Annotated in this window: 20 protein-coding genes (1 of these 20 running past the window's edge); 9 read left to right on the top strand and 11 right to left on the bottom strand. The window is 74.7% G+C overall.

All coding sequences use genetic code 11. From position 1 onward, the window contains the following. The 6 genes from DQE82_RS08235 to DQE82_RS08210 form a co-directional block, all read right to left on the bottom strand. On the bottom strand, positions 1 to 1092 hold the 5' portion of the coding sequence (locus DQE82_RS08235) for a substrate-binding and VWA domain-containing protein (RefSeq protein WP_113972403.1). The gene continues 699 nt to the left of window position 1, outside the view; 1092 of the gene's 1791 nt are visible here — the first part of the coding sequence; it begins with the start codon at positions 1090 to 1092; its stop codon lies beyond the left edge, outside the window. 84 nt (positions 1093 to 1176) lie between these two features. Continuing rightward, positions 1177 to 2487, bottom strand: a complete 1311-nt coding sequence (locus tag DQE82_RS08230; RefSeq protein WP_158559968.1) for a serine/threonine-protein kinase — start codon at positions 2485 to 2487, stop codon at positions 1177 to 1179. 304 nt (positions 2488 to 2791) lie between these two features. Beyond that, positions 2792 to 3352 carry an NADPH-dependent FMN reductase gene (locus tag DQE82_RS08225; RefSeq protein ID WP_043329859.1) on the bottom strand — a complete coding sequence of 187 codons (561 nt, stop codon included), beginning with the start codon at positions 3350 to 3352 and terminating at the stop codon, positions 2792 to 2794. Positions 3353 to 3363: 11 nt separating this feature from the next. After that, positions 3364 to 4302 (bottom strand): ROK family protein, encoded by a 939-nt coding sequence (locus tag DQE82_RS08220; RefSeq protein ID WP_043329860.1) that lies wholly within the window; start codon positions 4300 to 4302, stop codon positions 3364 to 3366. Positions 4303 to 4310: 8 nt separating this feature from the next. Continuing rightward, complete coding sequence (locus DQE82_RS08215) at positions 4311 to 4664, bottom strand: DoxX family protein (RefSeq protein ID WP_030500471.1); 354 nt, start codon at positions 4662 to 4664, stop codon at positions 4311 to 4313. Positions 4665 to 4755: 91 nt separating this feature from the next. Continuing rightward, positions 4756 to 5187 (bottom strand): type II 3-dehydroquinate dehydratase, encoded by a 432-nt coding sequence (locus tag DQE82_RS08210; RefSeq protein WP_030500472.1) that lies wholly within the window; start codon positions 5185 to 5187, stop codon positions 4756 to 4758. A gap of 332 nt (positions 5188 to 5519) precedes the next feature. Between DQE82_RS08210 and DQE82_RS08205 the strand changes: the two genes are divergently transcribed. From DQE82_RS08205 to DQE82_RS08195, 3 genes are read left to right on the top strand one after another with little or no spacing between them, the layout of a single operon-like run. Further along, positions 5520 to 6683, top strand: coding sequence for a DegT/DnrJ/EryC1/StrS family aminotransferase (locus tag DQE82_RS08205; protein ID WP_113972401.1), 1164 nt, complete (start codon positions 5520 to 5522; stop codon positions 6681 to 6683). Further along, a complete protein-coding gene (locus DQE82_RS08200) occupies positions 6680 to 7810 on the top strand; it encodes a Gfo/Idh/MocA family protein (protein ID WP_113972400.1) in 1131 nt (376 codons plus the stop codon). Before DQE82_RS08205 ends, DQE82_RS08200 begins: the two co-directional genes overlap by 4 nt. A 37-nt stretch (positions 7811 to 7847) precedes the next feature. Next, positions 7848 to 8543: an HAD-IA family hydrolase gene (locus DQE82_RS08195; protein WP_064445417.1), complete on the top strand. Its 696-nt coding sequence runs from the start codon at positions 7848 to 7850 to the stop codon at positions 8541 to 8543. Positions 8544 to 8606: 63 nt separating this feature from the next. Here the strand turns inward: DQE82_RS08195 and DQE82_RS08190 are convergent, their stop codons facing one another. Together DQE82_RS08190 and DQE82_RS08185 are read right to left on the bottom strand one after the other, a co-directional pair. Next, positions 8607 to 12308 (bottom strand): amino acid adenylation domain-containing protein, encoded by a 3702-nt coding sequence (locus tag DQE82_RS08190; protein ID WP_113972399.1) that lies wholly within the window; start codon positions 12306 to 12308, stop codon positions 8607 to 8609. A 128-nt stretch (positions 12309 to 12436) separates the two neighbouring features. Next, entirely contained in the window at positions 12437 to 16120 is a 3684-nt protein-coding gene (locus DQE82_RS08185) for an amino acid adenylation domain-containing protein (RefSeq protein ID WP_113972398.1), read from the bottom strand. 816 nt (positions 16121 to 16936) lie between these two features. Here DQE82_RS08185 and DQE82_RS08180 point away from each other — a divergent pair. After that, positions 16937 to 18127 carry a hypothetical protein gene (locus tag DQE82_RS08180; protein WP_064445420.1) on the top strand — a complete coding sequence of 397 codons (1191 nt, stop codon included), beginning with the start codon at positions 16937 to 16939 and terminating at the stop codon, positions 18125 to 18127. Between the two features lie 101 nt (positions 18128 to 18228). Here DQE82_RS08180 and DQE82_RS08175 read toward each other — a convergent pair whose 3' ends face one another. Together DQE82_RS08175 and DQE82_RS08170 are read right to left on the bottom strand one after the other, a co-directional pair. Beyond that, complete coding sequence (locus DQE82_RS08175) at positions 18229 to 19266, bottom strand: 3-dehydroquinate synthase (protein ID WP_043329873.1); 1038 nt, start codon at positions 19264 to 19266, stop codon at positions 18229 to 18231. Further along, the gene (locus tag DQE82_RS08170) at positions 19247 to 20080 is read right to left on the bottom strand and encodes a hypothetical protein (protein ID WP_231915406.1); all 834 of its coding nucleotides are present in this window, start codon (positions 20078 to 20080) and stop codon (positions 19247 to 19249) included. The genes DQE82_RS08175 and DQE82_RS08170 overlap by 20 nt, the downstream gene beginning before the upstream one ends. Before the next feature lie 225 nt (positions 20081 to 20305). On the opposite strand from DQE82_RS08170, the gene DQE82_RS08165 reads away from it, so the two are divergent. From DQE82_RS08165 to DQE82_RS08155, 3 genes are all read left to right on the top strand, one after another. After that, positions 20306 to 35176, top strand: a complete 14871-nt coding sequence (locus DQE82_RS08165) for a type I polyketide synthase (protein ID WP_113972397.1) — start codon at positions 20306 to 20308, stop codon at positions 35174 to 35176. Positions 35177 to 35246: 70 nt separating this feature from the next. After that, entirely contained in the window at positions 35247 to 36809 is a 1563-nt protein-coding gene (locus DQE82_RS08160) for a bifunctional 3-(3-hydroxy-phenyl)propionate/3-hydroxycinnamic acid hydroxylase (RefSeq protein ID WP_113972396.1), read from the top strand. Between the two features lie 29 nt (positions 36810 to 36838). After that, positions 36839 to 37726 carry a class I SAM-dependent methyltransferase gene (locus DQE82_RS08155; protein ID WP_043329884.1) on the top strand — a complete coding sequence of 296 codons (888 nt, stop codon included), beginning with the start codon at positions 36839 to 36841 and terminating at the stop codon, positions 37724 to 37726. A gap of 70 nt (positions 37727 to 37796) precedes the next feature. Here the strand turns inward: DQE82_RS08155 and DQE82_RS08150 are convergent, their stop codons facing one another. Further along, positions 37797 to 38558 carry a thioesterase II family protein gene (locus tag DQE82_RS08150; RefSeq protein WP_043329886.1) on the bottom strand — a complete coding sequence of 254 codons (762 nt, stop codon included), beginning with the start codon at positions 38556 to 38558 and terminating at the stop codon, positions 37797 to 37799. A 285-nt stretch (positions 38559 to 38843) separates the two neighbouring features. On the opposite strand from DQE82_RS08150, the gene DQE82_RS08145 reads away from it, so the two are divergent. Together DQE82_RS08145 and DQE82_RS08140 are read left to right on the top strand one after the other, a co-directional pair. Next, positions 38844 to 44402 (top strand): type I polyketide synthase, encoded by a 5559-nt coding sequence (locus DQE82_RS08145; protein WP_113972395.1) that lies wholly within the window; start codon positions 38844 to 38846, stop codon positions 44400 to 44402. 44 nt (positions 44403 to 44446) lie between these two features. Further along, positions 44447 to 57671 (top strand): type I polyketide synthase (locus DQE82_RS08140; RefSeq protein WP_113972705.1); only part of this gene is annotated, 13225 nt, incomplete at its 3' end.

Here is a 57671-nt window from a genome sequence, read left to right as displayed (position 1 = left end):
GCGCTCGTGGTCCCGGAAGCCGAGGCGGGCGAAGCTCTCCTGCTGGGCGTCCTCGGTCAGGAAGGCCAGGAAGTCGGTCGCCGCCGCCCGCTGCCGCTCGTCGGCGGAGGGCAGCACCACGAACGGGTGGTCCAGGTTGAACGTGCCCTCCTTGGGGTGGACGGCGACCAGCGGGACGTTCGGCCTGCGGCCCCGCTCCTGCCCGTCCTGCCGAGGGCTCAGCGCACCCGTGTTGTAGAGGTCCACGAGTTCCTCCTGGAGGACGATGGCGCTCATGTCGTCCGTACTGCCCGCGCCGCCCGCCAGGTCCGCCTCGGCGAGGCTGCGCAGCAGGTCCACCGAATCGTCGCTGTAGTGCGACACATTGGCCTCGATCCGGCGGACGAACTGGGTGACCGCGGGGTCGGCAAGGTCGGACCGGGTCAGGTCGCTGGACCGTTGCACCGCCGCGTAGTAGGTGGCGATGGTCGCCGCCAGCCCGGAGGTGGACAGGTTGGGGTTGTCCTTGCCGAAGGTGAAGCGGCCCCACTCCGGCTTGCCGAAGCCCGCCCACCCGTCCCGCCCGGACAGGCCCAGGATCTCCCCCCAGCCCAGCGGCCCGCGCCGGCGTATCAGTTCGGCCTTGGGCTGCGGCATCGCGATCACCAGTGGGCTGTTGGCGATCGACGGGTAGCGGTCCGGGGTCTGCGGTGCTCGCCCGGCTGCTTGGTCGAGCAGCCGGAGCTGGCCGGTCCACAGGCTCGACGTCGGCAGCCAGACCTGTGGTCGCGGCAGGCCGGTGTGGGTCCAGCCGGTGGCCAGCGCCTCGGTGGCCTGGCCCGAGTTGAGCGCGCTGACGTGCACCTGGGCGCAGCCGCCGCCGTCGATCGACCGGCTGCTGCGGTTGTAGCGCTCGGCCAGGTCGACCAGCAGCGCCGCCTTCTCCGTCGACGAGTTGACCTGGAGGGTGGTGGCGCAGTCGGTGCGGGGCACCTCGCTGCCCGCATCGCGCTGCTGGACGAACACGAACGCCCCGGCGATGACCACCAGCCCGGCGGTGACGGCGGCGGTGTAGGGCAACCACTGCCGCGTGCGGGTAACGGATGGGGTCATCGGGGCGTCCTCCTCGGCGGGCGGCTGGTGGCCGTCAACCTATCGATCCGGCGCCAGCCGGCGACCCGGACCCCTGCCGCGGCGTCACGGGCGGTCGGACCGTCCCCCGACCGCCGTAGCGACCAGCAGCCGGACCAGGTAGACCACGACGAAGGCGACCGCCCCGACTGCGGCGGCCGGGCCGATCGCGCTCGACGCGACGTAGCCGGCGGCGGCGCCGGCCGAGCCGAGGAAGAGCGCTGTCGAGATGCCCCAGGCGTCGAGGGCCTCACGACGCAGTCGCCGCAACGCGCCGCCGGACCCGGCGCCGACGCCGGGCTCCGTCGCCGGCAGGTACGCCGGCTGGGTCGTCATCCGTGGGTGTGCCGGCTGCGTCGGCCGGGCCTGGGTCGGCACCGTCGGCTGTGGCTGTGGCTGTGGCTGTGGCTGTGGCTGTGGCTGCGTCGGGCGCGGCTGCGGTGCCGTCGGCGTGATCCGGGGAAGGGGATGGTTCGGCGTCGGCGTGCCCGCGGTCTCGTTGCCGACCTCGAGCAGGCTCTCCCGACGTAGCGGCACGGTGGCCGTGGCGTCCTGCCGCAGCAGCCGCACCAGCACCTGCTCGGCACCCGGCCGATCCGCCGGATCCTTCGCCAGGCACTCCCGGATCAGCTCGTCCAGCACCGGAGGCAACGCCGGCAGGTCGGGCGGATCGTGCAGCACCCGGTGCATCACGGCGAAGAGCGAATCATCGCCGAAGGGTGGCCGGCCACCGGCAGCGAACGCGATCGTGGCCGCCCAGGCGAAGACGTCGCAGGGCGGACCGACCGCGTCGTTGCGGAACCGCTCGGGTGCCATGTACGCGGTGGTCCCCATGACCCGGCTGGACGCCGTCTCGGTCACGCCCAGCGCGCGAGCGATGCCGAAGTCGATCACCCTAGGGCCGTCCCTGCCCAGCACCACGTTGTCCGGCTTCAGATCGCAGTGCACCACGCCGGCACTGTGGATCGCGGCGAGCGCGGTGACAGTGCCGACCGCGAGCCGGTGCAGGGCGTTACCGGTCACCGGGCCGCGTTCGCGGACGTGCCGGTGCAGGGTCGGGCCTTCGATGAACTCACTGACCACGTAGGGACGCTCGCCGTCGACCTCGGCGAAGAGCACCTGCGCGGTGCAGAACGGAGCGACCCGGCGCGCGGCGGCGATCTCCTTCACGAACTGCGACCGCGCCCGTGGATCAGTCAGGTCGACGTTGACCATCTTGACCGCGACGCGGTCACCAGCGTCGTCCTCACCGAGGTAGACGACCCCCTGCCCACCCGCGCCCAGCCGGCCGAGCAGCCGATACCGGCCGGCGGTGACCGGGTCGTGCGTCCACAGCTTCGCCAATCCTGGCACCGGCGTGCCGGCCAGTTCTGACATCCCGACTCCATCAGTGTCGTGCCCGGCCACCGGCGGCGCAGGGCACGGCCATCGTGTCATGCCGCAGCGACGACAGAGGACAGCCGATCATGGGTGGAGGCCACCGCCGCCGGTGGTCTCGCGGTGGCGGTCGCCGCACTGCGCGGGCCGGCCCGGCCTACGACGGCGGGCGTCCCTCCAGGGTGTCCCTTCGTCCTCCGCCGGGGCCGGCGCGAACTCGTTTCCCGCCGTGCCGTGCCGTGCCGTGCCGGGCGGGTCGATGCCGGTGCCCGACCCCGGTCGCCGACGCGCAGCCGCAGCGGCGTCAGGCCCGGCGCAGCGTCCGCAGTGTGCCGGCCCAGGCGACCACCTCGTCGAGCATGGTGCCGAGGGCCTGCTCGTGGTGCGCGGCCGGCCGGAAGTCGCGGAAGTTGACGAAGTCGGTCGTCAGAGAGAGCGCGACCTGGGAGCGGACGTCGGCGACGCCGAGCTGCCCCAGCACCAGCCGCAGGTGCTCCGCCGCCCGGGTGCCGCCGTGCACGCCGTAGCTGACGAGGCCGGCGGCGGCGTGCTGCCACTCCTGGTAGAGGAAGTCGAGGGAATCCTTCAGCGCGCCCGGGATGGAGTGGTTGTACTCCGGCGTGACGAAGACGAAGCCGTCGAACCCGGCCACGGTCGCCGCCCAGCGGCGTACGGCCGGGCGTCGCGACGGCGCCATCGACGGCGGCAGCACCTCGTCGAAGTGTGGCAGGGCGTAGTCGGCGATGTCGACCAGTTCGACAGTGGCGTCGCCCCGCTTGGCGGCGACGTCGCGCACCCAGCGGGCCACGGCGTCGGCCTTGCGGCCGGGTCGCGTGCTGCCGACGATGACACCGATCCTGACCATGCTGCTCTCCTCTAGGCGATGGGGACGGGGCGCGCGGGAGCCGACGTGCCGGTCAGGTCACGAGCCAGCTCCACCGCGCCGTGCAGGGACGACAGCCCGCCGAGGGCGGCGGGACGCACCGGTGGCGCCGGGCGCCCGGGCCGGCCGGCGCGACGTGCCCGTTGCGCGACGAGCGGCACGAAGCCGGGCAGGCCGGCGGCGAACCCGCCGCCCACGATCGCCAGCGCCGGATCGAGGATCTCGCCGAGGCTCACCACCGCCGCCGCCAGCGCCCGGCAGCTCTCCTCGACCGCAGCCACCGCCCAGGGCTCGCGCCCGTCGAGTCCGGCCCGTAGGTCGTCGAAGCCCACCTCGCCGCCCCGGCGGGCGGCGGCGCGGCGCAGGGTGGCGGGGCCGGACGCGACGGACTGGAGGCAGCCGTGCCGGTCGCAGTCGCAGCGCTCACCGTCGAGGGCGACGACCATGTGGCCGATCTCGGCGGAGGACCGGCCCGGCACCGGCCGGCCGGCCAGCACGACGCCGCCGCCGATCCCGGTGCCGACGCCCAGGTAGACCACGTCGTCCGCGCCGGCGCAGCGTGCCTCGGCCAGGGCGGCGAGATCACCGTCGTCGGCGACGGCGGTCGCCGCGTCGGGAAAGAGGCGGCGCAGCGCGCCGGTGAGGTCGAGGCCCGCCCAGCCGGGGCGCCCAGGCCAGGTGGTGACGGTGCCCCCGGTGTCAGTGGTCGCCGGCATGGCCACCCCGACCGCGTCCACCGGCCCCCACCGGTCGAGCAGCCGGTCCACCTCGACGGCCAGCACCGTCAGGTCGTCGGCCGGGTCGGCGGCCCCCCGGGGCCAGCGGAAGGTCCGGTCGTACGCCGGCCGCCCGGGTGCCTCCGCGTGCAACGCGACCTTGGTGCCGCCGACGTCGATGCCGAGGACGCCGCCGTGGCGCTGCGGACCGGACACGGCCGGCCTCAGCCCAGCCGCACGTGCAGGTAGACGAGCGCCAGGGCGGCGACGGCAAAGATCACCGGCGTCAGGATCGTCGCGGCCGGGTCCTTCGCCCGGGCGTGGTAGACGACCGCGCCCGTCATCTGCAGGGCGAGACCGATCGCCGCCGCGATGCCCAGGGGCGGCCAGAGCAGGCCGAGCAGCAGCCCGGCGACCGCGGCGAGTTCCAGCACCCCCAGCACGCGGGTCAGCCCCGGCGAGACGCCTAGGTGGTCCATCCGCTCGCGCATCTGTGCCTGCCCGGTGAGCTTCGGCACGGCGGTGCCCGCGAACACGGCCGCGAGGACGAGGGTCAGGACGAGGACGGGAATCTCCACGTGAGGTCCTTCGGGAAGAGTCGGGACGTGCGGACGACCGTACCGCCGGCACGCCGGCGCCCACGGCAGCGGACGGCGGGGTGCCCGGTCGTCATCGGACGGTCGCGGTGAGGGCGCGCGCGGCCAGCCGGTAGCCCAGCGCTCCGAGCCCGACGATCACCCCGCTGGCCAGCGGGGCGATCACCGAGTCGTGCCGGAAGCTCTCCCGCGCCCACACGTTGGACAGATGCACCTCGACGAAGGGCCGGGGGTAGTTGGCCAGCGCGTCGCGCAGGCTCCAGCCCGCGATCATCAGGGCGCCCGGGTTGACGATCGCGCCCACCGTGTCGTAGCTGTTCTGGATCGTACGGATCAGCGCACCCTCGCAGTCGTGCTGCTCGGCGACCACACCCCAGCCCCGGGCGGCGACCTCCTCGCCGACGGCGCGTTCGATGTCGTCCAGGGTGTCGGTGCCGTAGATCTCCGGTTCCCGCCGGCCGAGAATGCCCAGGTTCGGGCCGTTCAGCAGCAGCACGTCCGACACGCTTCACCTCGTGGGGCACGGCCCTGGTCCCGCAGAGCCTGATGACTGGTCACCGCAGTCTTACTACGCCGACGGCTCCCGGCGAACCGGCGGCGCCCGACGCACGGCGGACTAAGGGGTGGCTAGGGGCTGTTAGGGGCGGTGACCGCGTATCCGCGTCGGTTACCGTCCTCCCTGCTGAAGCGACGCCGCCGGCTCCAGACGGAGGCGTCACGTACCGCGCGGCCATCCGGTGCTCCGCTGCGCCCGGCCCGCGCACCGGCGGTCTCGGGTCGTCCCGCCCGATGGTCCGCCCAAGCCCCTGGTCTGCCCGAGTTGGGAAGTGGGAAGTCATGAGTGGTCAGCCCTCGACGGTGTCCGAGTTCCCCGAGTGGCCGCAGTACGGCGACGAGGAGCGAACCGGACTGATCCGCGCCCTCGAACAGGGTCAGTGGTGGCGGATGGGCGGCAGTGAGGTCGACTCCTTCGAGCGGGAGTTCGGTGACTACCACGGCAGCCCCCACGCGCTTGCCGTCACCAACGGCACCCACGCGCTGGAAGTCGCGCTGGAGGTGCTCGGCGTCGGCCCCGGTACGGAGGTGATCGTCCCGGCGTTCACGTTCATCTCGTCCTCGCTGGCCGCGCAGCGTCTCGGCGCGGTCGCCGTGCCGGTCGACGTCGACCTGGACACCTACTGCGTCGACCCCGCCGCCGTCGAGGCCGCGATCACCCCCCGTACCAAGGTGATCATGCCGGTGCACATGGCCGGGCAGTTCGCCGACATGGACGCGCTCGACAAGCTCGCCGCCGACGCCGGGGTGGCTCTGCTGCAGGACGCGGCACACGCCCAGGGCGCGCAGTGGCGCGGCCGGCGGGCCGGCGCGCTCGGCTCGGTGGCCGCCTTCAGCTTCCAGAACGGCAAGCTCATGACCGCCGGCGAGGGCGGAGCGGTCGTCTTCCCCGACGAGGAACTGCGCGAGCGGGCATTCCTCGTGCACAGCTGCGGCCGGCCCCGCACCGACCGCGAATACCTGCACAGCACCACCGGCTCGAACTACCGGATGAGCGAGTTCACCGCCGCTGTGCTACGCGCCCAGCTGACCCGCCTCGACGAGCAGATCGCGCTGCGCGAGCAGCGCTGGCCGCTGCTGTCGAGCCTGCTCGCCGAGATCCCGGGCGTCGTGCCACAGGCGACCGACCCCCGCACCGACCGCAACCCGCACTACATGGCGATGTTCCGTATCCCCGGGATCGGCATCGAGCGTCGCCGTGCCGTGGTGGACGCGCTCATCGCCCGGGGCGTCCCGGCGTTCGTGGCGTTCCGGGCGATCTACCGGTGCGAGGGCTTCTGGAAGGCCGGCGCGCCCGACGAGTCGGTAGAGGAGATGGCGGCCCGCTGCCCCAACACCGAGCAGATCCACTCCGACTGCCTCTGGCTGCACCACCGCACGCTGCTCGGCACGGAGCAGCAGATGCACGAGATCGCCGCCGTGCTCGCCGACATCCTCGCCGGATGACGGCCCGGCCCCCGGCCGCGGCCGGCCGGCCGGTGCGGGTCGCGGTGGTCGGCCTCGGCTGGGCCGGGCGGGAGATCTGGCTGCCCCGGCTCGCCGCACACCCCGGCTTCGAGGTGGTCGCCGTGGTCGACCCGCAGCCCGTGGTGCGCGATCGGGCCCGCGACACGCACGCCGTCGCGTCCGCGTACGCCGACGTCGAGGACCTGCCCGCCGGAACGGTCGACCTGGCGGTGGTCGCCGTACCGAACCACCTGCACGCGGTCGTCGCCGTCCGGCTGCTGCGCCGGGGCGTACCGGTGTTCCTGGAGAAGCCGGTCTGCCTGACCTCCGCCGAGGCGGGCATCCTGGCCGACGCGGAGCGCGACGGCGGCGCGGTGCTGCTGGCCGGCAGCGCCGCCCGTTACCGGGCCGACGTCCGGGCGCTGGCCGACGTGACCGGTGAGCTGGGCCCGATCCGGCACGTCGATGTGGCCTGGGTTCGCGCCCGAGGGGTGCCCGACGCGGGCGGCTGGTTCACCCGCCGCGACCAGTCCGGCGGGGGCGCGCTGGTGGACCTCGGCTGGCACCTGCTCGACACGGTGCTGCCGCTGCTCGGCCCGGCCCGGGTCACTCACGCGATCGGCAGCGTCTCGGACGACTTCGTCAACGACAGCGCCGCCCACGCCGCCTGGCGCGGCGGGGCCGACACCGCAGGCCACGTTCCCGGCGACGTCGAGGACACCGCCCGGGGGTTCCTGCTCACCGACACCGGCGCCTCCGTCGCCCTGCACGCCTGCTGGGCCTCGCACGAGTCGCTGGACCGCACCACCGTCACCGTGCACGGCGCCGCGGGGTCGGCGACGCTGCGCTGCACGTTCGGCTTCAGTCCCAACCGGGAGCCCACGCCGGTGCTGACGCGTACCCGCGACGGCCGGACCGCGCGGCTGCCGCTGCCCGGGGAGCCGATCGGCGCGGAGTACGACCACCAGCTCGACGCCCTGCCCGGGCTGCTCGCCGACCCGGCCGCCCGGGGCGCGGCCGTCGCCGAGGCCCGCCGGACCATCGACATCATCGAACGGATCTACCAGTGCGCCCGGCCCACCCGGCCGGAGCGCCAGCACGCACTGGTGGGCCATCGCGCCGGGTGAGAACCACCGTCGGCCCCAACCCCTTCCGGGAGCAGCCATGAGCCGTCCATCGTCCACAGTCGAGGTGACCCCGCCGTCGCCGGCGCGCGGCCCGATCCGCGCGGTCGTGTTCGACCTCGACGGCGTCATCGTCGACAGTTCGGCCGTCATGCGTGAGGCGTTCAGCATCGCGTACGCCGAGGTGGTGGGCGACGGGCCGGCACCGTTCGAGGAGTACAACCGGCACATGGGCCGGTACTTCCCGGACATCATGCGCCTGATGGGGCTGCCCCTGGAGATGGAGGGGCCGTTCGTCCGCGAGAGCTACCGGATGGCCCACCTCGTGCCGCTCTTCCCCGGCGTCCGGGAGACCCTGGAGACCCTGCACTCGCGTGGCATCCGGATGGGGATCGCCACCGGCAAGGCCGGCCCGAGGGCCCGCTCCCTGCTCGACCAACTCGGCGTGCTGGGCCTCTTCGGCCAGGTGATCGGTTCCGACGAGGTGGCCCGTCCCAAGCCTGCCCCGGACATCGTGCTCCAGGCACTGGGCAACCTCGACGTGCCGCCGCACGAGGCCATGATGGTGGGCGACGCGGTGATCGACCTGCTCAGCGGCCGGGACGCCGGGGCGACGGCCGTCGCCACGACGTGGCACGGCGGGGACATCGCGGCGCTGCTCGCGGCCGGCCCCGACCTGGTCGTGCACGCCCCGGCGGAGTTGCTGGCGCACTGCCCGGCGGCCCTCGTCCACTGACCCGGACCGGAGCGCGCCGGGCTGCTCGCGTGAGCAGCCCGGCGCGCTGCCGCCAGGCTGTGGTCAGCGTGTGTCGCTGACCGCCTCGGGGCCGGCTTCCAGGAAGCGCAGCATGCCGGTGGCCAGGATCTCGGCGGCGGGGGCCGGGACCAGGTCGGTACGGATGGTGACCCGCAGGAGGACACTCTCGTCGCCGGGCAGCACCTCGGCGACGCAGGCACCGGACCACTCCCGGGCGTACGGTTCGACGACCTCCTCGGTCCGGCAGCCGGGCAGGTCCAGCGGGAGGACGAGGTTGTCCTGGTAGGCGAACGAGGGCAGGCTGTTGATCACCTCGCGGGGCAGGTCGAGGACCGGGTCGTCGGTGACCATCTCCAGGAAGGAGACGTCCTGCGCGGCCATCAGCTCGTCCGCGGTCTGCTGGAGGGCGCGCATCAGGTCCTTCTCCGGGCCGCCGAACCGGACCCGGAGACAGTTGCTGCTGATCCTGCTCGTGAAGGCGGAGTCGAGGACGCGGCTGCCGCGCTGGGCGACGATCATCAGCAGGGCGATGTCGTCCTGCTGATGGATGGCGCGCAGCGCCGAGGCGTAGGCGGCGGCGAAGTAGGTGGAACGGCTGAAGCGGTGTTCGACGGCGGCCCGGTCCCAGCGCCGTACCAGCTCGGGCGGGACGGCGACGATGTGCCCGGTCTTGGGGCCCCAGGTCGGGGTCTGTTCCAGGATCTCCTGCGGCCGGCCTTCGCCTTGGCGGGGTAGGTCGCGTAGTTGTTCGCGCCAGTAGGTTCGTTGGGTTTGCAGGTCGGCGGCGTTGCGGAGGCGGGTGTATTCGTCGTGGGACTGGTGCAGTGTGGGTGCGGGGTGTGTCCAGGTGGGGGTGTGGCCGGTGTGTCGTGCGGTGTAGGCGTGGGTGAGGTCTCGGACGAGTAGTCCGTATGACCAGCCGTCGAAGGCGATGTGGTGGATGCCGATGCCGAAGAGGATTCGGTTGGTGGTTTTGTTTCGGATCAGGGCGGCGCGCCAGTTGCGGCCTTGGGTGTAGTCGAGGGGTTGTTGTACTGCTTCGGCGAGTTGGTCGAGGGCGTCGTGTTCGGTGGCGGCGTCGGCGAGGAGTCGTAGCTGGGGCATGCCGGGGTTGGGTGGGATGATTGCGGTTGGTGGGTCGGTGCGCCGGTAGCGGGCGTGTAGGGCCTGGTGGCGGTGGTGGAGGTCGCCGAGGGCGGCCATGAGGGCTCGTAGGTCCAGTTCACCCTCGATCCACCAGGTGGTGGGGCAGACCAGTTCGAAGGGGAGCACGACGCACTTCGCGACGGACGGGGTCAGCGGGACGGGCTTCGACGGGCCGGGACGGCCGGTGACGGACGGCGCCGGCTCGGCCCCGGGGCGGCGGGGGGCGGTGGCGAGCCAGCGGGCCAGCCCTTGCGGGGTGGGGGTGCGGTGGATCTGCGAGACGGGCACGGCGACGTCGGCGGCCTCGTCGAGGGCGACAGCGACGGCGGCGGACTGCAGGGAGGTGCCGCCGAGGTGGAAGAACCCGTCGAGTGCCCCGACCCGGTCCAGCCCGAGCACCGTCGCGAAGATCCCCGCGACGAGGCGTTCGGAGTCGGTGGCCGGTTCGGTGTACGGCACGTCGAGGTCGGGACGGCGCGAGCCCGGCTCTGGTAGCGCCCTCCGGTCGATCTTGCCGGTGCCGCCGGTGGGGAACCGGTCCAGGACCATGATCACGGCGGGGACCATGTAGGGCGGGAGCACCGCGGCGGCGTGTGCCCGCAGGTCGGCGGTGACGGGGACGCGGCCGTCGCGTCCGGTGACGTAGCCGACGAGCCGGGCGGTGCCCTGGTCCTCGCGACGGGTGACGACGGCGGTGCCGACGTCCGGGTGTTGTTCGAGAGTCGCCTCGATCTCACCGAGTTCGATCCGGATGCCGTTGACCTTGACCTGGTGGTCCATCCGGCCGAGGATCTCCAGCGCTCCGGCGGCGTTCCACCGGCCGAGGTCGCCGGTGCGGTAGGCGGTCCCGCCGCCGTACGGGTCGGTGACGAACCGCTGGGCGGTCAGTTCGGGGCGGTTGAGGTAACCGTCGGCGACGCCGGCGCCGGCGATGAGGATCTCGCCGGGGACGCCCATGGGGACGAGGTCGAGATTGGCGTCGACGACGCGGATCTGCCGGTTGGGCATGGGTCGGCCGATGGGCACGTACGCGCCGGGCCAGCCCTTCGACGCGTCGTACCAGGTGCAGGCGACGGATGCCTCCGCGGGCCCGTACGCGTTGATCAGGCGGGCACCGGCGGCCGTCCAGCGGTGCGCCATGCGGGGCGGAATGGGTTCCCCGGCGAGGGTCACGCACGTCAGGCTGGGGCAGTCGGCGGGATCGACGGCGGCGAGGTTCGTGGGTGGGCAGAACGCGTGGGTGGCCTGCTCCTTGGCGATCAGCTCCGTCAACCGGCGGGCGTCGAGCAGATCGTCGCGGGAGCTGACGACGACGCGGGCACCGGAGGTCAGCGCGGTGTAGATCTCGCCGAGGGCCACGTCGAAGACCGGGGAACAGGAATGGAGCATCCGGCTGTCCGGCCCGACCGCGCACTCCTCCCGCATCCAGGTGACGAAGTTCGTCAGGTGCTCGTGGGTCAGCACGACACCCTTCGGTGTCCCGGTCGAGCCGGACGTGTAGATCACGAACGCCGGCCGGGAGGGTGCCACCACCGGCAGGTCGGCCGCCTCAGCCGCCGTCACGGTGGGCCAGTCGGCATCGAGGGCGACGACCCGTACGCCGTCAGGTCTGGGGACACGCGGGGCGACCTCGCCGACGGTGAGGACGACCCGGGCGCCGTGGTCGGCCAGCAGCATCCGCATCCGCTCCGCCGGCCAGGACACGTCCATCGGCGTGTACGCCGCCCCCGCCCGCAGCACCGCCAGGGTGGCGACGAGCGTCCACATGCTGCGGTCCAGCGCCAGCGACACCACGTCCCCGGGCCGTACGCCCATCGACCGTAGTCGCGCGGCCAACTCCCCCGAGCGGCGGGCCAGCTCCGCGTACGTCAGCACCTCCCCGGCGGCGACGCCGGCCACCGCGTCCGGCGTGCGTCGCGCCCATTCGAGCACCAGCTCGTGCAGCGGCGCACCCGGCACCGGGCGGGCCGGGCCGCGGCCCCACGCGAGCAGCCGCTCGCGCTCGGGCGCGCCCAGCAGCGGCAGCGCGCCCAGCGGCACCCCGGGTTCCCGGACCCCGGCCGACAGCAACGACACGGTCTGGTCCACCAGGCCCCGCACCCAGTCCGCCGAGAAGCCGTCGGCGGCGTAGTCCACCCGGAGCGCCGACCCGTCCTCCGCGACGGTCACCACGATGTCCACGTCCACCACGTCCGGCCCCACCTCGGCCACCGGGGCGTCCACCAGCCCGACGACCACCGGCCCCGCCGCGCCCGCGCTGTGCACGACCGGTCCGGCCAGCGCCGTGGCCACCCGCGACGTCAGCTCGCCGAAGCCCGGTTCGTCCGCGACGTCGACCCGCAGCACGCCGCCCGACGACAGACCGACCGCCACCTCGGCCTGGCCGGTGTACCGGGCCAGCACCCCCAGCAGACCGGCCAGCAGCACCGCGCCGGGGGAGCGCGCCCCCGCCGGGACGGGCAGGTCGACCCGCCGGTACGCGGAGGCCGCCCGGGCCGGCCACGCGGCCGGCCGGCGCAGGTCCCCCATCAGGTCGAGGACCTCGAAGCCGGGCCCAGCGACATCCGTGGTCTGCGCACCGACGATTCCGACAGACATTGAGCCAGCCTCCGATCAGGGCCGGCGCCACCCAGAGGGGTGCGCCGGAAGGGACAACCACGAACTCTCGGGACAACGGGCCGCGTGCCACGCGGCGACGAGCGGTCCGGTACGCAGGGGGCGGACGGTCAGCCGGCGGTGGGCGTACCCGCCGGCCCGTCTTCGAGGAAGCGCAGCATGTGGTGGTTCAGCTCCTCGGCGAAGCTGTACGGCAGGTAGTCGGTGCGGATGGTGACGCGTAGGAGAGCATGGTCGACGCGGGGCAGCACCTCGACCGTGAGCCCGTTGGGCACCTCCCGGGCGTACGGGTCGACGACCTCCTCGGCCCGGCAGCCGGGCAGCTCCAGCGGCACCACCACGTTGTCCTGGAACACGAACGTCGGCAGGCTCGCGACCACCTCGCCGGAGAGCCCGGCGGCGGGATCGTCGGCGGTCTCCGCGAAGGGAACGTCCTGGGCCCGCATGAGATCGCGGATCGTCTCGTCGACCCGCAGGACCAGCTTGTCGTCGTGCGGCCCGTCGAAGCGCACCCGCACGCAGTTGAGGTTGAGCCGGGTGGTGAACGCGGAGTCGAGGACGCGGCTGCCGCGTTTGGCGACCACCATCAGCAGGGCGATGTCGTCCTGCTGATGGATGGCGCGCAGCGCCGAGGCGAAGGCCGCCACGAAGTAGCTGGAGCGGCTGAAGCGCTGGTCGCGGGCGGCCCGGTCCCAGCGGTCGAGCACCTCGGGGGTGACGGTGACGGTGTGGCCCGCCTTCGGTCCCCAGGCGAGGGCCTGCTCCAGGGGCGCGGTGGCCGGGCCTTCGCCTTGGCGGGGTAGGTCGCGTAGTTGTTCGCGCCAGTAGGTTCGTTGGGTTTGCAGGTCGGCGGCGTTGCGGAGGCGGGTGTATTCGTCGTGGGACTGGTGCAGTGTGGGTGCGGGGTGGGTCCAGGTGGGTTTGTGGCCGGTGTGTCGTGCGGTGTAGGCGTGGGTGAGGTCTCGGACGAGTAGTCCGTATGACCAGCCGTCGAAGGCGATGTGGTGGATGCCGATGCCGAAGAGGATTCGGTTGGTGGTTTTGTTTCGGATCAGGGCGGCGCGCCAGTTGCGGCCTTGGGTGTAGTCGAGGGGTTGTTGTACTGCTTCGGCGAGTTGGTCGAGGGCGTCGTGTTCGGTGGCGGCGTCGGCGAGGAGCCGGAGCTGGGGCATGCCGGGGTTGGGTGGGATGATTGCGGTTGGTGGGTCGGTGCGCCGGTAGCGGGCGTGCAGGGCCTGGTGGCGGTGGTGGAGGTCGCCGAGGGCGGCCATGAGGGCTCGTAGGTCCAGCTCACCCTCGATCCACCAGGTGACCGGGACGACGACCTCCAGCGGCGACATCAGGCACTTCGCCACCTGCTGCGCGAGCGGGACCGGTCCCGGGCGCTGCCGGGCCTGTCCCGCGGTCGAGCCGGTGTCCGTACGGCGGGGGGCGGTGGCGAGCCAGCGGGCCAGCTCGTGCGGGGTGGGGGTGCGGTGGATCTGCGAGACGGGCACCACCACGTCGGCGGCCTCGTCGATGCCTGCGGCGACGGCGGCGGACTGCAACGACGTGCCGCCGAGGTGGAAGAAGCCGTCGCGGGCGCCGACCCGCTCGATGCCGAGCACGCTCGCGAACACCTCCGCGACGAGGCGCTCGCCCTCGGTGGCCGGCTCGACGTACGGCACGCCGAGGTCGGGGCGCTGGGCGCCGGGTGCGGGAAGGGCACTCCGGTCGATCTTGCCGGTGCCGCCGAGGGGGAAGCGGTCGAGGACGACGAAGGCGGCGGGGACCATGTAGCTCGGCAGGTGGGCCGTGGCGTGGTCGCGCAGGTCGCCGGTGGCCGGGATGCGGCCGTCGCGCCCGGTGACGTACGCGACGAGCCGGGCCACGCCCCGGTCCTCGCGGCGGACGACGACTGCGGTCTCCACCTCCGGGTGCTGGGCGAGGATGCTCTCGATCTCGCCCAGCTCGATGCGGATGCCGTTGACCTTCACCTGGTGGTCCATCCGGCCGAGGATCTCCAGCGCGCCGGCGCTGTTCCACCTCCCCAGGTCGCCGCTGCGGTAGGCGAGCCCGCCGCCGTACGGGTCGGTGACGAACCGCTGGGCGGTCAGTTCGGGGCGGTTGAGGTAACCGTCGGCGACGCCGAAGCCGGCGATCAGGATCTCCCCGGGAACCCCGGCCGGCAAGAGGTCGAGGTTCGCGTCGACGACGCGGACCTGCCGGTTCGGCATCGGCCAGCCGATCGGCACGTACGCGCCACCCCACCCGGCCGACGCGTCGAACCAGGTGCACGCCACGGCGATCTCGGCCGGCCCGTACGCGTTGACCACCCGCGTGCCCGCCGTCAGCCACCGCTGGGCCAGCCGCGGCGGGACGGCCTCGCCGCCGAAGATGACGCAGCGGAGGCCGGGACAGGCGGCCGGGTCGAGCGGGGCGATGTTGGTGGCCGGTCCGAACGTGTGCGTGACGCCCTGGGTGTTGACGAGGTCGGTGAGCCGGCGCGCGTCGAGCAGATCGTCGCGCGGGCACACGACGACGCGGCCCCCGCCGGTGAGCGCGGCGAAGATCTCCCCGAACGCGGCGTCGAAGACCGGTGCCGCCGAGTGCAGCATCCGGCTGCCGGGGCCGATGGCGCACTCGCCGGTCATCCACGCCAGGAAGTTCGCCAGCCTCTCGTGTGACAGCACCACGCCCTTCGGCGTGCCTGTCGAACCCGACGTGTAGATGACGAACGCCGGCGCGTCCACCGGCACCGCAGGCAGATCCGCCACCGCACCGGCCGGTACCGCGGGCCAGCCGTCGTCCAGCGCCACCACCGTGACCCCGTCCCCGGCGGGAATCCGGGCCGCTACCGCACCGACCGTCAACACCACCCGCGCGCCGTGGTCGGCCAGCAGCACCCGCATCCGCTCCGCGGGCCACGACACGTCCATCGGCGTGTACGCGGCACCCGCCCGCAGCACGCCCATCGCCGCCACCAGCGACCACAACCCGCGCTCCAACGCCACGGACACCACGTCACCGGCACGGACACCCACCGACCGCAGGTACGCCGCCAGCAGCCCGGACCGGCGATCCAGCTCCCCGTACGTCAGCACCTCGTCGCCCGCGACACCCGCCACCGCCTCCGGCGACCGCCGCGCCCAGCTCAGCACGAGCTCGTGGATCGGCTCACCCGGCATCTCCCGCACCGGGCCGCGCCCCCACGTCAGCAACCGTTCCCGTTCCGCGGCGTCCAGCAACGGCAGTCGCGACAGGGCGACCTGCGGCGCCGCCGTCCCGGCGGAGACGAGCACCACCACCTGATCCACGAGTCCCCGCACGAACTGCGCGGAGAATCCCTCCACCGCGTAGTCCACCCGCAGCACGGACCCGTCCGCCGCCACGCGCACCACCATGTCGACGTCCACCACGGCCGGTCCCGTCTCCGCCACCGGACCGTCGGTGAACTCCACCGCCACCGGGTCCGGCCGGTCCGGGCCCGCCACCGGCGCCGTCCACGCCAGTCCCACCCGCGCCGCCAACTCCCCGAATCCCGGGTCGCCCGAGACGTCCACCCGCGCCACCGACCCGCCGGCCGGGGCCAGCCCGAGCACCACCTCGTCCTGGCCGGTCCAGCGGGCCAGGACCGCCACGAGCCCCGCCACCACGACGTGTCCGGCCGGTGTCACGCGCGACGGCCAGGCGGGAAGCACCCGGTGCACCGAGGCCGCCCGCGCGGGCCACACCGCCGGCCTCCGCAGGTCCCCCACGAGTTCCAGAGCAACCGCGCCGTCCGCGGCCTGGGCGCCATCGAACCCGACAGACAACAGCTCGACCTCCGATCGAAAGGGGACGACCGAAAGGCTCAGGGCCGCGACGATCGGTCAGCCGGGATGCCGTACGCCGGACGGCGGGGGTTGGCGCGAGGCGCGTCGACGGGCGGCACCGCTCGCGGGCCACCCGATCCGGTGCGCTGAGAGTGGCAACGACGAGCCGACGGGGCCCGACCATACGAAGCGCTGTGCGGTGACGTACACCCCTAGAGATCGGCACGTCGACCCCTAGCGCATCAGCCGGAGATCTCCTCCCCGGGCAGGCCCGGGACGTTTCGGCGGTGCCCGCCGGCCGCGTCGAGGCCGGGCCGGCGATGTGAGCTGGCAGGGGGCGTGGCCGTCGGAATCCGGGCACTCGACAGCGCGGGCTGCGACAGCGCCGTCCGGCGACTCCAGCCCTTCTGAAGAACAGCTTTTCGGTCAGCCCGAGTCGATGGCCGCGCTAGGAGTATCGGCGGCCTCGGCGGCGAAAGAGCCGTCCGCGTTCGCCTGTCTGGCCCATCCCGGGGCAGTGCATAGTGACTATGATCTTTCGATCATGACGCCGGTCGGTGGCTGGAAACTCGACCGCTGACCGGCGGTGTGCACCTCGCCGCCGCAACGCTGGCCATGAGCCAGCCGGCTTCCCGGCCGGTCCAGCTCACGACCGTCCGGTCGGTGCACGCGGCACGCCCGGCTCTCGCGGCCGAGCGGCCGTATCAGGACCGGGAGCCCACCCCTTCGGCCACGTTCTCCGCTGTTCGTGGCTGTGGCGCACCGGTTTCACCGCCACCCCGAGGCCCGCACCGGGCCGGCATGTCAGGAGACTAGATGCAGGCGCCCATCCAGGTACAGGTGTTCGCACACGACGGGGTGGTCCTGGCCCGACCGCCCGACCCGTCGGCCACCGCCGACAGCCCCTATCTCGCCGGCGCGGGCGCCGCTCTCCACAACGGCCTGGACATGATCACGGGTCTGCACCTGACCCTTCCGCACCAGTCGGCGGCGATCTGCAGCACCGGCTCCAGCGCGGACAAGTCGCTGCGTCTGCTCAGCCGGAGTGGTCTGAAGACGCCCAGCGACCTGCGGAAGTTCCGTTCCGGCGCGCAGGCGGTGCGGTACGCGCGGGAAGCCGTCGAGCGGGGCGAGACGCTGGAGTTCCAGTTTCCTCCGCATGACCCGCTGCTGCGGGCCGCTCGCGCCCGGGTGCCCGCGGATCTGGTCGCCCGCCTCAACAACAAGACCGTGCTGGAGACTCTGGTCGCGCCGGAGTACCTGCCCCGCCGGCAGGTCGCCACCCCCGCCGAGGTGCGCCGGATCGTGGCGCGGGACCGCCGGCCGGCGGTCATCAAACCGGCCGGGGTCGAGGTGTCCAGCGGAATTGCGATCTTCACCCGTCGGTTGGCGGACCGGCGGAACCGTTCCCTGTTCAACCAGTTGGAACAGGTGAGCGAGCAGTGGATCGTCGAGGAGGAGGTGCCCTTCCAGACGATCTGGGGTATCCAGTTCGGCGTGACCGAGAGCGGATCGGTGCACTACTTCGGATCGTCGGTACACCTGCCGCAGCCCACCTCGACGTGGGTCGGTTGTGTGATGGACGACGACCAGCCCCCGGAAGAGCTGGTCGAAGCGCTGACCGTAGGGGTCCGAAAGGCCAGTGAGCTCGGGTACCGGGGCTACTGCTCCTTCGACGCCGGGATCGGCCGCGACGGCGCCCTGCGGGTCATCGACCCGAACTTCCGGGTCAGCGGGGCCACCACCTCGCTGCTGCACCGCAGCTCGCTGCTGGGCCGGCATCCGTGCGCCATGACCACGTTCTTCTCACTGGCCCCCGGCGTCGACGCCGAGCCGATCCTCGCGCCGTTCATCGACCGGGGGCAGTTCGTCGTGTTCATGCACCACGACCCGGCGGAGACGGACAACGGCCCGCTGCCGGCGACCATCGTCGGCATGGTCGGGGCCGCGGACCGGTACGCCTGCGGCGTGCTGGTGGCGCAGATCCAGCGGGCCCTGGGCACCTGACGCGCCGGTCCGGGGCTCGGCTCCGGCGGCTCGTCATCCGTTCGCCGGCCCGGCCGCCCCCGCGGCGCCGGCCGGCGAACGGGCACCCGGCGGTGTCGGCCTCACATGCCGGAAAGTGCGGTACGCACAGCGGCCTCGGGGACGCGGGCGACCAGTTCGACTCCGCCCGGTCCGTCCAGGACGAAGGACAGGCCCGAGGTGGCCTTCTTGTCCCGGCGCATCAGCGTGATCAGCTCGTCGTGGTCGACGCCGCCGGGCAGCGTGGTGTCGAGCCCGTAGCCCGCCACCACGTCGTGGTGCTCGGCCACCCGGTCGGCCGGTATCCGGCCGAGGACGCCGGCCAGCCGGCCCGCGAAGACCGTGCCGACGCCGACCGCCTCACCGTGGCGCAGGCCGAAGTCGGTGGCCCGCTCCAACGCGTGCCCGAGCGTGTGGCCGTAGTTGAGGATGTGCCGCAGGCCGGAGTCCCGCTCGTCCGCGGCCACCACCCGGGCCTTCAACGCCACCGACGCGGCGATCTGCTCCGCCACCGGCCGGTCACGCAGATCACCGGCGCCGATGAAGTGCGCCCGGGCGATCTCCCCGTACCCGTTGCGCCACTCCCGCTGCGGCAGCGTCCCCAGGTGCTCGGTGTCGCAGAGCACCGCCCGGGGCTGCCAGTACACGCCCACGAGGTTCTTGCCCTCCGGCAGGTTGACGGCGGTCTTCCCACCGACGCTGGCGTCCACCTGGGCCAGCAGCGAGGTCGGCAGGTGGATCACCGGTACGCCCCGGTGGTAGAGGCCGGCGGCCAGCCCGACCACGTCCGTGGTGGTGCCGCCGCCGCACGAGACCACCGCGTCCGTCCGGGTCAGCCCGAACTCGGCGAACGCCCGGCAGAGCTGTTCCACAGTGGTCAGGTTCTTGTCGTGCTCGCCGTCGCGGGCCGGCACCACCCGGTGCGGCACGCCCGGGTCGGGCGTCCACTCCGGTGGCCGGGCCGAGACCACCACGACCCGCTGGGCGCCGATCCGCGCCACCTCCGCCGGGAGCCGGTGGCGTACGCCGGGACCGATCAGCACCGGGTACGACCGTTCCCCGAGTGCCACCTCGACGCGGGCCGGCTCGCTGGCGGGACGGTCAGGTACCGGCGTGTGCATGTGGTTGCTGCCTCCTCTGCGGAACGCGGGCCGGCGCGGTCGCGGCCGGGCTGCCCCGCACCATCGACAGGCGCAGCGCCAGCGCGGCCAGCGAGTCGACCTCCGGCCGGATGCCCCACCGATCGTGGGTGAGCTGCGCGTGGTGCGCCAGCAGGAACCCGGGAGGCGCCGTCGGGTGGTCGTGGCCCACCACGTCGGTCACCCGGTCCAGGTAGCGCTGCCACGCCACTGCCACGTCCCCGCCCAGCGGTAGGTCACCGGCCGACAGGACGATCTTCTCCGCCCCGGCGTCGGCCTGCGCGGCCAGGTCCCGCCGCTGCGCGCCGGTGAGCCGCTGGCTGCGTTCCTGCCAGTGCAGGAACAGGAACGCCAGGCGGTCGGCCGCCGGCATCAGCCCGGTCAGGTGCCGCAGGTGCGCCACGGCCAGCGGCAACTCGCCGCCGGCCAGCCAGGGCACGTCGCCGCCGAGCAGGGTGAGGGCCAGTTCGCTGCCCGCGAACGCGAGCGGGCCGCCCCGCGCGGGGTCGCGCACGACGTACCGGTCCTCGGCGAGGGACGCTCCCGGGTCGTACGCGAGCAGTCCCGCCCGTACCGCGTCGAGCGCGGCGGGGGCGGCATGGAAGCCGAGGCTCAGCCGCCCGGCGGGGGAGTCCTCCGGGTCGAAGAACCAGTCCATGCCGGGATCGGCCCGGCGGGCGGCGGCGACCAGCCCGGTCAGGACGGTGCCGACCAGCTCGGTCAGCCGCGTGCCCGGGCAGCCGCCGGCCGGTACGGCCGAACGGGCGAACAACCAGCAGCGTTCCAACGACGGCACCTCGGCTGACGGGCGGGTGGAGCACGGGATTCGACGGTCCGCGGGGGTCGCCCCATCATCGGCCCGCGGGCCCGTTCCACCACCCGATCGGCGCTCCGAACTGGGGACGACTTAGGGGGTGACAGGGGTAGGACACCGGCAGGGTGCTCGGAAGACTTGGGCCGCTACGGCGAGCGAGGTCTACGCCGCGGATGAGGAGTCTCGCCGACGGATGGATGTGGTGACATGCTTCGGAGCGACCTGATCCAGCCGTTGTCCGATCTGATCGAGGCGCACGCCGCCAGGTCGGGGAACAAGGTCGCATTCCGCGACGACCGCCGGGCGGTCGGATACGCCGATCTGGCGGCGCGGACCCGTCGGCTGGCCGGTCACCTGGCGGCGGCCGGGGTCGCCCGGGGCGACCGGGTGGCCTTCTGCCTCGGCAACCGGGTGGAGACGGTGGAGACCTGGCTGGCCGTCACGCGGGCCGCCGCGGTCGGCGTGCCGGTGAATCCGCACAGCACCGACGCGGAACTGGCCCATCTGCTGGACGACTCCGGCGCGGTGCTGGTGGTCACCGACCCGCGTCACCTCGACCAGATGCTGCGGCTGCGTACCGGCCGGCCGGCCCTGCGGATCGTGGTCACCGGGGACGACCCGGTTCCGGACGGGGTCGTCGCCTGGCGCGACCTGGTCGACACCGAGCCGTCCGTGGGGGCCCGCGACGACCTGGGCCTCGACGAGGTGGCCTGGATGCTCTACACCTCCGGCACCACCGGCCGGCCCAAGGGTGTCCTTTCCACCCAGCGCACCTGCCTCTGGTCGGTCGCCGCCTGTTACGTGCCGATCCCCGGGCTCACCGCCGCCGACCGGGTGGTCTGGCCACTGCCGCTGTTCCACAGCCTCTCGCACATCGGGTGCGTGCTCAGCGTGACGGCGGTCGGGGCCACGGCCCGGCTCATCGACGGCTTCTCCGCCGACGACGTGCTGCGCGCGGTCGACGAGGACGAGGCCACAGTGCTCGCCGGTGTGCCGGCCATGTACCACCACCTGGTCACCGCCGCCCGGGAGACCGGCTTCCGCGCCCCGGCCCTGCGGGTCTGCCTGGTCGGCGGGGCGATCACCACCGGCGCGCTGCGGCGGGCGTTCGACGAGGTCTTCGACGCGCCGCTGCTCGACGCGTACGGCAGCACGGAGACCTGCGGCTCGATCGCCGTCACCCGGCCGGAGCAGCCCCGGGTCGAGGGCTCCTGCGGGCGCCCGGTGCCCGGCGTCGAGGTGCGCCTGGTCAGCCCGCAGACGGGTCTGGACGTGCCGACCGGCGCCGAGGGGGAGGTCTGGGTCAGCGGTCCGAGCGTCATGCTCGGCTACCACGGCCTGCCGGAGGTCACCGCCGCCGCCCTGCGCGACGGCTGGTACCGCACCGGCGACCTGGCCCGCCGCGACGCCGACGGCAACATCTTCGTCACCGGCCGCCACCAGGAGCTGATCATCCGGGGCGGGGAGAAGATCCACCCGGGCGAGGTGGAGGAGGCGCTGCGCGCGGTGCCCGGCGTCGCCGACGTGGCGGTGACCGGCCGGCCGCACGAGGTGCTCGGCGAGGTGCCGGTGGCGTTCGTGGTCCCGGGGCCGGAGGGCTTCGACCCCCGTGCCGGGTACGCGGCCTGCCGGGAGAGGCTCAGCTACCACAAGGTCCCCGAGGCGCTGTACGAGATCGGGCAGGTGCCCCGCACCGCGTCCGGCAAGGTCACCCGCCGGCTCCTGCTCGACGGGCCGGCCCGGCTGCGGGCGGTCAACGGCAGCCACCACGAGGCGCTCAGCCTGCTCGCCTGGCGACCGCTGGACCTGGCGGCCGTACCGCCGGTGGCGACGCCCGTCCCGGCGGCCGCGCAGGACGCCGCCGCCCCGGCCCGCCGCTGGGCGCTCGTCGGCGCCGGGAGCGAACCGCTGGTGGAGCCGCTGCGCGCGGCGTCGCCGGGGGAGCGGTTCCGGGCCCACCGGGATCTGGCCACCCTGCGCGAGACTCCCGACGCGCCCGACGTGACGGTGCTGCTGGCCGGGCCGGCCGACGCCGACGCGGCGGACCTCGCCGACCGGTTGCGTGGCTGGCTCGACGACGACCGCTTCGCCGGCACCCGGCTGATGCTGCTGACCGGCCCGGCCGGCGACGCGGCCAACGGCCCCGGCACGAGCGGTGCCGGCAGCGCGGGCGACGCCCCCGCGCAAGACGCCGCCGCAGGCGAGACCCCTGCGGGAGACGTCGCCGGGGGAGCCGCCGCCGGGTGGGCCGGGCCCGATCCGGCGGCCGGCGCCGTCTGGGCGGTCGGGCGCAGCCTGCAGGCCGCGTACCCGGACCGGATCGTGCTGGTCGACCACGACGCCGCGGACCGCTCGCTCGCCCTGCTGCCCGCCGTCGTGGACGCCGGCGCCGCGCAGGTCGCCCTGCGGGCCGGGGCGGCCCGGCACGCGGCCCTCGTGCCCGCCCCGGCGACCGTGCCGGGACGGCCGGCGACCGTGGCCGACCCGGAGCGCCCCGTCCTGGTCACCGGCGCCGACGGACCGACCGGCGCCGCGCTGGCCCGGCACCTCGTCGCCGCGCACCGCGCCCGCCGGCTGCGGCTGCTGCACGCTGGCGCGACGCCCGCCCCGGCCCTGGCGGACCTGGCCGCCGAACTCACCTCCGCCGGTGCGGAAGCCGTTCCGCTGCCCGCCGAGCGGGCGGGCGACGAGGCGTTCGGCGCCGTCTTCCTCTGCCCGTGCGACGACGACCTGGCCGACGCCGAGGCCGCAGCCCGGCTGCTCGGCCTCGCCGCGACGCTGGACGCCGCGAGCCGGCACCCGGGGGCCGCGTTCACCGTCCTCGCGCCCTCCGCCCTCCTCCTGGGCGCCGCGGGCCGGGAACGGGCCGCCTCGGCCGTCGGCGCCCTGCACGCCCTGGCCACCCGCCGCCGGGCCGCCGGTCACCCGGCCCGGCTCGTCGGCACGACCGCGCCCGCCGAGCGCCGGCCGGCGGCGACCGGACCCGCAGCGGGCACCGCGTCGGCGGCCGTCCGTGCCGACCTCGCCGCGTTCGACGTGGCCCACGACGGCGCCGACCTGGTCGTGCTCGCCCGCCCGGCGGGCCACGCCGACGCCGCGCACCCCGCCTGGCGCGGGCCCGTGGCCGAGCCCGGCGACGCCACGGAAGACCGGGACGCCGCCGAGCTGCGCCGCCGGCTGGCCGGGCTCACCACCGCCGAGGGGGACCGGCTCCTGCTCGACCTGGTCCGCGCCGCCACCGCCCAGGTGGCCGGGCTGCCCGGCCCGGCCGCGGTCCGCCCCGGCCGCGCCTTCAAGGAACTCGGCTTCACCTCGGTCGCGGCGGTCGCGTTGCGCGACCGGCTGGCCCGGGCCACCGGGGTACGGCTCTCCGCCACGGCCGCGTTCGACCGGCCCAGCCCCCAGGCCCTCGCCCGGCACCTCGCCGCCCGGCTGCGCGGTGCCGCCGCGCAGGCCGCTCCCACGACGGACCCGGCGGTGACGCCGTCCACCGGGGACGATCCGGTGGCCGTCGTCGCCATGGCCTGCCGGCTCCCCGGCGGCGTCGCCTCCCCCGAGGAGCTGTGGGAGCTGGTCGACCAGGGCCGGGAAGGGCTCACGGAGTTCCCCACGGACCGGGGCTGGGACCTGGCGAACCTGTTCTCCGACGACCCCGACCGCCCCGGCACCTCGTACGCCCGGGTGGGCGGCTTCCTCACCGGCGCCGCGGACTTCGACGCCACCCTGTTCGCGATCAGCCCGCGCGAGGCGCTCGCCATGGACCCGCAGCAGCGGCTGCTGCTGGAGACGTCCTGGGAACTGTTCGAGCGGGCCGGCATCGACCCCACCTCGCTGCGCGGCAGCGCCACGGGCGTCTTCACCGGCGTCATGCACCACGACTACGCCGCGAACCTGCGCCAGGCGCCGCCCGGCACCGAGGGCTACCTCGGCGTCGGCACCGCCGGCAGCGTCGTCTCCGGCCGGGTCGCGTACGCGCTGGGGCTGGAGGGGCCGGCTGTCACCGTCGACACGGCGTGCTCGTCGTCGCTGGTGGCGCTGCACCTTGCCGCCCAGGCCCTGCGCGCCGGGGACTGCTCGCTCGCCGTGGCCGGCGGCGTGGCGGTGATGGGCACCCCGCAGGCGTTCGTGGAGTTCAGCCGGCAGCGCGGGCTCGCCCCGGACGGCCGGTGCAAGGCGTTCGCCGACGGCGCCGACGGAACCGGCTGGTCCGAGGGCGTCGCCGTGCTGCTGCTGGAACGGCTCTCCGACGCCCGCCGGCACGGGCACCCCGTCCTCGCCGTGCTGCGCGGCTCCGCCGTCAACTCCGACGGCGCGTCCAACGGGCTGACCGCCCCCAACGGGCCCGCCCAGGAGCGGGTCATCCGCCGGGCGCTGGACGCGGCCGGGCTCTCCACCGCCGACGTGGACGCCGTCGAGGCGCACGGCACCGGCACGTCCCTCGGCGACCCGATCGAGGCGCAGGCGCTGCTCGCCACGTACGGGGTGGGCCGCGGTGACGCCGAACCGCTGCGGCTGGGCTCGCTGAAGTCCAACCTCGGCCACACCCAGGCCGCCGCCGGGGCCGCCGGGGTGATCAAGATGGTGCTCGCGATGCGGCACGGGACACTGCCGCGCACCCTGCACGTGGACGCCCCGACGTCCGAGGTGGACTGGTCCGCCGGCGCGGTCGAGGTGCTCACCGAGGCCCGCCCGTGGCCCGACGTACGCCGGCCCCGCCGGGCCGGCGTCTCGTCGTTCGGCATCAGCGGCACCAACGCCCACGTCATCGTCGAGGCCCCCGCCGATCCGCCGACCGCCGCCGGGGACGCCGCCCGGCAGTCGCCGCCCGCCACCGCTCGGCCGCCCGTACCGTGGCTGCTCGCGGCTGCCTCCGGCGAGGCGCTGCGTGACCAGGCGGCCCGCCTGCTGGCCTGGCTCGACGGGCCGGGGGCGCACGCCGACCCGGCCGACACCGGGCACGCCCTCGCCACCACCCGCGCCGCTCTCGAACACCGGGCCGTGGTGCTGGTGGGCGACGCGGAGTCCGCCCGGACCGGGCTCGGCGCGCTGGCCCGCGGCGGACCGGACCCGGACCTGCCGGGCGTGCTGACCGGCCGGGTCGTCGACGGCCGACTCGGCCTGCTCTTCGGTGGGCAGGGCGGCCAGCGCGCCGGCATGGGCCACGAGCTGCACGCGGCGTACCCCGTCTTCGCGGCCGCCTTCGACGCGGCCTGCGCCGAACTCGACCGCTGCCTCGCCGGCCACGCCCCGCTCCCCGTCGCGGACGTCGTCCTCGCGGCCGAGGGCACCGCACCGGCCGAACTGCTCGACGAGACCCTGTACACCCAGCCGGGCCTGTTCGCCTTCGAGGTGGCGCTGTACCGCCTCCTGGAGCACTGGGGGGTCCGCCCCGACGCGGTGCTCGGCCACTCCGTCGGCGAGCTTGCCGCCGCGCACGTGGCCGGGGTGTTCTCCCTCGCCGACGCGGCGGCGCTGGTCGCCGCCCGCGCCCGGCTGATGCAGCAGCTGCCCGCCGGGGGCGCGATGGTCGCCGTCGAGGCCGACGAGGCCGAGGTCGCCGCGCACCTGACCGACCGGGTGGGCCTCGCCGCCGTCAACGGCCCCACCAGCGTCGTCCTGTCCGGCGACACCGACGCGGTGCTGGCCGTCGCGGACACCCTGCGCGCGGCCGGGCGCCGCACCAGCCGGCTGCGGGTGTCGCACGCGTTCCACTCGCCGCGCATGGACCCGATGCTCGACGAGTTCCGCGCGGTCGCGGCCGGCCTCACGTACCGCACCCCGCACCTGCCGGTGGTGTCCAACCTGACCGGCCACCCCGTCGACCCGGCCCGGCTCTGCTCGCCCGAGCACTGGGTGGCGCACGTGCGGGGCACCGTCCGCTTCCACGACGGCGTACGGGCCCTGCACGGGCAGGGCGTCACCACCTTCCTGGAGATCGGCCCGGCCGGTGTGCTCACCGCGATGGCCCAGGACTGCCTCGTCGCCGAGGCCGACGAGCTGGCCTTCGTCCCCGCCGTACGGGGCACCGCGGGCGAGGCCGAGGCGCTGCTCGCCGCCGTGGCGCGGCTGCACGTGCGGGGCGTCGCGGTGGACCGTGCCGCCCTCGCCGGCCCCGGCCCGCACCGCCGCGTCGACCTGCCCACGTACGCCTTCCAGCGCCGGCACTACTGGCTGCCCGCTCCCACCGGCGCCGGCGGTCCCGTCGGCGCCGGACTGGCCGACGCAGGGCATCCGCTGCTCGGCGGCCTGCTGGCGGTCGCCGGCACCGGGCAGGTGGTCTGCACCGGGCAGATCGCCACGGCCACCTCGCCGTGGCTGGCCGCGCCCGGCGACGGCACGGCGCCGCTGCTGCCCGCCACCGCCCTGCTGGACATGCTCACCCACCTCGGCGACCAGCTCGGCGCCCCGAGCGTGCGGCGGCTGCGCGTGCCCGAGCCGGTTCCGCTGCCCGCCGAGGCAACCCTCGAGGTGCAGATCGACGTGGGCGCGCCGGACGAGCACGGACGCCGGGTGGCGCACTGTCACGTCCGGGCCGGCGAGGGGCTGCCCTGGCGGGAGGTCGCCGAGGCCGTGCTCGCACCCGTCGACCCGGAGAGCGGCCGGGGCGCCCTCGCCCCCGCCTGGCCACCTGCCGGGGCCCGGCCGGTGGACCTGAGCGCCCCGCCGCACCGCGCGCCGGCCGGGGAGCTGGCCCGTGCCGCGTGGGTCGCCGCCGACCGGCTCTACGTCGACGTACGCCTGCCCGACGACGCCCGCGACCCGGACGCCGAGCGGTACGGCGTGCACCCACTGGTGCTGGACGCGGCCCTGCGCCTGCTCCCGCTCGCCGGCTTCGCGTCGGTCGCCGACGCCGGGCCCACCGCCCGGCTGCTGCCCACCGAGTGGGCGGGCGTGCGCCGCCACGCCGTCGGGGCGCACGCGCTGCGCGTCTGCCTGGCCCCCGCCGGGGCGGACGCGGTGACGCTGAGCGCCGTCGACGACGCGGGCGGGCCCGTGCTCGACGCCGACCGGGTGGTGCTGCGGCCGGTGGACCTGCCGCCCGCCGACCCGCCGGCGCCGGCGACCACCCCCGCCGGGCTGTACGCCGTCGACTGGCTGCCCGCCGCGTTCCCGGCGACCCCGGCGCCCTCCTGGACGCTCGCCGACGGCACGCCGCCGGACGGGCCGCTGCCGCCGCTGCTGGTGCTGCGGGTCGGCGACGGCGAGCCGGCCCGGCCGGTGCCCGACCGGGCGCACGCCGTCGGCCTCGCCGTGCTCGACGTGCTCCAGACCTGGCTGGCCGACCCCCGCGCGGAGACCACCCGCCTGGCCCTCGCCGTGCGCGACGGCGACCCGGTGCACGCCCCCGTGGCCGGGCTGCTCCGCGTCGCCCAGGCCGAGCAGCCCGACCGTTTCCTCCTGCTCAGCCTCGACACCACCGACGACGCCGCCATCCGTTCGGCGCTGGCCGCCGCCGACGACGAACCCGAGGTGGCCGTCCGCGACGGCCGCGCACTGCTGCCCCGCCTCCGCCCCGTCGAGCGGCCCCCGGCCGGCGCGCCGCTCGCGGCCCTGGCCGGCGGCACCGTGCTCCTCACCGGCGGCACCGGCGGGATCGGCCGGCACGTCGCCACCCACCTCGCCACCGCGCACGGCGTCACCGAACTGGTGCTGGTCAGCCGCAGCGGCCGGGCCGGCGACTGGACGACCGCGCTGACCGACGCCGGCGTCACAGTGCGGGTGGTCGCGGCCGACGTCGCCGACCGGGCGGCGCTCGCCGAGGTCATCGCCCCGCTGGCCGACCGGCTCGTCGCCGTCGTGCACGCCGCCGGGGCCACCGACGACGCCCTGCTCACCGACCTCGACCCGACCCGCTGGGCCCGGACCCTGCGCGCCAAGGTGCACGGCGCCTGGCACCTGCACGAGCTCACCGCCGGCCTCGACCTGGCCGCGTTCGTGCTCTTCTCCTCGGCCGCCGCCACCTTCGGCAGCCCCGGCCAGGGCAACTACGCGGCCGGCAACGCGTTCCTCGACGCGCTCGCCGCGCACCGCCGTGCCCAGGGCCGGCCGGCGAGCGCCCTGGCCTGGGGGCTGTGGGCCGCCGAGGACGGGATGGCCGGCCGGCTCAGCCCCGCCGACCTGGCCCGGCTCGCCCGCGGCGGCACCCGCCCCCTCGACACGGCCGCCGGGCTGGCGCTGTTCGACGCCGCCCTGCACGTGGACCGGCCGGCGCTCGTGCCGATCGGGCTCGACCTGGCCGCCGTACGGACCTCCGGCGAGGTGCCCGCCCTGCTGCGGGCGCTGCTGCCCCCGCCGCCCCGCCGGGCGGTCAACGCCGCCTCCGCGCCCGCCGCCGCGAAGGGCTTCGCCGACCGGCTGGCCGAACTCGCCGAGCCCGAGCGCGCCGAACTGCTGCTGGACCTCGTACGCGCCCGGTGCGCCACAGTGGTCGGGCACACCGGCCCCGAGCAGGTCGAGCCGCGCCGCCCGTTCAAGGACCTCGGCTTCGACTCGCTGATGGCCGTCGAGCTGAGCAACCGGCTCACCGCCGTCACCGGGGTCCGGCTCGCCCCGCACGCCGTGTTCAACCACCCCACCCCCGAGTTGCTCGCCGCGCACCTGCACGCCCGGCTGCTCGGCACCGCCGCCACCGAGGTCGCCGACGCGAGCACCGTCGCCCTGGACGAGCCGGTCGCCATCGTCGCGATGGCCTGCCGTTTCCCCGGCGGGATCGGTTCCCCGGAGGAGCTGTGGCGGCTGCTCGACGCGGGCGACGACGTCATCGGCGACCTGCCCGACGACCGGGGCTGGCCGCTGGCCGACCTCCACGACCCGGTGCCCGGCACGCCCGGCCGGACGTACGTGCGCTCCGGCGGGTTCCTCACCGGCATCGCCGATTTCGACGCCGAGTTCTTCGGCATCAGCCCCCGCGAGGCCCTCGCCATGGATCCGCAGCACCGGCTGCTGCTGGAGACCTCCTGGGAGGCGCTGGAACGCGGCGGCATCGACCCGGCCACCCTGCGGGGCAGCCGCACCGGCGTCTTCGCCGGCACCCACGGGCAGGACTACGCCGACCGGGTCGCCCCCGGTGTCGTCTCCGACGACGGCGAGGTCACCGCCGACGAGGGGCACCTGCTTACCGGCACCGCCGGCAGCGTCCTCTCCGGCCGGGTCGCGTACGCGCTCGGGCTGGAGGGGCCGGCTGTCACCGTCGACACCGCCTGCTCGGCGTCGCTGGTGGCGCTGCACCTGGCCGTCCAGGCGCTGCGCCAGGGCGACTGCGACCTGGCGCTGGCCGGTGGGGTGTCGGTGATGTCCACCCCGGCCGGGCTGACCGGCTTCAGCCGCCAGCGCGGTCTCGCCGCCGACGGGCGGTGCAAGGCGTTCGCCGAGGACGCCGACGGCTTCGGCATGTCCGAGGGCGTCGGGATGCTGGTGGTGGAGCGGCTCTCCGAGGCCCGCCGCCGGGGCCACCCCGTGCTGGCCGTCGTGCGCGGCTCGGCGGTCAACTCCGACGGCGCGTCGAACGGGCTGACCGCCCCGAACGGGCCGTCGCAGGAACGGGTCATCAAGGCCGCGCTGGGCGCCGCCGGGCTGAGTGCCGCCGACGTGGACGTGGTGGAGGCGCACGGCACCGGCACGTCGCTCGGCGATCCCATCGAGGCGGAGGCGATCCTCGCCACGTACGGGCAGCGCCCGGCCGGCGCCGCGCCGGTGCTGCTCGGCTCGGTCAAGTCCAACCTCGGGCACACCCAGGCCGCAGCCGGCGTCGCCGGCGTGCTCAAGATGGTCCTCGCCATGCGGCACGGGCGGCTGCCCCGCACCCTGCACGCCGAGCGCCGCAGCTCGCGGATCGACTGGGACTCGGGAGCGGTGCAGCTGCTCACCGAGGCCCGCCCGTGGCCGGCGGAGGACCGGCCGGTGCGCGCCGGCGTCTCGTCGTTCGGCATCAGCGGCACCAACGCCCACGTGATCGTCGAGTCGGTCGCCGAGGCGCCGCCGGAGGCCGCCGAATCCGAGCCGCCGCAGGAGCGCGCGCTGCCGTGGCTGCTGTCGGCGCGTACCCCGCAGGCGCTCGCCGGCCAGGCGCGGCGGCTGCGGGAGCACCTCGCCGCCCGCCCCGACCAGCGGCCCCTCGACGTGGCGTGGTCACTGGCCACCAGCCGGGGCACCTTCGACTCCCGAGCGGTGCTGGTAGCCGCGTCCGCGCAGCGGGTCGCCGACGCCCTCGACGCGCTGGTCGAGGGCCGGCCCGACCCGGCGGTCACGCGCGGCGAGGCGCGGCCCACCGGCCGGTGCGTCTTCGTCTTCCCCGGGCAGGGCTCCCAGTGGCTCGGCATGGGGTTGGACCTGCTCGACCAGGCCCCCGTGTTCGCCGAACGCATGGCGGCCTGCGACGCGGCGCTGCGGCCGTACCTGGACTGGTCACTGCTGGACGTGCTGCGCCAGGCGCCGGGCGCGCCCGGCCTCGACGAGGTCGACGTCGTGCAGCCCGCCCTGTTCGCGATGATGGTGTCGCTGGCCGAGCTGTGGCGCTCGTACGGCGTGCAGCCGGCCGCCGTGGTCGGCCACTCCCAGGGCGAGATCGCCGCCGCCTGCGTCGCCGGGGTGCTCTCCCTGCCCGACGCGGCCCGGGTGGTGGCGCTGCGCAGCCGCGCGCTACGGGCTCTGGCCGGGCACGGGGCGATGGCCTCCGTCGCGCTGCCGGCCGACACGGTCCGTGATCGGATCGCCCGCTTCGGTGAGCGGATCTCGGTCGCCGCCGTGAACGGGCCGGCCGCCGTCGTGGTCTCCGGCGAGCCGGAGGCGGTCGAGGAGCTGCTCGCCGAGCTGGCCGGCGAGCAGGCCCGGGTGCGGCGCATCGCCGTCGACTACGCCTCCCACTCCGCCCAGGTGGAACGCATCCGCGACGAGCTGGCCGAGGTGCTGGCCGGCATCGCCCCCGGCCCGGCCGCCGTGCCGCTGTTCTCCACCACCGACCTGCGCTGGCTCGACGGCGAGGAGATGGGGCCCGACTACTGGTACCGCAACCTGCGCCGGCCCGTCGAGCTGGAACGGGCGATCCGCGCGCTGGCCGCCGAGGGCCACGACGCGTACGTCGAGTGCAGCCCCCACCCGGTGCTCACCGTCGGCGTGGAGGAGACCCTCGCCGACCACGACGGCGATGCCGTGGTGGTCGGCTCGGTGCAACGCGACCAGGGCGGCCGGGAGCGGTTCCTGCTCTCCCTGGCCCAGCTCCACGTGTCCGGGGTCGCGGTGGACTGGCGGCCCGCACTGGCCGGCGGCCGGCGCGTCGACCTGCCCACGTACGCGTTCGCCCACCGCCGCTACTGGCCCCGGCCGGTCTCCGGCCCCGGCGACGTCGGCGCCGCCGGTCTGGACGCCGCCGGTCATCCGCTGCTCGGCGCGTCGGTCGTGCTGGCCGAGACGAGGGGCCACCTGTTCACCGGGCGGCTGTCGGCCGACGCGCAGCCGTGGCTGGCCGACCACCGGGTCACCGGCAGCGTGCTGGTGCCCGGCACCGGCCTGGTGGAGTTCTGTCTGCGCGCCGGCGACGAGGTCGGCCACCCGTTCCTCGACGAGCTGGTCATCGAGGCCCCGCTGACCCTGCCCGCCGACGGCGCGACGCAGGTGCAGGTGGCGGTCGGCGCGGGCGCCGGCGACGGACGCCGGCCGGTGACCGTGCACTCCCGGCCCGCCGACGCGCCGGCGGGACAGCCGTGGACCCGGCACGCCAGCGCCACCCTCCGCGCCGACCAGCCCGCGGTGTCGCCGCAGCTCACCGCCTGGCCGCCGCCCGACACCCGGCCCGTCGACCTGACCGGCTTCTACGCCGGCCTAAAAGCCGACGGGTACGCGTACGGGCCGGCTTTCCAGGGCCTGCGCGCGGTGTGGACCAGCGGCGACGAGGTCTACGCCGAGGTGGAGCTGCCGGCGGCCCAGCGGGTCGACGCCGACCGGTACGGCCTGCACCCCGCCCTGTTCGACGCCGCCCTGCACGCCGCGCACTTCGGCGGTCTCGCCGGGGCCGGGGCCGGCCAGCTCCTGCTGCCGTTCGCCTGGAACGGCGTCAGCCTGCACGCCACCGGGGCCACCGCCCTGCGGGTACGGCTGACCCGGGTCGGGCCGCACGCCATCGCGCTGACCGTCGCCGATCCGACCGGCGCCCCGGTGGCCGAGGTGGCCGCCCTGACGATGCGCCCGATCTCCACCACCGAGCTGGCCGTCACCGACGACCGGGCCACCCGCGACGCCCTGTTCCGCGTCGACTGGACGCCGCTGCCGCCCGTCGAGACGGCCACCCCGGTCGACGCCGTGGCCGTCGCCCCCGGCCTGGACGGGTTCCCGCTGCACCACGGGCTGGACGGGCTCGCCGACGCGGTGGACGCCGGACTGGCCCTGCCCGGGGCGGTGCTCGTGCCGCTCGGCGCGCACCCCGCGCAGCCCACCCCCCGCGCGGCGCGCCACGCCGCCGTGCAGGCCCTCGACCTGGTCCGGCGCTGGCTCACCGAGCCCCGCTGGGCGGCGTCGCGGCTGCTGCTGGTGACCCGGGGCGCGGTGGCCGTGCACCACGCCGGCGAGGTGACCGACCCGGCCGCCGCGGCGGCGTGGGGCCTGGTGCGCTCCGCCCAGTCGGAGAACCCGGGCCAGATCGTCGTCGTCGACGTCGACGGCGACGGGATCGGCCCCGACGAGGTGGCCGCCCTCCTGGCGGCGGACGAGCCGCAGGCCGCGATCCGGGTCGGCGCGGCGTACGTGCCGCGGCTGGCGCGGGCCGGGTCGGCCGGCGAGCTGCCCGCACCGCCCGCCGCCGCGTGGCGGCTGGACGCGCCGGTGCGCGGCAGCCTGGAGAACCTCACCCTGGTCGCCACCGACGCCGCGGACGCCGCGCTCGGCCCCCGCGAGGTCCGGGTCCGCGTCCGCGCCGCCGGCCTCAACTTCCGCGACGTGCTCAACGCGCTCGGTCTCTACCCGGGCGACGCGGGCCCGCTCGGCGGCGAGGGCGCCGGCGAGGTCGTCGAGGTCGGCGCCGAGGTGACCGACCTGCGCCCCGGCGACCGCGTCTTCGGTGTCTTCGTGGGCTGCTTCGGACCCGTCGCGGTCACCGACCGCCGCCTGCTGGCCCCGATGCCGGCCGGCTGGTCGTACATCGAGGCCGCGTCCGTGCCGGTGGTCTTCCTGACCGCGTACCACGGGCTGGTCAACCTGGCCGGGCTCACCCGGGGCGAGTCGGTGCTGGTGCACGCGGCGGCCGGCGGCGTCGGCATGGCCGCCGTGCAGCTCGCCCGCCACCTCGGGGCCGAGGTGTACGCCACCGCCAGCCCCGCCAAGTGGGACGCCCTGCGCGCGCTCGGTCTCGACGAGGAGCACCTGGCCTCGTCCCGGACCCTCGACTTCGAGACCCGCTTCACCGAGGCCACCGGCGGCCGGGGCGTGGACGTCGTGCTGGACTCGCTGGCCCGCGAGTTCGTCGACGCCTCGCTGCGGCTGCTGCCGCGCGGCGGGCGGTTCGTCGAGATGGGCAAGACCGACATCCGCGACGCCGCCCGCGTCGCCGTCGACCATCCGGGGGTGGCCTACACCGCCTTCGACCTGACCCTGCAGGAGCCCGACGAGGTGCAGCGCATGCTGGTCGTTCTGCTGGGGCTCTTCGAACGGGGGACGCTCACCCCGCTGCCCACCCAGGTGTGGGACGTCCGCCAGGCGCCGGAGGCGTTCCGGCACGTCAGCCAGGCCCGGCACGTCGGCAAGGTGGTGCTCACCATGCCCCGGGCGTGGAACCCCGACGGCACGGTGCTGCTGACCGGCGGCACCGGGACCCTGGGCCGGCTGGTCGCCCGGCGGCTGGTCGAGACGCACGGCGTACGGCGGCTGCTGCTGGTCAGCCGCCGCGGCGAGCGGGCCCCCGGCGCGACCGAGGCGCTCGACGAACTGCGGGCCCTGGGGGCCGAGGCCACGGTGGTGGCGGCCGACGTGTCCGACCGCGACAACCTCGCCGGGGTGCTGGCGGCGGTACCGGAGCGGCACCCGTTGACCGCCGTCGTGCACCTCGCCGGGGTGCTCGACGACGGGGTGGTCACCGCCCTCACCCCGCAGCGCGTCGACACGGTCTTCGCGCCGAAGCTCGACGCCGCGTGGCACCTGCACGAGCTCACCCGCCACCTCGACCTCGCCGGGTTCGTGCTCTTCTCCTCCGGCGCCGGAGTCTTCGGCGTCCCCGGTCAGGCCAACTACGCGGCGGCCAACGCGTTCCTCGACGCGCTCGCGCTGGCCCGCCGTGCGCAGGGGCTGCCGGGCCGGTCGTTCGCCTGGGGGCTGTGGGAGCAGGCCAGCGAGATGACCGCCAAGCTGGACCGGACCGATCCCCGGATCACCGCCCGTGACGGGCAGCTCGCCATCCCGTCCGAGCTGGGGATGGCCCTGTTCGACGCGGGCCTGCGGCTGGCCGAGCCGGTGCTGGTGCCGACGAGGATCGACGTCGCCGCGCTCGGCGAGCGGGCCGAGCGGCCCCCGGCGCTGCTGCGCGGGCTGCTGCGCCGGGAGCGGCCGACGGCGCGGGCGGCCACCCCGGCCGGCGGCGGGCGCACGCTCGCCGACGAGCTGGCGGCGCTGGACGGGCCCGAGCGCCACACCCTCGTGGTCGACCTGGTACGCGAGCAGGCGGCGAGCGTGCTCGGGCACGGCAGCCGGGTGGCGGTGGCCCCGGGCCGGGCGTTCAGCCAGATCGGCTTCGACTCGCTGACCGCCGTCGAGCTGCGCAACCGGCTGACCACGGCCACCGGCCTGCGCCTGCCGGCCACGCTGATCTTCGACTACCCGGATCCGAACGAGCTGGCCACGTACCTGGTGTCCGAGCTGGCGCCGGACACCGGACCGGCGGCCCCGCCGGTCCTCGCGGACCTGGAGAACCTGGAGCGCTCGCTGACCGAGGCCACTGTGGAACCGGAGCTGCACGACCAGATCGGGTCGCGCCTGGAGGTGCTGATCGCCAAGTGGCGGACGATGCGCGCCGGCACGGGCGGCGATCCCGACCTCGATCTCGAACTGGCCAGCGACGACGACCTGTTCGACCTCATCGACTCCGAACTCGGCACCTGATGGCCGTCCGGCCGCCCCGCCCGCCGCAAGCCGACCCCGTGTCCGACCGACCCCTGAGGAACCGATACCGATGCTGACGACCGACGTCCTGATCGTGGGCTACGGCCCCGTCGGTGAGATGCTCACGATCCTGCTGGCGCAGCGAGGGCTCACCGTCACGGCGGTCGAGCGGTGGGCCACTCCCTACAACTTCCCCCGCGCGGTGTCGTACGACGGGGAGGCGAGCCGTGTCCTGGCCGCCGCCGGCGTCGCCGACCGCCTCGGGCCGGTGGTGGAGTCGTCCGGCGAGTACACCTTCAAGAACGGCTTCGGCCGGACCCTGCTGCACGTCAAGGTCACCGGCAACGGCCCGATGGGCTGGCCCGACTCGGTCTCGTTCTACCAGCCGGGACTGGAGGCGCTGCTCGCCGAGCGGGGCGCGGAGCTGCCGGGTGTCACGGTGCTGCGCCCGTACCAGGTGACGGGCCTGGTCGAGCACGACGACCGGGTCGAGGTGACCATCGCCGGCCCGGACGGCGAGGAGGTCCGCGCGGCCCGCTGGGTCATCGGCTGCGACGGGGCCAACAGCTTCGTGCGGGAGCACCTGGGCAGCGGCGTCACCGACCTCGGCTTCACGTACGACTGGCTGGTCTGCGACGTGGTCCCGCACGAGGCCCGCGAGTTCAAGCCGAACAACCTGCAGGTCTGCGACCCGGCGCGGCCCCGCACGGCCGTGTCGGCCGGCCCGGGGCACCGGCGGTGGGAGTTCATGCGGGTGCCGGGGGAGAGCCGCGAGGAGTTCGAGAGCGCCGCCAACGTGTGGCGGCTGCTCGGCCTCTTCGACATCACCCCCGACAACGCCACCCTGGAGCGGTACGGCGTCTACACCACCCAGGCATGCTCGGCCGGGCGCTGGCGTTCCGGGCGGATCCTGCTCGCCGGCGACGCGGCGCACGTGATGCCGCCGTTCATGGGGCAGGGGATGAGTTCGGGCTTCCGCGACGCCCTCAACCTCGCCTGGAAGCTCGACCTGGTGCACCGCGGCCTCGCCGACGAGGCCCTGCTGGACACCTACCAGGAGGAGCGCTGCGCGCACGTGCAGCACGCCATCCGGATGTCCATGGACTCGGGCACGGTGATCTGCGAGACCGACCGCGCCGCCGCGGCCGGCCGCGACGCCGCGATGCTCGCCGAGCTGCGCCGGCGTACCGCCCGCCCGCGCACCCGGTCCCTGCTGGAGCCCCTGTCCGGCGGGATCCTGCACAGCGGCTGCGAGGCCGCCGGCGCCCCGATGCCGCAGGGCCGCGTCGAGGTCGACGGCCGCGCCGGGCTCTTCGACGAGGTCGTCGGCACCGGCTTCGTCCTGCTCTGCGCCGAGGACCCCGACGACCTGCTCGACGCCGACGCCCGGGCCTTCCTGGACACGCTCGGCACGCGGGTCGTCCGGATCGTTCCCGCCGGCGCGCCCGTACCCGGATCCGGCGCCGCGCCGACCGCGTTCGACCTCGACGACGTGTACCTGCCCCACCTCAAGCGGTACGACGCGGTGGCGGTGCTCGTCCGGCCCGACTTCTACGTCTTCGGCACCGCCGCCGACCCGGCCGTCGTGCCCGCGCTCGTCGAGGATCTGCGCCGGCAGATCCGGCGCGGCTGATCGGCATCCACCCACCGGAAGGAACCGACATGTTCGAGAACCTGAAGATCGCCGGCCGGGCGATCCGCACGGTCTTCACCGCCGACCCCATCACCCGGGTCCGGCGCTTCTACGAGATCCAGTCACCCGACGTGGAGTTCGCGGCCCGCCGTACCCACTACATGAACGTGGGCTACTGGTCCGACGGGGTCACCGACATCGACACGGCCGCCGACGCGCTGGCCGACAAGCTGGCCGACGCCGCCGGGCTCAAGCCGGACGACACCGTGCTCGACGTCGGCTTCGGCTACGGGGACCAGGACTTCAAGTGGCTGCGGGAGCGCCAGGTCGCCAAGGTGTACGGCCTGAACATCACCCCGCACCACGTCGAGGCGGCACAGCGCCGGGCGCAGGAGGAGGGGCTCGCCGACCGGACCGACTTCCGGCTCGGCAGCGCCACCGAACTGCCCTTCGAGGACAACACCTTCGACCGGGTCGTCGCCCTGGAGTCCGCCTTCCACTTCTACCCGCGCAGCGCGTTCTTCGCCGAGGCGCTGCGGGTGCTGCGCCCGGGCGGCGTGCTCGCCACGGCCGACATCATCCCGGTCAGCGGCGACGTCGTCCGCGCCGCCATCCAGTCCGGCCCGCTGAGTTTCGTCAAGTTCAGCATCCCGAAGGAGAACTGGCACGACCGGGACACGTACCGGCAGCAGTTGGTCGAGGCCGGCTTCGCCAACCCGGAGGTCCGCTCGATCAAGGAGCAGACCTGGGAGGGCTGGCGGGCGTACATGGCCGAGCGGACCAACGACCCCGCGTTCCGGGCCGTCGTCAAGCCGGCCGTCCGCAAGAGCATGGCGGCCCACTGGAAGAACCAGGACCTCATGAAGCGTGAGCTGGCGCAGATGGACTACGTGATCGCGGTCGGCCACAAGCGGTGACACCGCGCACGGACGAGGGGCCCGCCGACCGGTCGTGACGACCGGCGGACGGGCCCCTCGTCCGGTGGGATCAGACCGCCGGCGCCGCGCTCAGTGCCGTCGAGATGGCCCGCAGGATCGCCGGCTGGTGCTCGGCGAGGAAGAAGTGCCCGCCCGGGTAGACCTTCAGGTCGAACGCCGCGGTGGTGTGGTCCGACCACGCCCGGGCCTCCTCGACAGTCGTCTTCGGGTCGTCGTCACCGGTGAGGACGGTGATCGGGCAGCTCAGCGGCGGCCCCGGCCGGTAGGTGTACCGTTCGGCGGCCCGGTAGTCGTTGCGGATCGCCGGCAACGCGGCGCGCAGCATCTCCGGATCCCCGAGGACGGCGGAGTTGGTGCCGCTCAGCTTCCGGACGTCGGCCAGCAGCCCCTCGTCGTCGAGCAGGTGCACCGTCTCGTGCCGTGACTTCGACGGCGCCCGGCGCCCGGAGGCGAACAGGTGCGCGACGCTGCCGCCGTCCTGCTCGATGAGCCGGGCGAGTTCGAAGCCGAGGCTGGCCCCCATGCTGTGCCCGAAGATGGCCAGCGGCTCGTCCCGCCAGGGCCGCAGCACTGTGAACACCTCGCGCGCGAGGTCGTGGATGTCGCCGATGCACTTCTCGTGGCGCCGGTCCTGCCGTCCCGGGTACTGGATCGACAGCACCTCCACGGCGGGGGAGAGAGCGCGGGACACCGGGAAGTAGAAGCTTGCCGACCCGCCGGCGTGGGGCAGGCACACCAACCGCCGCGCGCCGCCCGGAGCGGGGTGGAAGCGTCGCACCCACAAGCCGTTGTCGGTATCTGGCGTCGTCATCCTCTGGTGGTCCTTCCGGCGGCTGCGGTTGCCGACCGGATCGGCGCGGACCCGGTCGAGGCGACGCTAGTGCGACGGGTCGGGACCGGACACCCCTAGCTGGTCGGTTGCCTGGTTAGGGGTTGTCCGCGCTCGCGCGCAACCAATAACTTCTCCCGGCAGATGGGGATCTGCGTGGCTCTCGGCCGAGCGAGCCGAACGACAGATACAGGTGTCGCCTGAGACTTCTGCGCATTCGTACCGTCGCTTACGTCGAGTCTCCGCCGTGAATCGCGATGGGCTGGGTTGATGGACACCGAAGAGAAGCTCCGGGAGTACCTGAAGAGAGTCACCGCCGACCTGCGGCGGACCCGGCAACGGCTCCGGGACGTCGAGGCCGACGCGCAGCAGCCCATCGCGATCGTCGGCATCGGCTGCCGGTTCCCCGGCGGAGTGCGCACCGCCGAGGAACTGTGGGATCTCGTCGCGTCCGGCGGTGACGCGATCGCCTCCTTCCCCACCGACCGCGGCTGGGATCTCGACGCGCTCTACGACCCGGAGCGGTCCCGGCCGGGCACCTCCTCGGTCCGGGAGGGCGGATTCGTGGCCGACGCCGCCGAGTTCGACCCTCGGCTGTTCGGGGTCTCGCCGCGCGAGGCCCTCGCCATGGACCCGCAGCAGCGGCTGCTGCTGCAGACCTCGTGGGAGGCCGTCGAGACGGCGGGGATCGACCCCACAAGCCTGAAGGGCGCCCGGGTCGGGGTCTTCGCCGGCATGACCCACAGTGGGTACGCCCACCCGCCGGAGACCCCGCCGGCGGGCGTGGAGGACTACCTCGGTCTCGGCAACGCGGGCAGCATCGCCTCGGGCCGGGTGGCGTACTCGTTCGGGTTCGAGGGGCCGGCGGTGACTGTGGACACGGCGTGTTCGTCGTCGCTTGTGGCGTTGCACCTGGCGGTGCAGGCGCTGCGGTCGGGGGAGTGCGATCTCGCGCTGGCCGGTGGCGTGACGGTGATGCCCACTCCCGCGGTGTTCGTCGACTTCACCCGGCAGGGCAACCTGTCCCCGGTGGCCCGGTGCCGGGCGTTCGCCGACGCGGCGGACGGCACGGCGCTCGCCGAGGGCGTCGGTGTGCTGCTGGTGCAGCGCTTGTCGGACGCGCGGCGCGACGGGCGTCGGGTGCTGGCGGTGGTGCGGGGTTCGGCGGTGAACCAGGACGGTGCGTCGAACGGGTTGACGGCGCCGAACGGCCCCTCCCAGCAGCGGGTCATCCGGCAGGCGCTCGCCAACGCCCGGCTGGGCGTCACCGACGTGGACGTGGTGGAGGCGCACGGTACGGGTACGACGTTGGGTGATCCGATCGAGGCGCAGGCTTTGCTGGCGACGTACGGGCAGGGCCGGGATGTGCCGCTGTTGCTCGGCTCGGTGAAGTCGAACATCGGTCACACGCAGGCCGCCGCGGGGGTGGCGGGCATCATCAAGATGATCTCGGCGATGCGGCACGGGACCGTGCCGGCGACGCTGCATGTGGATGTGCCGACGTCGCATGTGGACTGGTTGTCGGGTGCGGTGGAGTTGGTGACCGAGACCCGTGAGTGGCCGGCCGTCGAGCGTCCCCGGCGGGCGGGTGTGTCGTCGTTCGGCATCTCGGGGACCAATGCGCACGTGGTCCTGGAACAGCCGGAGGCCGAAGCCGATCCCGAGCCCGTCGCGGCGCCGGTGGGTGTGCCGGTGCCGTGGGTGGTGTCGGGGCGTTCGGAGCGTGCTCTGGTGGGTCAGGCGTCGAGGTTGGCGTCGTTCGTGCCTGGGTCTGGCGTGTCGTCGTGGGACGTGTCGTGGTCGTTGGTGACGTCGCGGGCTGCGTTGGAGCACCGCGCGGTGGTGTGGGGCTCGGACGTGGACGAGCTGGTGGCCGGGCTGTCGGCTGTTGCCGAGGGCCGGTCTGCGGGTGTGGTGTCGGTGGGTCGTCGGGCGGTGTTGTTCACGGGTCAGGGTTCGCAGCGTGGGGGTATGGGCCGGGAGTTGTACGAGGCGTTTCCGGTGTTCGCGGCGTCGTTCGACGAAGTGTGCGCGGAGATTGATCCGCGTCTGCCGCGTGCGTTGCGCGAGGTGGTGTTCGCGGAGCCGGGTTCGGAGGCTGCGGCTCTGGTGGATCGGACCGTGTTCGCGCAGGCGGGGTTGTTCGCGGTTGAGGTGGCGTTGTGGGAGTTGTTGTCGTCGTGGGGTGTGCGGGCGGATTTCCTGGCGGGTCATTCGATCGGTGAGGTGACGGCGGCGTACGTGGCGGGGATGTTGTCGCTGTCGGACGCCTGTTCCCTGGTGGCGGCGCGGGGCCGGTTGATGCAGGCGTTGCCGGCCGGTGGCGTGATGGCGGCCGTCGGTGCATCGGAGGAGGCTGTCGCCGAGCTGCTCGGCGCGTCGGGCGCGGCCGTGGACATCGCGGCGGTCAACGGCCCCGCGTCGGTGGTCGTCTCGGGCGCGGCCGATGAGGTCGCCTCGGTGGTGGGGGCCTGCCGTGAGCGGGGTTGGCGGGTCAAGGAACTGGCGGTCAGTCACGCGTTCCATTCGCGGTTGATGGATCCGATGCTGGACGAGTTCGCGTCGGTGGTGGCGGGGCTGGACTGGCAGCCGCCGCGGGTGCCGATCGTGTCGAACGTGACCGGCGCGGTCGCGGACGCCGTAGAGATCACCGAGCCCGGCTACTGGGTGCGGCACGTACGCCAGCCGGTACGGTTCGCCGACGCGGTGCGCACCCTCCACCAGCAGGACGTCACCCAGTTCCTGGAGGTCGGCCCCGACGCCGTACTCACCGCCATGGCGCAGGACTGCGTCGAGGCGGCCGGCGAAGTCCGGTTCACCGCCACGATGCGCGCCGGGCACTCCGAGGCCGACACGCTGCGCACCGCCCTCGCCGAGTGGTACGTCACCGGCGGCCACGTCGACTGGACCGGATACCTCGCCGCCCTCGACGGGGCCGGCCCCGAGCGGGCAGCCGAGGCACGCCCCCGCGCCATCGCCCTGCCCACGTACGCCTTCGACCAGCAGCGCTACTGGCTCAACGCCAGCGCGGGGGTCGAGACGGCGCCCGGGCTCGGTGTCCGCCCCGTCGACCACGCGCTGCTCGGCGCCGCCGTACGCGTCGCCGACGACGACGTACGGGTCTTCGGCACCGAACTCTCCGTACTGACACACCCGTGGCTCGCCGAACACGTCGTCTGGGACTCGGTGGTGGTGCCCGGCGCCGCCCTGGTCGAGATGGTCCTGCACGCGGGCGCGCAGGTCGGCTGCGACACCCTCGACGAGCTGACCCTCCAGGCCCCGCTGGCGCTCGCCGAGGACGGCACCCGGGCGGTGCAGGTGAAACTGGGCGCGGCGGACGAGGACGGTCGCCGGACGGTCACCATCCACTCCCGCGCCGCCGCCGACCCGGACGGCGAGTGGGACCGCCACGCGGCGGGCGTCCTCGCCCCCGCCGTACCGCAGCCCGACCGGTCCGATCCGGCGCCGTGGCCGCCCAGCGCCGCCACCGCCGTCGCGGTCGACGGGATCTACACCGAGCTGTCCCGTCTGGGCGTCGAATACGGCCTCCTCTTCCGTGGCCTGCGCGCCGTCTGGCGCACCGGCGACGAGGTGTGCGCCGAGGTGGCGGTGCCCGACGGCACCGAGGTCGCCGGCTTCAGCCTGCATCCCGCCCTGCTGGACGCTGCGCTGCACGTCGTCGGCCTGCTCGACTCCGACGCGGAGGATGCCTCCGGCGTACGCCTGCCCTTCGCCTGGACCGGCGTCACCCTCTCGGCGGTCGGCGCGACCGCGCTGCGGGTACGCGCCCGGCGCAGCGGCGGCGGCGTGGCCCTGACCCTGACCGACCCGGCCGGCGCCCCCGTCGCCCGGATCGACTCCCTGGTCTCCCGCCCCGTCACCGCCGACCAGGTGCGCGGCGGTGACTCCGCAGCCGACCCGCTGTACGCCGTCAACTGGCAGAGCGTGCGGCCGGGTACCCCGGCGACCGTCCGGGTGGTGCTCCTCGGCGACGCGCCGTCCGACCTGTCCGAGATCGCCAGGTACAGGCTCGCCGAGCTGGCGGAGGCGGTCGACTCCGGCCGGATCGACCCGGAACTGGTGCTGCTCGCCGCGTACACCGACGACGAGGACGCCCCGGTTCCCGCCGCGACGCGGAGCCGGCTCACGGCGGTGCTGGCCGCCGTTCAGGGCTGGCTCGCCGACGACCGGCTGGCACAGCGGCGGCTGGTCGTGCTGACCCGCGGGGCCGTCGCCGCCGGCGACACCTGTCGTACGGGCGACCTGCCCGGCTCGGCGGTCTGGGGCCTGCTGCGCTCGGCCCAGGCGGAGCACCCCGACCGCTTCGTGCTCGTGGACCTCGACGAGGCGCGGCAGCCGGAGTCCTGCACCGTGGACCTGGTGGCCCGTGCGGTCGCCACCGGCGAACCCCAACTGGCGGTCCGGGACGAGCAGGTGCTGGCGCCCCGGCTCGCGCCAGCCGTCCTCGACCCGGCGCCGGCCACCGCCCTCGACCCCGAGGGGACGGTCCTGGTCACCGGGGCCACCGGCGCCCTCGGCGGTCTGCTGGCCCGGCACCTGGTCAATACGCACAAGGTGCGCCACCTGCTGCTGGTCAGCCGCCGCGGAACCGACGCCCCCGGCGCGGCGGAGCTGCTCGCCGAGCTGACCGCGCTGGGTGCGCAGGCCCGCCTGGTCGCCGCCGACGTGGCGGACCGGGACCGCCTGGCCGCGGTGCTGGCCGACGTTCCCGCCGAGCACCCGCTCACCGGCGTGGTGCACGCCGCCGGCGTCCTCGACGACACGGTGATCTCGGCGCTGACCCCCGGCCGGCTGTCAGCCGTTCTCTCCGCCAAGGCCGACGCCGCCTGGCACCTGCACGAGCTGACCCGATCGCGGCCGCTGGCGATGTTCGTCCTCTTCTCGTCCGTCGCCGGTGTCCTCGGCGGCCCCGGGCAGGGCAATTACGCCGCCGCGAACGCGTTCCTCGACGGCCTCGCCGGGCACCGGCACGCCTGCGGCCTCGCCGCCACGTCCCTGTCCTGGGGCCTCTGGGCCGCGGACAGCGGGATGACGGGCGCACTCGACGCCGCCGGGCGGCAGCGGATGAGCCGCAACGGCCTCAGCCCGCTCGGCACCGGCCAGGCGTTGCGCCTCTTCGACGCCGGCCTGCACGGTGGACGCCCCCACCTGGTGCCGGCGCTGCTCGACCTCGCCGCGCTGCGCCGCCAGGCCGACGCCGGCCAGCTCCCGGCGCCGCTGCGCGGCCTGGTCCGGGCCCGGCGGCGCGTCGTCGGCGGCGGCGACGGCGGCCCGTCCTTCGCGCAGCGCCTCGCCGGCACGCCCGAGGCCGAACGCGGCCGGCTGGTGGAAGACCTGGTCAAGGCGCAGGTCATCGAGGTGCTCGGCTACCCGCCGGCCACCGTCGTGCCGTCCGGGCAGACGTTCACCGGCCTCGGCTTCGACTCGCTGACAGCCGTGGAGCTGCGCAACCGGCTGACCGCCCTCACCGGCATCCGGCTGCCGGCGAGCCTCATCTTCGACTGCCCCACGCCCGCCGCCCTCGCCGACTTCCTGCTGGTCGACGCCGCCCCGCCGAAGCCCGAACCGGGCCTGCTCGCCGAGCTGGACCGGCTGGAGGCCGCGTTCGCCGCGACCGCGCCGGAGGAGCTGGAGCGGCTGGCCGCCGACGACGAGACGCGTACCGCCGTGGCGGTCCGCCTCCGGGCGCTGGTCACCCGGTGGAGCGACACCACCGACCGGCCCGACGACGTCGGCCAGGCCCTCGACGACGCCTCGGACGACGAGCTGTTCGACTTCATCGACCAGAAGTTCGGCCGATCCTGACCACGAGTCCGCCGCTTGCCCCTTAGCGACAGGTGATCAACCCGATGGCGAACGAAGCCAAGCTCCGCGAGTACCTCAAGCGCGTCACCGCTGACCTGCACGAGACCAGCGAGCGCCTGCGGGCCGTCGACGAGCAGAATCACGAGCCGATCGCGATCGTGGCGATGGGCTGCCGCTACCCGGGCGGGGTGCGGACTCCGGAGGCGCTGTGGCGGCTGGTCGAGTCCGGCGTCGACGCCGTCACACCCTTCCCGGCGGACCGGGGCTGGGACGTGGAGAGCCTCTACGACCCCGATCCCGAGGCGCACGGCAAGTCGTACACCCGCGAGGGCGGCTTCCTGCACGACGCCGGCGAGTTCGACGGCGGCTTCTTCGGCATCTCGCCCCGCGAGGCGCTGGCCATGGACCCGCAGCAGCGCCTCCTGCTGGAGGTCGCCTGGGAGACGGTCGAGCGGGCCGGCATCGCCGCGGACTCGCTCAAGGGCAGCCGCACCGGCGTCTTCACCGGCGTCATGTACCACGACTACGTCTCCCGGCTCAACGGCGTGCCGCAGGAGGTCGAGGCGTTCGTCGGCACGGGCAACCACGGCAGCGTCGTCTCCGGCCGGATCGCGTACACGTTCGGCTTCGAGGGCCCGGCCGTCACCGTCGACACCGCCTGCTCGTCCTCACTGGTGGCGCTGCACCTCGCCGTCCAGGCCCTGCGTTCCGGCGAGTGCACCCTCGCGCTGGCCGGCGGCGTCACCGTCATGTCCAGCCCCGACACGTTCGTCGGCTTCAGCCGCCAGCGTGGCCTGTCCCCGGACGGGCGGTGCAAGTCCTTCGCGGCCACCGCCGACGGCACCGGCTGGAGCGAGGGCGCCGGGCTGCTGCTGCTGGAGCGGCTCTCCGACGCGCAGCGCAACGGCCACCGGGTGCTCGCCGTCGTGCGCGGCAGCGCGGTCAACTCCGACGGCGCCTCCAACGGCCTCACCGCTCCGCACGGCCCGTCGCAGCAACGCGTGATCCGCCAGGCCCTCGCCAACGCCCGGCTCGCCCCGGCCGACGTGGACGCCGTCGAGGCCCACGGCACCGGCACCCGCCTCGGCGACCCCATCGAGGCGCAGGCCCTGCTCGCCACGTACGGCCGGGACCGGGCCGACGACCAGCCCCTGTGGCTCGGGTCGATCAAGTCGAACCTCGGGCACACCCAGGCCGCGGCCGGCGTCGCCGGCGTCATCAAGATGGTCATGGCGATGCGTCACGGCGTCCTGCCGCGCACCCTGCACGTCGACGAGCCGTCCCCGCACGTCGACTGGTCGGCCGGCGCGGTGAGCCTGCTCCGCGAGCCGCGCCCGTGGCCGCGCGCGACGAGGCCCATGCGCGCGGGCGTCTCCTCGTTCGGTGTCAGCGGCACCAACGCCCACGTCATCGTCGAGGCCGCCCCGCCCGCGCCGCAGCCGGCCACCGACGCCGTCACCGGCCCCGACCCGCTGCCGTGGGTCGTCTCCGCGCGCAGCGCCGCAGCGCTCGGCGCCCAGGCCGACCGGCTGCGCTCCTGGCTCGCCGAGCACCCCGACGCCGCACCGGCCGCCGTGGGCCGGGCCCTGGCCACCGGCCGGTCCGTCCTGGAACACCGGGCGGTGCTGCTCGGCGCCGACCGGGACGAACTGCTCGCCGGGCTCGGCGCGCTGGCCGACGGGGTCCCGGCCCCGTCCGTGCGGCGCGGGGTCGCCAGTCCCACCCGCGTCGCCGTGCTCTGCACCGGCCAGGGCGCCCAGCGCGTCGGCATGGGCCAGCGGTTGTACGCCGCCTTCCCGGCCTTCGCCGACGCCTTCGACGCCGCCTGCGCGGAGCTGGACAGGCACCTCGACCGGCCGCTGCGCGGCGTGCTCGACGGCCCCGCCGACGTGCTCGACCGCACCGGGTACGCCCAGGCGGCGCTCTTCGCCATCGAGGTCGCCGCCTACCGGCTCGTCGAGTCCTGGGGTGTCGTGCCGGACTTCGTGGCCGGGCACTCGGTCGGCGAGGTGGCCGCCGCGCACATCGCCGGCGTGCTGTCGCTGCCCGACGCCGCCCGCCTGGTGGCCGCCCGGGGCACGCTGATGCAGGCGCTGCCCACCGGTGGCGCCATGGTGTCGATCCGCGCCACCGAGGCGGAGGTCCGCGCGCACCTGGCCACCGCCGGCGGGACGCCCGGCGCCGGGCTGGCCGCCGTCAACGGCCCGGAGTCCGTCGTCGTCTCCGGCGACGAGGACGCCGTGCTGGCGGTCGCCGCACACTTCGCAGCCCTCGGCCGCAGCACCAGGCGGCTGCGGGTCAGCCACGCGTTCCACTCCGCCCGCATGGACCCGATGCTCGACGCGTTCGGCGACGTGCTCGGGCAACTGACCTTCGCCGCGCCCCGCATCCCCGTGGTCTCCACCGTGACCGGATCGGTGCTCGACCCCGACGAGGTGTGCTCCCCGGCGTACTGGCTGCGCAACGTCCGCGACACGGTCCGCTTCGACGCCGCCGTGGCCACGCTGCGTGAGCTGGGTGTCGGCGCGTACGTCGAGGTGGGCCCGGGCGGAGTGCTCTGCGCGCTCACCCAGGAGATCGTCGGCGCGGACCAGGCGGTCTGCGCCCCCGTGCTGCGCGCCGAGCACGACGAGGCGACCACCGCCCTGGCCGCCGCGGCCACCGTGTGGGCCAGGGGCGTGCCGGTGAACTGGGCGGCCCTGTTCGCCGGCCCGCCCCTGCCGGTCGACCTGCCCACGTACGCGTTCCAGCGCGAACGCTACTGGTTGCTGCCCCTGCCGCAGCCCGCCGACGTGACCGCCGCCGGGCTGACCCCGACCGGCCACCCGCTGCTCGGCGCGGTGTTCCGCTCGGCCGACGGCGACGAGGTGACGCTCACCGGCAGGTTGTCCGTGGAGACCCAGCCCTGGCTGGCCGAGCACGCCCTGCGCGACGTCGTGCTCCTGCCCGGCACCGGGTTCGTGGAACTGGCGATGCGGGCCGGCGCGGAGGTCGGCGCGGAACGGCTCGCCGAGCTGACCCTCCAGGCGCCGCTGGTGCTGCCCGAGACCGGCGGCGTCGACGTGCAGGTCGCCGCCGAACGCACCGGCGGCGGAGCGTGGCAGCTCACCGTCCACGCCCGCCGCGCCGGCACCGACGACATCTGGGTACGGCACGCCACCGGCCTGCTCACCGAGGAGCCGGATGAGGACACCGGCACGCTGGCGCAGTGGCCGCCGAGCGACGCCACCTCCCTGGACGTGTCGGAGCTGGCCGGGCGGGCGGCACGGGCCGGGTTCGCGTACGGCCCGGCCTTCTCCGGGCTGCGTGCCGCCTGGCGCGTCGGCGCGGACGTGTACGCCGAGGTGGCGCTGCCCGAGCCGGCGGCCGGCGACGCCGGTGGGTACGGGCTGCACCCGGCGTTGCTCGATGCCGCCGTGCAGGCGGTCGGGCTGGGCGTCGTCGACCCCGGCGAGGCCCGGATGCCGTTCGCCTGGTCCGACGTGACGCTGTCCGCCCACGGCGCCGACACGCTGCGGGTGCGGTTGACCCCCACCGGTCCGGACACGGTGTCCATGCTGGTCGCCGACGCCACCGGGGCGCCGGTCGCCCGGGTCGGCTCCCTGGTGCTGCGGCCCCTGCCGGCGGGGGAGCTCACCGCCGGCGGGTCCGCGTGGCGGCGCTCGCTGTTCCGCCTCGACTGGCTCCGGCACCCCGTCGCCGGGGGCGCTGCCGACGGCACGACCTGGGCGGTGCTCGGCGAACGTCCCGCCCCGCTGCCGTCCGGCCCGCCCGCCGCCCGGTACGCCGACCTCGACGCGCTCCGCGACGCCGGGGTACCCGACGCCGTGCTGTACCCGGTGGCCGGCGCGACCGGCCCCGGCGCCGTCCACGACCTGCTCGCCGAGGTCCTCGCCGTGCTCCAGGGCTGGCTCGCCGCCGAACCGCACACCGGCGACTCCCGGCTGGTGGTCCTCACCGGCGGCGCCGTCGCCGTGGACGACGACGCGGAGGTCACCGACCTGGCCGGCGCCGCCGTGTGGGGCCTGCTCCGCTCCGCCCAGGCCGAGCACCCCGGCCGCTTCCTCGTCGTCGACGTCGACGACGAGGAGAACTGCGCGGCCGTCCTCGCCGGCCTGCTGTCGGCCGACGAGCCGCAGGCGGCGGTACGCGACGGGGCGCTCCGCGTGCCCCGGCTCGTCGCCGCCCCGGAACCCGACGCGCCGGCGCCGGCGCTGGACCCGGAGGGCACGGTGCTGGTCACCGGCGGCACCGGTGCCCTCGGCGCGCTGACCGCCCGCCACCTGGTCACCCGGTACGGGGCCCGGCACCTGCTGCTCACCAGCCGGCACGGCGCCGACGCCGACGGCGCAGCCGACCTGGTCGCCGCCCTCGCCGACCTGGGCGCCACCGCGACTGTCGAGGCGTGCGACGCCGCCGACCGGGCCGCCCTCGCCGCGCTGCTGGACCGGATCGACCCGGCGCACCCGCTGACCGGCGTGGTGCACACCGCCGGCGTGCTGGCCGACCGCACCCTGACCTCGCTCACCCCCGAGACGCTCGGCGACGTGCTGCGGCCGAAGGTGGACGCCGCCGCGAACCTGCACGAGCTGACCGCCGCCGGCCGCCTCGCGCTCTTCGTCACGTACTCCTCGGCGGCGGGCGTGACGGGCAGCCCCGGCCAGGCCAACTACGCGGCGGCCAACGCCTTCCTGGACGCGCTCGCCCACCGGCGACGGGCCGCGGGCCTGCCGGCGCACTCGCTGGCCTGGGGCCCGTGGGCGGAGTCGGGCGGCGGCATGACCGCCGGCCTCGACCGCGCCGACACCGACCGGCTGGCCCGGGCCGGCGTACGGCCGCTTCCCGCGGCGGACGGCCTCGCGCTCCTCGACGCCGCCCTGCTCACCGGCCTGCCCGCGACGGTGCCGATGGCGCTGGACGGGCCGGCGCTGCGCGCCCAGGCCGAGGCGGGCACCCTGCCGCCGGTCCTGCGCGGCCTGGTCCGGGCGCCCCGGCGCCGCGCCGCGCGGTCCGGCCCGGCGGAGACCGCCGCGCTGACCGGGCGGCTCGCCGGCCTCGACCGCGAGGAGCGCGCCGCGGCCCTGCTGCGGCTCGTCCTCGACCAGGTCGCGACGGTCCTGGGGTACGCCGACGCCGCTGCCGTCGAGGCCGGGCGTCCGTTCACCGAGCTCGGTTTCGACTCGCTCACCGCCGTCGAACTGCGCAACCGGCTGGGCGCGGTCACCGGCCTGCGCCTGCCCGCGACGCTGGTCTTCGACCACCCGACCCCGCTCGCCCTCGCCGACCACCTGGACGCCGAGACCGCAACGGACGCCGGCACCCGGGCGGCTCCGGTCGCCGCCGTCGCGGCGCTCGACGAGCCGATCGCGATCGTCGGCATGAGCTGCCGCTACCCCGGCGGCGTACGCAGCCCCGAGCAACTGTGGGACCTCCTCGTCTCCGGTGGCGACGGCATCACCGGCTTCCCCGCCGACCGCGGCTGGGACGTCGACGACCTGTACGACCCGTCCGGCGCGCGCCGGGGCAGCAGCTACGCCCGCGAGGGCGGCTTCCTGGCCAACGCCGCCGACTTCGACGCCGACCTGTTCAAGATCTCACCGCACGAGGCCCTCGCCATGGACCCGCAGCAGCGGCTGCTGCTGGAGACCTCGTGGGAGGCCATCGAGGACGCCCGGATCGACCCGCTCGCGCTGCGTGGCCGCCCCGTCGGCGTGTTCGCCGGCATGATGTACCACAACCACGCCGCAGGGCTGGCCGACGTTCCCGAGACCCTCGACGGCTACCTCGGCGTCGGCACGGCCAGCAGCGTGTTGTCGGGTCGGGTGGCGTACTCGTTCGGGTTCGAGGGCCCGGCGGTGACTGTGGACACGGCGTGTTCGTCGTCGCTTGTGGCGTTGCACCTGGCGGTGCAGGCGCTGCGGTCGGGCGAGTGCGACCTGGCGCTGGCCGGCGGCGTCACGGTGATGGCGACGCCCGAGACGTTCATCGACTTCTCCCGGCAGCGAGGCATGGCCCCCGACGGCCGCTGCAAGTCGTTCTCCGACGCGGCGGACGGCACGGGCTGGTCCGAGGGCGTCGGGGTGCTGCTGGTGCAGCGGCTGTCGGACGCGCGGCGTGACGGGCGCCGGGTCCTTGCGGTCGTGCGGGGCACGGCCGTCAACCAGGACGGCGCGTCGAACGGGTTGACGGCGCCGAACGGCCCGTCGCAGCAGCGGGTGATCCGGCAGGCCCTCGCGAACGCCCGGCTGGGCGTCGCCGACGTCGACGTCGTGGAGGCGCACGGCACGGGCACGACGCTGGGCGACCCCATCGAGGCCCAGGCGCTGCTCGCCACGTACGGGCAGGACCGCGACGACCGGGACGCGCTGCTGCTGGGGTCGGTGAAGTCGAACATCGGTCACACGCAGGCGGCTGCGGGGGTGGCGGGTGTCATCAAGATGATCTTGGCGATGCGGTACGGGGTGGTGCCGGCGTCGTTGCACGTGGATGTGCCCTCGTCGCATGTGGACTGGTCGTCGGGTGCGGTGGAGTTGGTGACGGCCTCCCGTGAGTGGCCGGGCGTGGAGCGTCCCCGGCGGGCGGGTGTGTCGTCGTTCGGCATCTCGGGGACGAACGCGCACGTGATCATCGAGCAGGCGGAGCCGGAGCACGCCGCGGGGTCTGCCGCGCCGGTCGGGTTGCCGGTGCCGTGGGTGGTGTCGGGTCGTTCGGAGCGGGGTCTGTCGGGTCAGGCCGGGCGGTTGGTGTCGTTCGTGCGTGGTCGTGGTCTGTCGCCGGTGGATGTGTCGTGGTCGTTGGCGACGACTCGGGCTGCGTTGGAGCATCGGGCGGTGGTGTGGGGTTCGTCGGTGGACGAGTTGGTTGCTGGTCTGTCGGCGGTGGCTGAGGGCCGGTCTGCGGGTGTGGTGTCGGCGGGTCGTCGGGCGGTGTTGTTCACGGGTCAGGGTTCGCAGCGTGTGGGTATGGGCCGGGAGCTGTACGAGACGTTCCCGGTGTTCGCGTCGGCGTTCGACGAGGTGTGCGTCCGGTTCGATGGTTTGTTGCCGCGTGCGTTGCGGGATGTGGTGTTCGCGCAGGCGGGGTCGGATGAGGCTGCCCTGGTGGATCAGACCGTCTTTGCCCAGGCGGGGTTGTTCGCGGTTGAGGTGGCGTTGTGGGAGTTGTTGTCGTCGTGGGGTGTGCGGGCTGATTTCCTGGCGGGTCATTCGATTGGTGAGGTGACGGCGGCGTACGTGTCGGGGATGTTGTCCCTGAGGGACGCGTGCACGTTGGTGGCGGCGCGGGGTCGGTTGATGCAGGCTCTGCCGTCGGGTGGGGTGATGGCGGCGGTGGGTGCGTCGGAGGAGGCTGTCGCTGAGCTGATCGGCGCGTCGGGCGCGGTCGTGGACATTGCGGCGGTGAACGGCCCCGCGTCGGTGGTCGTCTCGGGCGCGGCCGATGAGGTGGCTTCGGTGGTGGCGGCCTGCCGTGAGCGGGGTTGGCGGGTCAAGGAACTGGCGGTCAGTCACGCGTTCCATTCGCGGTTGATGGATCCGATGCTGGAGGAGTTCCGGTCGGTGGTGGCGGGGCTGGACTGGCGGGTGCCGCGGGTGCCGATCGTGTCGAACGTGACCGGCGCGGTCGCGGACGCCGCAGAGATCACCGAGCCCGGCTACTGGGTGCGGCACGTGCGGCAGCCGGTGCGGTTCGCCGACGGGGTGGCGGCGTTGCGGGCACAGGGGGTGGACACGTTCCTGGAGATCGGCCCGGACGCGACGTTGACGGCGATGGTGGCGGAGATCGTCGCGGATGCCGGGGTGCGGCGGGTTCCGGTGTCGCGGCGGGACCAGTCGGAGCTCGCTGCGGTGACGGCGGCCTTGGGGCAGTTGTGGGTGGCGGGTGTGCCGGTCGACTGGGCTGCCTACCACGGTCAGACCGGCGCCCGGCCGGGCGTGGTCGACCTGCCCACGTACGCCTTCGACCATCGACGTTACTGGATCAATGCGACGACGCGGTCCTACCGTCCCCCCGCCGCCCGGCGTACCGCCGCCGACGAGGACTTCTGGCGGGCGATCGAGGCGGAGGACCTGACGACCCTCGCCGAGAGCCTGGCCGTCGACGCCGACGCCCCCCTCGCGGACGTGCTGCCGGCGCTGTCCACCTGGCGACGCCGCCGGGACGCCGAGGCGGCCCTAGACTCCTGGCGCTACCGGGTGGCCTGGCAGCCGCTCACGCACGACGCCGCCCGCGCCGAGGCGACCGACTTCCTGCTCGTCGTACCGGCCGGCGCCGACGCGGCCGTGACGGACTGGGCCGCCGCCCTCGGCGCCGCCGGCGGGCGGATCGTCGAGGTCGACGCCACGTGCGACCGCAAGCGCCTCGCCCACGACCTCGCCGAGGCGTCGACCGGCCGCGACGGGGACGTGCTGCCCGTACTCTCCCTGCTGGCCCTCGACACCCGGCCGTACACCGGGGCCGCCTCCGTGCCGACGGGCCTCGCCGCCACGGTCGCGCTCGCGCAGGCCCTCGGCGACGCCGGGATCACCGCCCGGCTCTGGATCGCCACCCGCGGCGCGGTCTCCGTCGGATCCCGCGACCGGCACGTCGACCCCGTGCAGGCCATGGCGTGGGGCTTCGGCAGCGTGCTGCGCGCCGAGCACCCGCACCGGTGGGGCGGGCTCGTCGACCTCCCCGAGCAGCCCGACCAGAGCGTCGTGCGGATGCTCCGGACGCTGATCGCCGGCACCGGCCGGGAGGACGAGATCGCCCTGCGCGGCACCGGCGGCCACGCCCGCCGGCTCGTTCGTGCGACGTACGGCGACACCGGTGCGCGCGGTTCCTGGACGCCGCGCGGCACGGTGCTGATCACCGGCGGCACCGGGGCACTCGGGGGACACGTCGCCCGCGCGCTGGCCGCCGACGGAGCCGAACACCTCCTCCTGGTCAGCCGGCGGGGTGGCGAGGCGCCCGGCGCGACCGCCCTCGCCGAGGAACTCGCCGGGCTCGGCACCCGGGTAACCCTCGCGTCCTGCGACGTGGCCGACCGGGCCGCGCTCGCGACGCTGCTCGACTCGATCCCCGCCGAGCTTCCGCTGAACGCGGTCGTGCACACCGCCGCCGCCCTCGACGACAACGTCGTCGACGCCGTGAGTGTCGACCAGCTGGCCACCGCCCTGCGGGCGAAGGTCGACGCCGCGCGCAACCTGGACGAGCTGACCCGGGGCAGCGACCTCTCCGCCTTCGTCCTCTTCTCCTCCCTCGCCGGCCTCATGGGCGCCGCCGGCCAGGCCACGTACGCGCCCGGCAACGCGTTCCTCGACGCCCTGGCGCAGCGCCGCCGCGCCGAGGGACTGCCGGCGACCTCGCTCGCCTGGGGCCTGTGGGCCGACGGCGGGGTGAGCGCGGGCGACTTCGAACAGCGGCTCAGCCGTACCGGTTTCGGCGCGATGGCACCGGAGACAGCCGTGCGCGCCTTCAGCCGGGCGCTGGACCGCGACGAGACGTACCTCGTCGTGGCCGACATCGACTGGGCCCGGGCGGCCGCCACCGGTCCGCGGCGCGCCCACCCGCTGGTCCGCGACCTGCTGGCCGAGGCCGGCGCGGCGGTGCCCGCCGACGCCCCGGTGCCGGCGGCCGACCTGCGCCTGCGCCTGTCGGGAATGCCCGGCGCGGAGCAGTTGCGCGTCCTCGGTGAGCTGGTACGCGCCGAGGTCGCCGCCGTGCTCGGCCACGAGTCCGTCGATCGGGTGGCGCCGGACCGGGCGTTCCAGGATCTCGGTTTCACCTCGCTGGCAGCTGTCGAGCTGCGCAACCGGCTCGACGCGGCGACCGGCCTCGCGCTGCCGACCACGCTCGCCTTCGACTACCCGAACTCGGCGGCTCTGGCCGGCCACATCCACGCCGAGCTGCTCGGCGGGCAGGCGCTGCCCGTCCCCGCCGCCACCGGCCCCGTCGTGGGCGACGACCCGATCGTCATCGTCGGCATGGGCTGCCGTTTCCCGGCCGGAGCCGAGTCCCCGGAGGGGCTCTGGGACCTGCTGACGGCCGGTGCCGACGCGATGTCGGACTTCCCGGCCAACCGGCACTGGGACCTGGAGTCGCTGACCGGCACCTACGTCTCGCGCGGGGCCTTCCTGGCCGACGCGGGCGGCTTCGACGCGGAGTTCTTCGGCATCTCGCCGCGGGAGGCGCTCGCAATGGACCCGCAGCAGCGGCTGCTGCTGGAGGTCTCCTGGGAGGCGTTCGAAGACGCCCGGATCGAACCGCTCGCGCTGCGCGGCAGCCGCGTCGGGGTGTTCGCCGGCACCAACGGCCAGGACTACGAGACCGTCGTACGCGAGGCCGGTGAGTCGCTCGCCGGGTACGGCGCGACGGGTGCCTCCGCGAGCGTGTTGTCGGGTCGGGTGGCGTACTCGTTCGGTTTCGAGGGGCCGGCGGTGACTGTGGACACGGCGTGTTCGTCGTCGCTTGTGGCGTTGCATCTGGCGGCGCAGGCGCTGCGGTCCGGCGAGTGTGACCTCGCGCTGGCCGGCGGCGTCACGGTGATGTCCACCCCGGGCGCCTTCATCGAGTTCTCCCGCCAGGGTGGGCTGTCGGCGGACGGCCGCTGCAAGGCCTTCGCCGAGTCTGCGGACGGCACCGCGTGGGGCGAGGGTGTCGGTGTGCTGGTGGTGCAGCGGTTGTCGGATGCGCGGCGTGACGGGCGTCGGGTTCTGGCGGTGGTGCGGGGTTCGGCGGTGAATCAGGATGGTGCGTCGAATGGTTTGACGGCGCCGAATGGTCCGTCGCAGCAGCGGGTGATCCGGCAGGCGCTGGCGAGTGCGGGTTTGTCGGCGGCTGATGTGGATGTGGTGGAGGCGCACGGTACGGGTACGTCGTTGGGTGATCCGATCGAGGCGCAGGCGTTGCTGGCGACGTACGGGCAGGGCCGGGATGTGCCGTTGTTGCTCGGGTCGGTGAAGTCGAACATCGGTCATACGCAGGCGGCTGCGGGGGTGGCGGGCATCATCAAGATGATCTTGGCGATGCGGTACGGGGCCGTGCCGGCGACGCTGCACGTGGATGTGCCGTCGTCGCATGTGGATTGGTCGTCGGGTGCGGTGGAGTTGGTGACGGCCTCCCGTGAGTGGCCGGGCGTGGAGCGTCCTCGGCGGGCGGGTGTGTCGTCGTTCGGCATCTCGGGGACCAATGCGCACGTGGTCCTGGAGCAGCCGGAGCCCGAAGCCGTCCCCGAGGTCGCGGCGGAGCCGGAGTCTGCCCCGGCGTCTGCCGGGGGCGCTTCCGTGGCTTTGCCGGTGCCGTGGGTGGTGTCGGGTCGTTCGGAGCGGGGTCTGGTGGGTCAGGCCGGGCGGTTGGTGTCGTTCGTGCGTGGTCGTGGTCTGTCGCCGGTGGATGTGTCGTGGTCGTTGGCGACGACTCGGGCTGCGTTGGAGCATCGGGCGGTGGTGTGGGGTTCGTCGGTGGACGAGTTGGTTGCTGGTCTGTCGGCGGTGGCTGAGGGCCGGTCTGCGGGTGTGGTGTCGGCGGGTCGTCGGGCGGTGTTGTTCACGGGTCAGGGTTCGCAGCGTGTGGGTATGGGCCGGGAGCTGTACGAGACGTTCCCGGTGTTCGCGTCGGCGTTCGACGAGGTGTGCGTCCGGTTCGATGGTTTGTTGCCGCGTGCGTTGCGGGATGTGGTGTTCGCGCAGGCGGGGTCGGATGAGGCTGCCCTGGTGGATCAGACCGTCTTTGCGCAGGCGGGGTTGTTCGCGGTGGAGGTGGCGTTGTGGGAGTTGCTCGCGTCGTGGGGTGTGCGGGTTGACTTCGTGGGGGGTCATTCGATCGGTGAGGTGACGGCGGCGTACGTGTCCGGGATGTTGTCCCTGAGGGACGCGTGCACGTTGGTGGCGGCGCGGGGCCGGTTGATGCAGGCTCTGCCGTCGGGTGGGGTGATGGCGGCGGTGGGTGCGGCGGAGGAGGCTGTCGCCGAGTTGCTCGGCGTGACCGGTGCGGCGGTGGACGTGGCGGCGGTGAACGGTCCGGCGTCGGTGGTGGTGTCGGGTGCGGCTGACGAGGTCGCCTCGGTGGTGGTGGTTTGCCGTGAGCGGGGTTGGCGGGTCAAGGAACTGGCGGTCAGTCACGCGTTCCATTCGCGGTTGATGGATCCGATGCTGGAGGAGTTCCGGTCGGTGGTGGCGGGGCTCGACTGGCGGGTGCCGCGCGTCGCGGTGGTGTCGAACGTGACGGGTTCCGTGGCGGACCCGTTGGAGCTGGTGGATCCGGAGTACTGGGTGCGGCACGTGCGGCAGCCGGTGCGGTTCGCCGACGGGGTGGCTGCTCTGCGGGGGCAGGGCGTGGACACGTTCCTGGAGGTGGGCCCGGACGCGACGTTGACGGCGATGGTGGCGGAGATCGTCGCTGATGCCGGGGTGCGGTGTGTCGCGGTGTCGCGGCGGGATCAGCCGGAGGTCGGCGTGTTGACGTCGGCGCTGGGGCAGTTGTGGGTGGCGGGTGTGCCGGTCGACTGGGCTGCCTACCACGGTCAGACCGGCGCCCGGCCGGGCGTGGTCGACCTGCCCACGTACGCCTTCGACCACACCTGGTACTGGCCCGAGGCGGCGCCCGCGGCCCGCCGGGACGTGCACGGCGAAGCTCTCGACGGGCGGTTCTGGGCGGCCGTGGAGTCCGGCGACCCCGACCTGGTCGGCGGCGAGCTGGGTGTCGGCGCGGACGAACCGTTCAGCGCGGTCCTGCCGAAGCTCGCGCAGTGGCGGCGGGCCGCACAGCAGCGTTCGACGGTGGACTCCTGGCGCTACCGCGTGGTGTGGCGGCGCCAGGACGTGACCGGAAACGAGAACCTGACCGGCTCCTGGCTCGTGCTGATGGTGCCCGGCCAGGAGGACCACCCGTTGCTGGCCGGGCTGGCGGAGCGGGGCGCCGAGATGATCCCCGTGGTGCTGGACGAGCTGGACCGGGACGGGATCGCGCGTCGGCTGTCCGCCGCCTCGGCGGCCGCAGGACCGGTCGCCGGGATGATCTCGCTGATGTCGCTGGCCGGCGCCGGTGTCGTCGAGGCACTGGCGGTCGCGCAGGCGCTTGCAGTCACTGAGGTCGAGGGTCGGCTGTGGTGGTTGACCAGCGGTGCCGTCTCCGTGGACGACTCCGAGCCTCTGACCGACCTGGACGGTTCTGCGGTGTGGGGTTTGGGTCGGGTGGTGGGTTTGGAGGTGCCGTTGCGGTGGGGTGGTTTGGTGGATTTGCCGGGTGTGTTGGGTGGTGGTGTGTGGGGTTGGTTGTGTGGGGTGTTGTTGT

It is taken from the genome of Micromonospora sp. LHW51205 (genome assembly GCF_003315815.1).
Classification (GTDB): Bacteria; Actinomycetota; Actinomycetes; order Mycobacteriales; family Micromonosporaceae; genus Micromonospora; species Micromonospora chalcea.
The sequence above is the reverse complement of the archived record's forward strand: the minus strand, read 5'-3'. Positions and strand labels throughout refer to the sequence as shown.

Coding starts and splice junctions, on each gene's coding strand:
- DQE82_RS08200 (WP_113972400.1), top strand. CDS start 6,680: ATGACGGCCCGGCCCCCGGCCGCGGCCGGCCGGCCGGTGCGGGTCGCG.
- DQE82_RS08205 (WP_113972401.1), top strand. CDS start 5,520: ATGAGTGGTCAGCCCTCGACGGTGTCCGAGTTCCCCGAGTGGCCGCAG.
- DQE82_RS08160 (WP_113972396.1), top strand. CDS start 35,247: ATGCTGACGACCGACGTCCTGATCGTGGGCTACGGCCCCGTCGGTGAG.
- DQE82_RS08180 (WP_064445420.1), top strand. CDS start 16,937: ATGCAGGCGCCCATCCAGGTACAGGTGTTCGCACACGACGGGGTGGTC.
- DQE82_RS08175 (WP_043329873.1), bottom strand. CDS start 19,266: ATGCACACGCCGGTACCTGACCGTCCCGCCAGCGAGCCGGCCCGCGTC.
- DQE82_RS08230 (WP_158559968.1), bottom strand. CDS start 2,487: ATGTCAGAACTGGCCGGCACGCCGGTGCCAGGATTGGCGAAGCTGTGG.
- DQE82_RS08150 (WP_043329886.1), bottom strand. CDS start 38,558: ATGACGACGCCAGATACCGACAACGGCTTGTGGGTGCGACGCTTCCAC.
- DQE82_RS08190 (WP_113972399.1), bottom strand. CDS start 12,308: ATGTCTGTCGGAATCGTCGGTGCGCAGACCACGGATGTCGCTGGGCCC.
- DQE82_RS08155 (WP_043329884.1), top strand. CDS start 36,839: ATGTTCGAGAACCTGAAGATCGCCGGCCGGGCGATCCGCACGGTCTTC.
- DQE82_RS08165 (WP_113972397.1), top strand. CDS start 20,306: ATGCTTCGGAGCGACCTGATCCAGCCGTTGTCCGATCTGATCGAGGCG.
- DQE82_RS08225 (WP_043329859.1), bottom strand. CDS start 3,352: ATGGTCAGGATCGGTGTCATCGTCGGCAGCACGCGACCCGGCCGCAAG.
- DQE82_RS08195 (WP_064445417.1), top strand. CDS start 7,848: ATGAGCCGTCCATCGTCCACAGTCGAGGTGACCCCGCCGTCGCCGGCG.